Annotated in this window: 45 protein-coding genes, 5 tRNA genes and 1 pseudogene; 43 read left to right on the forward strand and 8 right to left on the reverse strand. The window is 40.7% G+C overall.

The features are described 5' to 3' along the window. Positions 1–208: 208 nt before the first annotated feature. Together Q0R88_RS14310 and Q0R88_RS14315 are read right to left on the reverse strand one after the other, a co-directional pair. Positions 209–2656 (reverse strand): bifunctional YncE family protein/alkaline phosphatase family protein, encoded by a 2448-nt coding sequence (locus tag Q0R88_RS14310; RefSeq protein ID WP_295717195.1) that lies wholly within the window; start codon positions 2654–2656, stop codon positions 209–211. Between the two features lie 118 nt (positions 2657–2774). Continuing rightward, positions 2775–4256 carry a glycine--tRNA ligase gene (locus Q0R88_RS14315; RefSeq protein WP_295717197.1) on the reverse strand — a complete coding sequence of 494 codons (1482 nt, stop codon included), beginning with the start codon at positions 4254–4256 and terminating at the stop codon, positions 2775–2777. A 1600-nt stretch (positions 4257–5856) separates the two neighbouring features. Here Q0R88_RS14315 and Q0R88_RS14320 point away from each other — a divergent pair. The 11 genes from Q0R88_RS14320 (at position 5857) to Q0R88_RS14370 (ending at position 18373) form a co-directional block, all read left to right on the forward strand. Beyond that, a complete protein-coding gene (locus Q0R88_RS14320; RefSeq protein ID WP_295717199.1) occupies positions 5857–6525 on the forward strand; it encodes an FAD-binding oxidoreductase in 669 nt (222 codons plus the stop codon). Positions 6526–6598: 73 nt separating this feature from the next. Beyond that, on the forward strand, positions 6599–9271 hold the full coding sequence (locus Q0R88_RS14325) for a gliding motility-associated C-terminal domain-containing protein (protein ID WP_295717202.1): 2673 nt from the start codon (positions 6599–6601) through the stop codon (positions 9269–9271). Between the two features lie 117 nt (positions 9272–9388). After that, positions 9389–10093: an ATP-binding cassette domain-containing protein gene (locus Q0R88_RS14330; RefSeq protein WP_295717204.1), complete on the forward strand. Its 705-nt coding sequence runs from the start codon at positions 9389–9391 to the stop codon at positions 10091–10093. A 51-nt stretch (positions 10094–10144) separates the two neighbouring features. Continuing rightward, positions 10145–10786, forward strand: coding sequence for a hypothetical protein (locus tag Q0R88_RS14335; RefSeq protein WP_295717206.1), 642 nt, complete (start codon positions 10145–10147; stop codon positions 10784–10786). A gap of 158 nt (positions 10787–10944) precedes the next feature. Then, complete coding sequence (locus Q0R88_RS14340; RefSeq protein ID WP_295717207.1) at positions 10945–11547, forward strand: hypothetical protein; 603 nt, start codon at positions 10945–10947, stop codon at positions 11545–11547. Between the two features lie 357 nt (positions 11548–11904). Further along, positions 11905–12402: a hypothetical protein gene (locus Q0R88_RS14345; protein ID WP_295717208.1), complete on the forward strand. Its 498-nt coding sequence runs from the start codon at positions 11905–11907 to the stop codon at positions 12400–12402. Positions 12403–12566: 164 nt separating this feature from the next. Further along, positions 12567–14972 carry a gliding motility-associated ABC transporter substrate-binding protein GldG gene (gldG, locus tag Q0R88_RS14350; protein ID WP_295717210.1) on the forward strand — a complete coding sequence of 802 codons (2406 nt, stop codon included), beginning with the start codon at positions 12567–12569 and terminating at the stop codon, positions 14970–14972. 33 nt (positions 14973–15005) lie between these two features. Next, positions 15006–16130 (forward strand): DNA polymerase III subunit beta, encoded by a 1125-nt coding sequence (dnaN, locus tag Q0R88_RS14355; protein WP_295717212.1) that lies wholly within the window; start codon positions 15006–15008, stop codon positions 16128–16130. A 112-nt stretch (positions 16131–16242) separates the two neighbouring features. Beyond that, positions 16243–16917, forward strand: coding sequence for a DUF4397 domain-containing protein (locus tag Q0R88_RS14360; protein WP_295717214.1), 675 nt, complete (start codon positions 16243–16245; stop codon positions 16915–16917). A 10-nt stretch (positions 16918–16927) separates the two neighbouring features. Then, on the forward strand, positions 16928–17668 hold the full coding sequence (locus tag Q0R88_RS14365; RefSeq protein ID WP_295717216.1) for a DUF4397 domain-containing protein: 741 nt from the start codon (positions 16928–16930) through the stop codon (positions 17666–17668). A gap of 45 nt (positions 17669–17713) precedes the next feature. Beyond that, positions 17714–18373, forward strand: coding sequence for a VTT domain-containing protein (locus Q0R88_RS14370; RefSeq protein WP_295717218.1), 660 nt, complete (start codon positions 17714–17716; stop codon positions 18371–18373). A 24-nt stretch (positions 18374–18397) separates the two neighbouring features. On the opposite strand, the gene Q0R88_RS14375 is transcribed toward Q0R88_RS14370, so the two are convergent. Next, the gene (locus tag Q0R88_RS14375) at positions 18398–19318 is read right to left on the reverse strand and encodes a zinc dependent phospholipase C family protein (RefSeq protein ID WP_295717220.1); all 921 of its coding nucleotides are present in this window, start codon (positions 19316–19318) and stop codon (positions 18398–18400) included. Positions 19319–19361: 43 nt separating this feature from the next. Continuing rightward, positions 19362–20120: a class I SAM-dependent methyltransferase gene (locus Q0R88_RS14380; RefSeq protein ID WP_295717222.1), complete on the reverse strand. Its 759-nt coding sequence runs from the start codon at positions 20118–20120 to the stop codon at positions 19362–19364. A 208-nt stretch (positions 20121–20328) separates the two neighbouring features. On the opposite strand from Q0R88_RS14380, the gene rpsT reads away from it, so the two are divergent. The 8 genes from rpsT to Q0R88_RS14420 all read left to right on the forward strand — a co-directional run bounded on the left by rpsT (position 20329) and on the right by Q0R88_RS14420 (position 27483). Further along, a complete protein-coding gene (gene rpsT / locus Q0R88_RS14385; RefSeq protein WP_295717223.1) occupies positions 20329–20583 on the forward strand; it encodes a 30S ribosomal protein S20 in 255 nt (84 codons plus the stop codon). Between the two features lie 84 nt (positions 20584–20667). Continuing rightward, positions 20668–21366, forward strand: a complete 699-nt coding sequence (gene radC, locus Q0R88_RS14390; RefSeq protein WP_295717224.1) for a DNA repair protein RadC — start codon at positions 20668–20670, stop codon at positions 21364–21366. A 76-nt stretch (positions 21367–21442) separates the two neighbouring features. Beyond that, positions 21443–21847 (forward strand): hypothetical protein, encoded by a 405-nt coding sequence (locus Q0R88_RS14395; RefSeq protein ID WP_295717226.1) that lies wholly within the window; start codon positions 21443–21445, stop codon positions 21845–21847. Between the two features lie 115 nt (positions 21848–21962). After that, positions 21963–24362, forward strand: coding sequence for a phenylalanine--tRNA ligase subunit beta (gene pheT, locus Q0R88_RS14400; RefSeq protein ID WP_295717228.1), 2400 nt, complete (start codon positions 21963–21965; stop codon positions 24360–24362). A 101-nt stretch (positions 24363–24463) separates the two neighbouring features. Further along, on the forward strand, positions 24464–24754 hold the full coding sequence (locus Q0R88_RS14405; RefSeq protein WP_295717229.1) for a hypothetical protein: 291 nt from the start codon (positions 24464–24466) through the stop codon (positions 24752–24754). A 20-nt stretch (positions 24755–24774) separates the two neighbouring features. Then, positions 24775–25065 carry a cell division protein ZapA gene (locus Q0R88_RS14410; protein WP_295717230.1) on the forward strand — a complete coding sequence of 97 codons (291 nt, stop codon included), beginning with the start codon at positions 24775–24777 and terminating at the stop codon, positions 25063–25065. 230 nt (positions 25066–25295) lie between these two features. After that, complete coding sequence (gene rny / locus Q0R88_RS14415; protein WP_295717233.1) at positions 25296–26861, forward strand: ribonuclease Y; 1566 nt, start codon at positions 25296–25298, stop codon at positions 26859–26861. Between the two features lie 106 nt (positions 26862–26967). Further along, a complete protein-coding gene (locus tag Q0R88_RS14420; protein WP_295717235.1) occupies positions 26968–27483 on the forward strand; it encodes an Mpo1-like protein in 516 nt (171 codons plus the stop codon). A 44-nt stretch (positions 27484–27527) separates the two neighbouring features. On the opposite strand, the gene Q0R88_RS14425 is transcribed toward Q0R88_RS14420, so the two are convergent. Continuing rightward, positions 27528–27860: a helix-turn-helix transcriptional regulator gene (locus Q0R88_RS14425; RefSeq protein WP_295717236.1), complete on the reverse strand. Its 333-nt coding sequence runs from the start codon at positions 27858–27860 to the stop codon at positions 27528–27530. 748 nt (positions 27861–28608) lie between these two features. After that, positions 28609–28932, reverse strand: coding sequence for a metalloregulator ArsR/SmtB family transcription factor (locus Q0R88_RS14430; RefSeq protein WP_295717239.1), 324 nt, complete (start codon positions 28930–28932; stop codon positions 28609–28611). Positions 28933–29126: 194 nt separating this feature from the next. Between Q0R88_RS14430 and Q0R88_RS14435 the strand changes: the two genes are divergently transcribed. From Q0R88_RS14435 to Q0R88_RS14445, 3 genes are all read left to right on the forward strand, one after another. Then, a complete protein-coding gene (locus Q0R88_RS14435; protein ID WP_295717241.1) occupies positions 29127–31889 on the forward strand; it encodes a TonB-dependent receptor in 2763 nt (920 codons plus the stop codon). 52 nt (positions 31890–31941) lie between these two features. Beyond that, entirely contained in the window at positions 31942–33384 is a 1443-nt protein-coding gene (locus Q0R88_RS14440; protein WP_295717242.1) for a hypothetical protein, read from the forward strand. A 186-nt stretch (positions 33385–33570) separates the two neighbouring features. Next, positions 33571–36831, forward strand: a complete 3261-nt coding sequence (locus Q0R88_RS14445) for a carboxypeptidase regulatory-like domain-containing protein (protein ID WP_295717244.1) — start codon at positions 33571–33573, stop codon at positions 36829–36831. A gap of 69 nt (positions 36832–36900) precedes the next feature. Here the strand turns inward: Q0R88_RS14445 and Q0R88_RS14450 are convergent, their stop codons facing one another. Both Q0R88_RS14450 and Q0R88_RS14455 read right to left on the reverse strand, forming a co-directional pair. Then, on the reverse strand, positions 36901–38319 hold the full coding sequence (locus tag Q0R88_RS14450) for an amino acid permease (RefSeq protein WP_295717247.1): 1419 nt from the start codon (positions 38317–38319) through the stop codon (positions 36901–36903). 150 nt (positions 38320–38469) lie between these two features. Further along, positions 38470–40224: a GNAT family N-acyltransferase gene (locus Q0R88_RS14455; RefSeq protein ID WP_295717248.1), complete on the reverse strand. Its 1755-nt coding sequence runs from the start codon at positions 40222–40224 to the stop codon at positions 38470–38472. A gap of 74 nt (positions 40225–40298) precedes the next feature. On the opposite strand from Q0R88_RS14455, the gene Q0R88_RS14460 reads away from it, so the two are divergent. The 21 genes and pseudogenes from Q0R88_RS14460 to Q0R88_RS14560 form a co-directional block, all read left to right on the forward strand. Next, positions 40299–41168, forward strand: a complete 870-nt coding sequence (locus tag Q0R88_RS14460; RefSeq protein WP_295717249.1) for a helix-hairpin-helix domain-containing protein — start codon at positions 40299–40301, stop codon at positions 41166–41168. Continuing rightward, a complete protein-coding gene (locus tag Q0R88_RS14465) occupies positions 41165–41692 on the forward strand; it encodes an adenine phosphoribosyltransferase (RefSeq protein ID WP_295717250.1) in 528 nt (175 codons plus the stop codon). The genes Q0R88_RS14460 and Q0R88_RS14465 overlap by 4 nt, the downstream gene beginning before the upstream one ends. A 472-nt stretch (positions 41693–42164) precedes the next feature. After that, positions 42165–43343, forward strand: coding sequence for an acyl-CoA dehydrogenase (locus tag Q0R88_RS14470; RefSeq protein WP_295717251.1), 1179 nt, complete (start codon positions 42165–42167; stop codon positions 43341–43343). A gap of 143 nt (positions 43344–43486) precedes the next feature. Then, the gene (locus Q0R88_RS14475; RefSeq protein ID WP_295717252.1) at positions 43487–44116 is read left to right on the forward strand and encodes a hypothetical protein; all 630 of its coding nucleotides are present in this window, start codon (positions 43487–43489) and stop codon (positions 44114–44116) included. A 489-nt stretch (positions 44117–44605) separates the two neighbouring features. Continuing rightward, positions 44606–44797, forward strand: coding sequence for a 30S ribosomal protein S21 (rpsU, locus tag Q0R88_RS14480; protein WP_295717253.1), 192 nt, complete (start codon positions 44606–44608; stop codon positions 44795–44797). Positions 44798–44847: 50 nt separating this feature from the next. Continuing rightward, positions 44848–45795 (forward strand): tyrosine-type recombinase/integrase, encoded by a 948-nt coding sequence (locus Q0R88_RS14485; protein WP_366087326.1) that lies wholly within the window; start codon positions 44848–44850, stop codon positions 45793–45795. Between the two features lie 13 nt (positions 45796–45808). After that, entirely contained in the window at positions 45809–46156 is a 348-nt protein-coding gene (raiA, locus tag Q0R88_RS14490; RefSeq protein ID WP_295717254.1) for a ribosome-associated translation inhibitor RaiA, read from the forward strand. 238 nt (positions 46157–46394) lie between these two features. Beyond that, positions 46395–46467, forward strand: a tRNA-Thr gene (locus tag Q0R88_RS14495). Between the two features lie 66 nt (positions 46468–46533). Further along, positions 46534–46614: transfer RNA gene (locus Q0R88_RS14500), tRNA-Tyr, on the forward strand. 147 nt (positions 46615–46761) lie between these two features. Next, positions 46762–46834 (forward strand) — tRNA-Gly (locus tag Q0R88_RS14505). Positions 46835–46919: 85 nt separating this feature from the next. Continuing rightward, positions 46920–46991, forward strand: a tRNA-Thr gene (locus Q0R88_RS14510). 68 nt (positions 46992–47059) lie between these two features. Continuing rightward, entirely contained in the window at positions 47060–48247 is a 1188-nt protein-coding gene (gene tuf / locus Q0R88_RS14515) for an elongation factor Tu (protein ID WP_295717255.1), read from the forward strand. 75 nt (positions 48248–48322) lie between these two features. Then, positions 48323–48393, forward strand: a tRNA-Trp gene (locus Q0R88_RS14520). Between the two features lie 19 nt (positions 48394–48412). Next, positions 48413–48607, forward strand: a complete 195-nt coding sequence (secE, locus tag Q0R88_RS14525; protein ID WP_295717257.1) for a preprotein translocase subunit SecE — start codon at positions 48413–48415, stop codon at positions 48605–48607. A gap of 16 nt (positions 48608–48623) precedes the next feature. Next, a complete protein-coding gene (nusG, locus tag Q0R88_RS14530) occupies positions 48624–49166 on the forward strand; it encodes a transcription termination/antitermination protein NusG (protein WP_290324705.1) in 543 nt (180 codons plus the stop codon). 190 nt (positions 49167–49356) lie between these two features. Next, positions 49357–49797 carry a 50S ribosomal protein L11 gene (gene rplK / locus Q0R88_RS14535; protein WP_184542728.1) on the forward strand — a complete coding sequence of 147 codons (441 nt, stop codon included), beginning with the start codon at positions 49357–49359 and terminating at the stop codon, positions 49795–49797. An 80-nt stretch (positions 49798–49877) separates the two neighbouring features. Further along, on the forward strand, positions 49878–50576 hold the full coding sequence (gene rplA, locus Q0R88_RS14540; protein ID WP_295717261.1) for a 50S ribosomal protein L1: 699 nt from the start codon (positions 49878–49880) through the stop codon (positions 50574–50576). Between the two features lie 2 nt (positions 50577–50578). Then, the gene (rplJ, locus tag Q0R88_RS14545) at positions 50579–51097 is read left to right on the forward strand and encodes a 50S ribosomal protein L10 (RefSeq protein WP_295717262.1); all 519 of its coding nucleotides are present in this window, start codon (positions 50579–50581) and stop codon (positions 51095–51097) included. Between the two features lie 63 nt (positions 51098–51160). Then, positions 51161–51544, forward strand: coding sequence for a 50S ribosomal protein L7/L12 (rplL, locus tag Q0R88_RS14550; RefSeq protein WP_073405423.1), 384 nt, complete (start codon positions 51161–51163; stop codon positions 51542–51544). 225 nt (positions 51545–51769) lie between these two features. Next, positions 51770–55573, forward strand: a complete 3804-nt coding sequence (rpoB, locus tag Q0R88_RS14555; protein ID WP_295717263.1) for a DNA-directed RNA polymerase subunit beta — start codon at positions 51770–51772, stop codon at positions 55571–55573. Between the two features lie 105 nt (positions 55574–55678). Then, positions 55679–56914: pseudogene (locus Q0R88_RS14560) on the forward strand (DNA-directed RNA polymerase subunit beta'); the annotation flags it as partial.

The following is a 56914-nucleotide window of genomic DNA, read 5'->3' on the forward strand; positions in this document are numbered from 1 at the left end:
TATTCACCGATTAAAAAACGGTATTTGCTCAGGTAATTTCGCTTTAAGGTAAGATCGTTGTTTATGTTCCGCATAACTTTTAGCTTTATTAGTTAAAGCTAATTCTGTTACCGAATTATCTGACCTTTACAGCAATGACGACCTGTTTTTTATTTTTAGACGGCCTAAAAGAAAAAGGTAAATTCTATAAATTCCGATTCAGACAAAATCAATCGTCATCCTGTTCTTTTTTCTGCTCTAAAATTACAAAAGCGCTGCGTTTTGGTGCAGGCATTACGGCCGTTTCACCTTTAACAAATTTCCATATCACTTCATTAAGGTCAATGTCAGGCGCGGCGTCTTCTTTGGCAAAATTGAACAGTTCAGATCGTTTACTGCTTTCATTCACCGCCATGTTGCGTTGCTCAAGGTCAACCTGGGCCTGTTTAGCTATGTAAGGTGTAAGATCGGGTTTGCTGGTAAAGCAATCATACAATGGCATGGCGGCAGCGTCATACTGGCTCATCGGCGGGAGGCCTAATATCAGTTCGATGGTACGCAATACGCCCGATGTGGAATACATGCCATGGATAACCGCGTTACGCTTTACATAAGGCCCGGCAACAAATACCGGCGAACGGTGCGCATCAATATGGTCGGGACCATTCTGGGCATCATCTTCTAAAATAAACACTACCGATTCTTTCCAGATAGGGCTTTTTGAAAGGTGCTCGATGAACTGGCCTATAGCCAAATCGTTATCGCCGACGGCGGCTGTAGGCGATATAGCGCCCTTCCTTTGTCCGCTGGTATGGTCATTGGAGATGCGTACACTGTTAAAACGTGGTACAGCATTTATGGTTAACAGGGAATCGAAATCATGTGCCCAGATAGCTACCCGTTTCACATCCTTCACGTTGAGGTCAAAGCCGGGAGCTTGTTTGCAATAGTGCCCTTCTAATGATTTTAAGTTCGCTTTTCCGGGATTGCCGTCACTCACAAACTCACCATAGGTGCGATAGCTTATACCGGCACGTTTACAATAATCCCATATAAAGCCATCGCGCGGGTAGGCTGCCTTGCGGGTTCCTTCAAAATCATAATTACCACCACGACTGCCATAGCTGGTTGGCCAGGTTTTCTCCACAAAATCGGTAGCGTAGGCTGCCATGCTCCAGTTATGGCCATCGGCGCTCACTTCGGCATCTACATAAAAGTTATCTAATAAAACAAACTCATTGGCTATGGCATGGTGGTTTGGCGTAGTTTTTTTACCGAAGATACATAATGAAGTATCGCCGTTACCCTGCGGCATATCGCCTAAAACCTGGTCGTAAGTGCGGTTTTCTTTGATGATATAGAACACATATTTAATAGGCGATTTTTCGCCCATACGCCTTGGGATAGGGTTACCCTGTTCGCCGTGGGCTGTTTTAGCAATTTTATTACTGAAGGGCGTGTTGGCATAAACCTGTTTGGTATAGGCCTTAAGCTGCTCTGCGCCGGGAGTGTTTATGAATGATAACGCACCTTTAAACAGCCCGCCAATATATTGCTCACGGCTGTTTGTTGCTCCCTGCTTGTAATCGCTATTGTCGGTTTTAAGGATGGGTTGAGGGCCTTTAGGGTTGGGCATTGATGTAAAACCCTTGCCATTGGCAACCAGTATTTTTTTGCCCAGCACTTTTACATTGGTAGGGTACCAGCCTACCGGGATAAAGCCCATGCTACGGCTGCTGCCGGGTTTAGTAACATCAAATACTGCCAGGCAATTATTATCGGCATTGGCAATGTACAGCGTTTTTTGATCGGTTGATAAAGCCAGTCCGTTGGTTGTGGAACCGGTTAGGCGGGTAGGGTATAAGGCTGCTGCTATAGTTTCTATTATTTTATGACTGGCGGTATTTACTACCGAAACCGAATTGTCATTAGCATTGGCCACATACAGGTAATTGCCCTTTTTGTTCAAAAGCAGCTCGTTAGGGTGGCTTTCGGTTTTTATAGTGCTAAGGGTTTGGGTGGCAATGTTGTAAAAGCCCAGTTCATCGCCGCCCCATAAAGAAATGTAAAGCGTTTTTTCGTCGGGAGATAACAGGCAGCTATAGGCTTCAGCCGGGAGTTTTACCTGTTTTACAATTTTCTTTGCTGCCGGGTCTACAATGTATAAAGTGCTGTCCTCTTTTGTAACGGTATACAGGCGGGTATCACTTTTATTAATAGCCATCCCGGTTGGGCATACCTTATTGTTAGGCCATGACTGGGCCGCCAGCTTAATGGTATCCGGAGTGCCAAGCTTATTATTGTTTATATTGAAAACGTAGATCCAGTTATCATTACCGCCTGATGCATACAGTTTCTTTTCATCGTGACTAAAAGTAAGACCGTACCATGATTTGCGTACCACCTTTTCGTCCAATAGCTTTTCGTTCTTTGGATCAATAAGTTGAACCGACTGGGTGCTTTGGCCGTTATTGGTAACTGCAAGCAGCTTGCCCGATGTGGATAGCTGGATGTTTAAAGGCAGATCGCCAAGGGGTAATGAGGTGCCTGCCGGGCTAAGTTTCCAGCCGTTGGGTAATAATACCTGCCCGGTTTGGGCTATTTTACCCGGCGTTTGGGCGTAGGTATTTAATGAGGTTGCTAATATTGCTAAGCAAATGAGTAGCTTTTGTTTCATGATAGTAATGATTGTAGTCAAAATTACATAATCATTTACTGTTGATGGAGTTGTTAACAAAAACTTAATATAAAAAAGGCCCGCTGGTAGGGCGGGCCGTTATATTGTAATAGCTTTTTTACTTCAATAGGTTTCTCCAGCTCACCTGGTCGCCAATGATCTTATCCAGATCGGCAGATGCTACACGCTCTTGGGCCATGGTATCGCGGTAACGGATGGTTACGGTATCGTCTTCCAAAGTCTGGTGATCAACTGTGATGCAGAAAGGTGTACCAATGGCATCCTGGCGACGGTAGCGTTTACCAATGGCGTCTTTCTCTTCGTATTGTATGTTGAAATCAATCTTCAGCCTATCCATAATTTCGCGGGCTTTCTCTGGCAAACCATCTTTTTTGGTTAGTGGGAAAATAGCAGCTTTAACCGGGGCCAGGCAAGGGTGCAGGCGCAGTACGGTACGGCTATCCTGTTTCTCTTCGGTGCTCAGGTCTTCCTCCTCAAATGCGCTGATCATGGTTAACAGGAACATCCTGTCTAAACCTATAGAGGTTTCAATTACATAAGGGATATAGTTACCATAAGGTTTGCCCGTTTCAGGATCAACCTCGGGGTCAAAATATTGCAGTTTTTTACCCGAGAATTTCTGGTGCTGACTCAGATCGAAATCTGTACGGCTGTGTATTCCTTCTACTTCTTTAAAGCCAAACGGAAAATTAAACTCAATATCAAAGGCCGCATCGGCATAGTGGGCTAGTTTTACGTGTTCGTGGTAGCGGTATTTGGCAGCATCGGTACCCAGGGCAAGGTGCCATTTTAAACGGGCTTCTTTCCATTGGTTAAACCACTCTTTTTGCGTGCCAGGGCGTACAAAGTATTGCATCTCCATTTGTTCAAACTCGCGCATGCGGATGATGAACTGGCGGGCAATAACCTCGTTACGGAAAGCCTTACCTATTTGCGCAATACCGAAAGGGATTTTCATCCTGCCCGATTTTTGCACATTGAGGTAGTTTACAAAGATACCCTGAGCAGTCTCCGGGCGAAGGTAAACCACGTCCGCATCATCAGCTACAGCGCCCATTTGGGTGCTAAACATCAGGTTAAACTGGCGTACATCTGTCCAGTTGCGGGTACCGCTTACCGGGCAGGCAATGTCATGCTCAATAATCAGTTCCTTTAAACGGGGCAGATCCTCATTTTTAAGAGCCTCATCCATATCGTGCTGTAAAGCTTCGGCTTTATCAGTCTTGCCATCTTTATCGTAACGGTCAATCTTATCCTCCAAAAGCTGATCGGCACGGTAACGTTTTTTTGAATCCTTGTTATCGATCATCGGGTCGCTAAAGCCATCAACGTGGCCGCTGGCTTTCCAAATTTTGGGGTGCATAAATATGGCACTATCAATACCAACAATGTTATCATGCATCTGCACCATGGCTTTCCACCAGTAGGTTTTAATGTTGTTCTTTAATTCGGCACCATTCTGGCCGTAATCATAAACAGCGCTTAAACCATCATAGATCTCGCTGGAAGGGAAAACAAAGCCATATTCTTTGGCGTGCGATATAACATTTTTAAAAAGTTCGTCGGTTGATTTGCTCATAATAGCTGCAAAGATACAATTTAGGCGGAAAGGTAAAAGGTAAAAGGCGAAACGGTGTTTTGGGGCAAAATACATCTTCCTGTAGAAACGCATAATTGCGTCTCCGGCATGCAAATCATCCTTGCAAATTATGAATGTCCTGCGGGAGACGCAATTATGCGTCTCTACAAAAAGAACTCAGCTGCGGTTATCGACCCAAAGTGTCCGTCCGTCCGTTTCCAGTTGACCATGTTTTGCGGACGCTTTGCGGACACCGCTATACCGGGCTACCGTCTCTGTATGCTGGCGAAGACTCACCCCGACCAGGCTTCGCCGGTCGACCCTCACTTCGGCTGCGCCGGAAAGAGGGTTAAAAAAGCTAATTTAAAATTTTTAGCCCCCTCTTTCCAACGCAGTTGAAGAGAGGGACGTCGGGCGTAGCCTCGACAGGGTGAGTCGTAGCCTTGGTTAGTTTACGTTGTTTGCCTTCAACTGAGCGGCGATTATCGGCCCAAAGTGTCCGTCCGTCCGCTACCCGGTGACCATGTTTTGCGGACGCTTTGCGGACACCCCTATCTATATAAGATTCGACAATTCCCTTCGTTTGAATTGATTTTATTCTTTATTTTAAAGAATTTTCTGTATATTTGAAAGGGTGTTGTATATTTTATACAAATCCAGGTGTCCGCAAGGTGTCCGATTACATGGGGTTCCCGGGACGGACGGACAGGCAGACAAACAGATGGAAAGGAACTCAACCCTGTCCGCAAGGTGTCCGAAACTGTCTCACTCCCCTTTGCGGACGGACACCCAAACAAACCAACATATTCTACAGGCAGGGTGCATCCGTACACAGTCAAGGTCACACATATATATACTAATATATATATAGGCTATTGGATAAGTATTTTTAAAAAACGCGGTTTTTAAAAATTACATCAGCAAAAAAAATAGAGAGAATATAAAAGAGCTAGGCATTACTTGTAATAGCTTCTATCCAATCCAAACTCCAAAAAAATGTTTGTCATCCTGAACGATAGTGAAGGATCTTCTTCAATAGAAAAGTGGGCGGTAAGCAGGGTGAAGAAGATCCTCTGTTCCTCAGCAACTTTCTAAAAGTAAATAGATCGTCATTGCTAGGTAAGAAGCAATCTATAGGCTGTACAGAGGGACTCATAAGGTCGATCTGCCTATGTGGAGATTGCTTCGTACCTCGCAATGACGCCAAAATAGGTGCTTCATTAGAAGCATAAAAACATTAGTGAATCAAATTTAGACTGCCTCTTAGGATTGACAAAACGCTAAGGTCATTACTACTTCATAGGCTGCGGATTCATAACTGGCAATTGTTGGAATTAAAGGGTGTCCGTCCGTCCGCAGGTGTCCAACACTTCCGAACGGACGGACACCTGCGTGTTTTGATTTGCCTTTCCAAAATGATCAAATTCCCAATTCCGAAATCCCAATTCCGAAATCCCACAAAGGGTGTCCGTCCGTCCGCAGGTATCCAACACTTCCGGGCGGACGGACACCTGCATGATCAATCTCCAATCCATTAAAAGAGTTAAAACTAATTGATAAAAACACACTTTTATTAGTAGCTTTAAATAACATTAAGCCTATGGAAACCATTGTAAAGATTATCTCAACCCGGTACGTAACCCATAATGTTAAACAATTCCGGCTGGAAAAGCCCGCTGGTTTTACCTTTACACCTGGGCAGGCAACAGAACTATCTATAAATCAGGATGGTTGGAAAGATAAAAAGAACCCCTTCACCTTTACCTGCCTTACCGATGACCCATACCTCGAGTTCACCATAAAAATATACCCCGATAGCGACGAAGGCGTTACCAACCAGTTGAGCAAATTAGCCGTTGGTGATGAATTGATCCTGCGTGATGCCTGGGGTGCTATAGAATACAAGGGCCCTGGTTACTTTATTGCCGGTGGTGCGGGAATAACCCCCTTTATAGCCATTTTAAGGCATTTAAATAAAGAGGGGAAGCTTGCAGGCAACAAGTTATTTTTCAGTAACAAAACAGATGAGGATATTATTTTGGCCGATGAACTCAAAAGCATGCTTGGCCCCGATGCGCTGTTTTTAATAAGCGCCCAAAAAGATAGCATTCACGATACCCGCCGCATCAACGAAGTGTTTTTAAAAGCAGAAGTAAGCGATTTTACCAAACACTTCTACATCTGCGGCCCCGACCCAATGGTGGAAGCCATTAACGTTATTTTAACCGGCCTGGGTGCAAGTGCAGATTCGGTTGTGTTTGAGCGGTAGGGGCGGCAATAACATCGCCACAAATAATATCGGTTTGTTGTGAAAATAACCTACTTTTGGCGCACTTTATCACATGGTTAGGTTATTTATGCGGTCGTTTGTTTCTGCTTGGTTTTCAGCTGTATTACTGGTTGTTTTATTGATATTTAATACACAATACATATATGCCCAGGCGCCGTCAATAAAGTATACAACTCCGCATGTTTATGTAATTAACAAGCCCATAACGCCTTTGGCACCTGCAAATACAGGCGGCGCAGTTCCTGCAGTAGCTTATGGGCTGGTAAGTACCCTGGCCGAAAGGGGGGGATCTGGTTCCAATAACGGCTCCATATCAATAACTCCTCTTAACGTCACCAAGGATGTGGCTGTCGATGCACTTGGCAATATTTATTTAGTAGGAGATAGTAGAATTTGGAAAATTACCCCGGCAGGTAAATTAGTACCTGTTGCTGGCGTTGACGGCGCTGGTTTTGTGGATGGAGTAGGCACGGATGTTGGATTTAATAATCCATGGAGAATAGCTGTTGACGTTTCGAACAATGTTTATGTTTGTGATAATTATAATAATGCGATAAGAAAAATTACCCCGGAGGGATCCGTAACTACGGTCGCCGGGCACCGTATTCCTGGCTTTTTGGACGGCAGAGGTGTGGCTGCTGCTTTTTATACCCCGTGTGGAATTACTGTTGATGCCAATGGAATTGTTTATGTGGTAGATCAGTATAATTTTAGTATTCGTAAAATTGATCAGTCGGGGCTTGTCACAACGTTGGCCGGTACGGGATTTTTCGGGCCAAAAGATGGCCAAGGGAAGGCTGCATCATTTAGTGAGATGTATGATATTGCCGTAGATGCAGCCGGCAACTTATATGTTGCTGATGGTGGCAATTGTAAAATAAGAAAGATTACCCCAGCCGGTTTGGTTACTACTTTTGCTGGCAAAGGTTCGCCGGGATTTGCTGATGGGGTGGGCAAAGCTGCTGTATTTGAGTTTCCAACCGGTATAGTTATTGATAAAATTGGTAATCTATACGTTGCTGATGGTTACTTCAATCAGCGTATCAGAAAAATAACGCCGTCGGGAGTGGTTACTACTTTAGCCGGGAATGGTAACCCGGGGTTCAATAACGGTATTGGTACCGAAGCAACTTTTTCAGATCCTATAGGTATAGGTATTGACAATGCCGGATATGTATATGTTGCTGATTATGGAAATCATGCATTTAGAAAGATAAGCATATGGGGATATGCAATTGATAAAGCCTTGCCGGCCGGTCTTAGTTTCGACGGCAGAACTGGAGTCGTTTCCGGCAGTCCCACCCAACTTTCGCCAGCAACAGACTACATTGTAACAGCCTATAATGGTGATGGTAGCAGTAGTACTGTTGTAAATATTGAGGTAGCACTGAGCATTGTGCAAAAGCCATCGGTAATAACCTTCCCCCCTCCGGTAAAAATTAAAATTGATGCTGATAATATTTTACATCCCGAGGCTACCAGTACCAATAATGAAACCCCAATAACTTATACCAGCAGTAATCCGGCGGTTGCTTATTTAGGGGCAGACGGACAGATCCATGTAATTGCACCGGGAATTACAATTATTACAGCAAACCAGCAAGGTAACGAGAATTATAGTGATGCCGCCCCGGTATCGGTGCCCTATACTATAACTCAGGATCAGGTTATCGTGTTTCCGGCTATAGCCATTAAAAAGATATGTGATGCTGATTTTTTTGCAGGTGCTGTAAGCTCAAATTCAACTATTCCACTTACCTATATTAGTAGTAATCCTGCCGTTGCTACCGTTTCACAAGTAGGGGATATTCATATTGCGGGCCCTGGTAGTGCTACTATCACTGTTTCGCAAGGTGGGAGTAATTTATATAATGAAGCTTTACCGGTTTCGCAAACGTTAACGGTAAACCCTCTGATAACGCCATCAGTAAAAATCAGTCCCGATTTTTATGCTAGTTGCGATGGGCTATTGCTAGCCTATACCGCAACGCCCACAAACGGCGGCAATAACCCAACTTATCAATGGAGGCTGAACGGTAATAACAGCGGCGATAACAGTGCGGTTTACACCAGTACCACCTTAAAAACCGGCGATGTGATTACCTGTATAGTTACCAATAATGATCAATGTACGCCGGTTTCATCGCCGGTATCAAACCCGGGTTCGCTCAGTGCCGATCCTAATGTTACTACGGAGTTGGTTATCTCATCATCAGCAACAACGGTTGATATAGGTACACCTATCACCTTCAAGGCAACGGCGTCTGCCAATGTTCCGATTGTACCGGCATATACCTGGATGGTGAATGGGCAAATAGCAGGCACCAACAGTGCCACTTTTACTTCTAACACCTTATCAGATGGCGATGTGGTTACCTGTGGTATTCTTATTGAAGGCAAATGTATTGTTAACCCATCGGTTACATCCAATAGCATAACCGTTTCTGTATTAATACCCGTAAAAATAATTGTACCTAATGCCTTTACTCCAAACGGCGATGGAAGTAACGATACCTGGAATATTGCAGCATTACTATCTTATCCTAATTGCACGGTAAGTATCTACAACCGTTATGGCGCGGCTGTTTATCAATCTAAAGGGTACCAATACCCCTGGGATGGACGAATGAACGGTAAGCAACTACCAGCCGGCACCTATTATTACATTATAGACACCCAAAAGGATAACCAAAAACTGTCGGGACCGGTAACTATATTGAGGTAGTTGTTAATTGCCACTGTCCCACGGTAACGGACACCTGCGGACGGACGGACACCCCCAATCTAAAATAAATCCGAAATCGAAATTCCGAAATCCGAAATACTCTTCTAATTTTACGGCATGAGTATCCGGGTAGAAGCATTGACAAAAGTTTACGGCGATCAAAAAGCGGTTGATGGTATTAGTTTTACTGCCGGGCCCGGCGTGCTGGGTTTCCTGGGGCCAAATGGCGCGGGTAAATCAACCACCATGAAGATACTTACCTGCTTTATACCACAAACATCGGGTACGGCATCTGTATGCGGGTTTGATGTAGTGAGCCAGTCGCTTGATGTACGCAGGCACATTGGCTACCTGCCAGAAAGTAACCCGCTTTACCTGGATATGTATGTAAAAGAGTCGATGGCGTTTATAGCAGGCATCCATAAAATGCATGAGCCCGAAAAACGCATAGCCGAAGTTATTGAGCAAACCGGCCTGGGGCCCGAGCAGCATAAAAAAATAGGGCAGCTATCTAAAGGCTACCGCCAGCGTGTGGGGCTTGCGCAGGCAATTCTGCACAATCCCGATGTGCTGATACTGGACGAACCCACATCCGGCCTCGATCCTAATCAGCTTATCGGCATCCGCCAGTTAATTACAGATCTTGGCAAAACCAAAACCATTATCCTATCTACCCATATCATGCAGGAAGTTGAAGTTGTATGCGATAAAGTGATCATTATTAACAAAGGAAAAATAGTAGCCGATGATACCCTCAAAGGCTTGCTGGGTAAAAATAATAAAAGTACGCTTGAAGGTATTTTTATTAGTCTTACCAATTGATAAATGAATTTAATCAGCTAAGTTTGCGCCACTTAACCTTATTATAATCATATGAAAAAAAACTTACTTGCATTAGTTGTTTTATTATGCGCTGTAGTTAGCGCCAACGCCCAATCCTTTGGAGGCGATGCAGACCGTACACCCAGATTAAGCGCTGGTTTTGGAGCCGGTGGCACAATAGGATCACACTCCGGCGATTATCCCGCAGCGGGCAGTGTAGATGTAAAGCTTGAATTTCCTATAGCATCAAGCCCGGTAAGTATCACCGCTTCAGCAGCTTATACTTTTTTTGTATCGAAAGACGGTTACTATTTTGGCTACAATAGCAATGAAGGTAATTATAGCAGCGGTTCGCTGGCATCATTTGCTCCCGTTATGCTGGGTGCCCGTGTATATGCCGGTAAACTGTTTTTTGAAGGTGCAGCCGGCGCTTCCTTTAACCTTAACTCCAACCACAGCGATTATACCAGCAAAACTGTTGCATTGGTTCTTTCGCCAAGCATAGGTTATGGTTTTAGGTTTGGCTCGTCTCAAAAGTTTGGCCTGGATCTTAGTCTTGCCTATGAAACCCGTTTGGAAAGCAACAAAAGTATTATTTTATATAACGATGGCATGGGTAACTCCTACACTGCGGGTGGTTATGGTAATTACAACCAGATTGCTTGCCATGTGGCTTTTAGCCTTGGTTTGTAACCAAATTAAAAAAGTATTGATGAACCCTGGTATTACATACCGGGGTTTTTTATTAAATATTTACAAGGTACATATTATTTTACATGGTTTGTTGCATTTGTAAACTTGCTAACGTAAAGATTTTAAATGCCTTAACCATGAATAACCTTATCACTTATATGAAGAAATTATTGCTTGCAATGGCAATTTTAATTGGCTTTGCAGTTGATGCCCATGCGCAAACAAACTACAACACACAGCCACGCGTTAGCGCTGGTTTTATATATGGAGGAGCATTAGGCGCTGCCGCCAACAATTATACCTACGCCAGCGGATTTTTAGTAAAGTATGAATTGCCTGTTAAATCTATACCCCTGAGCCTTACGCTTACATCAGGGTACAGCTTTTTTATTTCCCAAACCAGGTTCTACTCTTACATTAATCCTGGCAATGGTGGTGGTACGCATGTTAGTTATTCGGCCGCTGCCTTTGTTCCGTTAGAAATAGGCGCAAGGGTTTATATAGCCAACAAACTATACTTTGAGGGTAACATTGGGGCATCACTAAATGTAAACTCGCCCCATGAGTATTATACCGATAAAACGCTTGCATTATTGGTTTCGCCCAACCTGGGTTATTCTTTTCGCTTTGGCTCATCGGGTAAAGCAGGCTTAGATTTAAGTTTAGGCTACGAAAATCGTTTCGAGAGCGCGAGCTTAAATTATTACCAGGGCAATTATGGCAGGCTTGCATTAAGCGCTGCATTTAGTTTGGGGTTGTAATTTCATTAAACCTAAATACCAGGGCTCCGGGCATTTGCCGGGGCTTTTTTATTGCGATGATTTTTGAGGGCGATAAAAACGGGTTAGGTTGATACCAGCACCTTCCTGATGATATTTTAGTAAAACTACAGGCATCAAAGGCCACTTTGAGAAAGAGAAAATCGGCCCACTAAATAATTTATGAAAATAATTAATATCCTGTAATACAGATCATTGTAATCAGATGTAATTATCACTACATTTATCTACTATTACAATCTGCTATTTCATTTTATAGCTAATAATCCCGGTTTTGATGATAAGTTTAAAGCCTGGAAAATGTTGCCAGGCCTTTAAATAACCTAAAAATAAAATATCATGAAAACATTATTAATTGTATTAGCAAGCATTAATGGTTTGATGTCATTATGCAGCTGCAGTAAACAAATCCATTCCCATAAACAGGTTATGGTAAGCTACCACACCAAAGATGATGTTATGAAACAATTTGGCGTTCCCGACGAAAAACGAGAAGCAAACCACCTTACCGAATGGCTTTACAATTGTGATACTTCATCCAACCTTTATCATTCAAAAACAAAAGTGGGAATCGATGGAACATATAATACCGTTTACGGCAGTTTAAATCATAATACGGTAACTACTGATAAATTTACACCCTTTAACAAGTACGTAAAATTCACCTTTGATGAGCAGGGTAAGGTTGTAAATTGGGATTCAGATCATGTAAATTTTGAGGAGCGAAAAAAGAAACCCGGCGCTACAATAGCATTGGTAGTGGGTTGTGTAGCAGCGGCAACTCTTTTTGTTGTTAGTTTGGTTGCTGTAAATGATTTTAGTAATTGGGGATATTGAGTTTTATTTAAAAAAAATTAAGTAAATATCCTTGCATGAGGTCCCGGTATTATTTGGCGGGACTTTTTTGTTATGGCGATTTTTAAGTTTTATAATTCAAAAGTACACCTTTGCTTTAGTGTATTATTGTTGTAATTTCGGCGTTTCAGCATAAATATACGGCAGTGCTTAGCATCTTAAAAAAAGAAATAATATCATACCTCAGTTCGCTGGTAGCCTATGTTACCATTGGCGTATTTTTATTGGTGTTGGGCTTATTCCTGTGGGTGTTTCCAGATTCCAGCATCCTGGATTATGGCTATGCCGGGCTCGAAAGCCTTTTCAGTACCGCTCCATACCTGTTCATGTTCCTGATCCCGGCTATCACTATGAGGTCCTTAGCTGAGGAACGTAAGGAGGGTACTTTCGAATTACTTTTTACACGCCCCTTAAAAGATTGGGAAATAGTGCTGGGCAAATATTTTGCCTGCCTGCTTATTGTACTTTTTGCACTGCTGCCTACATTGGTTTATTATTTTTCGGTAAGTACGCTGGGTACGCCGCAGGGCAATATTGATAGTGGAGCAGTTATAGGATCATACATCGGCTTGTTTTTATTAGGCGCGGCATTTGCTGCTATTGGTCTGTTTGCCTCCTCTATCACCAAAAATCAAATCATAGCTTTTACTGTAGCTGTTTTCCTGTGTTTCTTCTTCTATAGCGGTTTTGATTCTTTAAGTCAACTATTATCCCTGCAGGAGCTGGGTTTGCAGAGTTTAGGTATAACACAACATTACCAGTCTGTAAGCCGCGGTGTACTTGATACCCGCGACCTGGTTTACTTTATCCTGTTAGCGGGGATATTTACCTGGCTTACCTTATTTGTACTGATAAAACAGCGGCAAAAAGAATTGCGCGGTACAATCATGATCGGCCTGTTAGCGGTATTTATCGCCCTGGGCGTACTATCGCAATATGCTTTTACCCGGATTGATTTTACTACCGAGAAGCGTTTTACCATATCATCCGTAAGCAGGCAGATCATGGATGGCCTGCCGAAGCCGGTACAGGTTACTGTTTACCTGCAGGGCAATGGTTTGCCTGGCGGGATGAAACGCCTGCAAAATGCCACAAAGGATATGCTTAGTGATTTAAGCGCCTATAGTCATCATCGCCTGCAATTTGAATTTGTCGACCTAATTGCATCTATCAAAAACTTATCTCCCGATCAGCAAAAACAAACCTATGAGGATTTGGGAGCAAAAGGTGTGGTGGGACAAAAGCTAAGTTTTAAAACCGACGACGGCGTATCTGAAAAATTGATATTCCCCGAAGCAGTTGTAAAAACGGGCGACAAGGAAGTAGTCGTAAATTTAATACAAACCCGGATAGGTTCATCAGAAGAAGAACAATTAAATAATTCTATTCAGAATTTAGAATACGCCTTTTCATCGGCTGTAAAAAAAGCGGTAAGCGGTGGCAAGCAACAAATTGGTTTTACCGAAGGGCATCATGAATTAACCGATCTGCAATTGAATGATGCTATGAAAGCTTTATCAGATGGGTTTGAGGTTGGCCGGCTAAACCTGGCAACTATTCCATTTAAAGCATTACAAAACATCAAACTACTGGTGATCCCTAAACCCGACAGGAGATTTACCGAACTGGAGAAATTTAAGCTCGACCAATATATTATGCGTGGTGGCCGTGTACTATGGACTATTGACCAGGTAAGTGCCGAGCTGGATAGCCTGCGCGGGCATGGCGGCGAGCAACTGGCCTTTGCAAAACAATTGAATCTTGATGACCAGCTTTTCAGGTACGGGGTACGTATCAATTATGACCTTATAGCAGATATGAACTGTTCGCCAATACCAGTAAGTACCGGTAATGTGGGCGGGCAGGCACAGATCCAGATGCTGCCCTGGTTGTTTAACCCCTTGTTTATGCCGGTTTCAAAGCATCCCATAGTAAAAAACCTGGATGCTATTCACAGTGAATTTGTAAGCACAATTGATCTGCTCGAAGCCAAAGACATTAAGAAAACAATCCTGTTAACATCATCTCCTTATAATAAAAAGATGAGTGCGCCCCATGTGCTATCCTTACAGGCGCTGGAGCAGGAACCAAATCCTAAGGATTTTCAAAGTACACCAAAAACTGTTGGCGTGCTTTTGGAAGGCAAATTTATATCCAACTGGCGCAATCGCCCATTACCTGATAGTTTAAATGAGCAGGTGAGTATACTGCCAGAAAGCAAGCCCACAAAGATGGTAGTGATAAGCGATGGCGATATTTTAAAGAACCAGGTAGGAGGGGATGGCTCGCCTTTTCCGTTGGGATATGACCGTTATACACAACAAACCTACGGCAATAGAAATTTGCTGCTCAATATTGCCGATTATATGACCGATGATTCTGGCCTTATTGCGCTGCGTACCAAAGAGATAAAGATTCGCCTGCTGAACAGGGCACGTATCCGTAACGAAAAATTGTACTGGCAACTGGTAAATACAGCAGGCCCACTTGCTTTAGTGTTAATATGTGCTATTTTTCAACATTATATCCGCAAGCGAAAGTATGCCCATTAAATTTTATATTTTTGATAGATTAATTAGACCCATATGAGATTTATTGTTTCTACCACAACCTTACTCAAACAACTGCAAGCGGTAAGCGGCGCGTTAAGTAACAGCACCGTATTGCCCATATTGGAAAACTTTTTGTTTGAGATAAAGGAAGGAAACTTAACCATTTCTGCTACCGATCTGCAAACCAGCATGACCACCTCCTTAACTGTTGAAGCAAAGGAGAATGGCCGCATAGCTATACCATCGCGTATTTTGTTAGAGACCCTAAAATCATTACCAGAGCAGCCTGTAGCTTTCTCTGTTGATGATACTACCTTCGCCATTGAAATAAATGCCGGCGACGGTAAATACAAGCTGAGCGGCGAGAATGGTGAAGATTTTCCGAAAATTCCTGTTGTTGAAAATGCATCATCAGTAAATTTACCTGCATCTGTTTTAGCCGAGGCTATTAATAAAACCATTTTCGCGGTAAGTAACGATGAGTTGCGCCCCGCCATGACAGGTGTTTTTTGCCAGTTAAGCCAGCAACATCTAACATTTGTAGCAACTGATGCGCATAAGCTGGTACGTTACCGTCGTAAGGATGCTAAGGCTGCAAGTGCAACATCATTCATATTACCTAAAAAGGCATTAACACTGCTTAAATCATCATTACCAAGTGATGATGTAAATGTATCTGTTGAGTATAATTCAACCAGTGCCTTCTTTAAGTTTGGTAACATCAACCTGGTTTGCCGTTTAATTGACGAGCGTTACCCTGATTATGAGGCTGTTATTCCACAAAATAATCCTAATAAATTAATAATAGACAGGCTTACTTTCCTGGGATCATTAAACCGTGTGGCTATTTATGCCAACAAAACAACCCACCAGGTAAGGCTTAAAATCAATGGCAGCGAGCTGAATATCTCATCAGAAGATATTGATTTTGCTAACGAGGCGCACGAGCGTTTAAGCTGCCAGTATGAGGGCGAAGACATGGAAATTGGCTTCAATGCACGTTTTTTAATAGAAATGTTGAAGAATTTAAGTTGCGAAGAAGTATCTTTGGAGATGTCAACACCTAATCGTGCGGGCTTATTGCTGCCACAGGGTGGTGATGAAAATGAAGATGTGCTGATGCTGGTTATGCCGGTTATGCTCAATAGTTATGCTTAAGTGTTAACTTAAATTATAAATCCAAAATCGAGTCCGGCTTTAAAAACCGGACTTTTTTGTTCGCCGGTGATAACAAAAATTACGGTAAACAGTTATATAGCTTATAATTAATATGGATACCAGGATAAAAGCTTTGTTTATGATTGTGGCTGTGGCATGTTGGGCATCCTGTAAAAAAAATAGCGATGCACCCACCGCAACAACCGCCACCCGGGTTAATCTGATAAACGCATCAACCAATAATATTAATTTTTATTTGAACGGCACCCGCATTAATAATACCACCACCTATTACCCCGGCGGAACATTGGGTTATGTTGCTGTTTTGGCCGGAGCGCAAAATTACTCGGTTAAGATTGGTGGTAGTTCGGTGCCGTCGTTTAGTAAATCGCTTAATTTTAGTAAAGATTCGGTTTACTCATTGTACGTATCGGGCACAACCGAAAATGATATATTTAAAACTGCCGATGTATTGGTTGCTGATACCAGTGGTTTGGCAAAAGTGCGGTTTGTAAATGCCTCACCCGATGCTGTCGCGCTTAATTTGAAATTTGAGGGTACATTAAACGAGGTGAAATTTACAGGCGTAAGTTATAAAACAACTACTCCTTACGTATTGGTTAAGGCAGGCATAGTTGATTTGGCTATTTATCAGTCATCGGTGCCGTTAACCCCGGTAGTACGGGATACGGTTACGCTTACAGCGGGGGGCATATATACCTATTATGGCTATGGCAGTATAAAAAATGCGGCAAGCTTTGGTACCGGCTTTATAACAAACAAATAAAAGTACATTAATGGTTAATCAAAATAAAAGCGGTTTATTGGTTTCATTATTTACGTTTGCCGTAGTAATTATGTTGCTTCCTTTTATAGCATCGTGCGGTAAATCAACTAATATATCGAACTCAAACACGCAGATACAGATCATCAATTTAAGCTCAGATGTGCAGCCATTAAATTTATATCAAAACTCTTTAAAACAGGGTAATGGAGTCACTTATACTTATCCCACTAATTCTGGTTACTTTTTTTTGTCAACCATTACCCCTCCATTACAATTCAGAACAGCTACCGCGGCGGCATTAAATATTCCTTTTCAAATTGATACCGTGTTAAGAGCCAATGCCAAATACACGCTTTTTTTGACAGGTTTCCTGAAAGATAGTACCATTAAAAATTCTTTACTATCATTAGATACTGCAACCCTGCCACCAATTGGCAGGGCTAAAGTGAGGTTTGTGCACACATCACCCACATCGCCAACGCTTGATTTGCGAGCTAATGACACACTGGCATTTAGCAATCGGTCGTTTAATACCATTTCGCCATATATCAGTATACCTACAGGTAATTATAATTTTACCATAAACGTGCATAGCACCCCATCAAAAGTAGAATATACGCTAAAAAATGTGACGCTTTTGGATGGTCGTGCTTATACTATTTACACCCAGGGTATTGTGGGGCGTACAGATTCTGTTGCCTTTGGCGCAGCGGTTTTAACTAATAATTTATTGATAAAAGCTACCCAATAGTGGCAATTCTTTTTATATTTCTATTTTTGGGCAAAATTTAAAAAAGTGGAAGTAATAAAAAGTATCATCGATTTTATACTGCATATTGATAAGCACCTGGTACAAATAACCAGTGCATACCAGGGTTGGACGTACCTTATATTGTTTGCCATCATTTTTGCGGAAACCGGTTTTGTTGTTACTCCTTTTTTACCCGGCGACTCCTTGTTGTTTGCAGCAGGCGCCCTTATAGCCGGTGGAAAATCGGGCCTGGATATTTATTTATTGACTATTATATTGATTGTAGCCGCGTTTGCCGGCAATACGGTGAATTATATGCTTGGCAATTTTTTAGGCCCCAAAGTATTTAAGGAACACAACAAGATATTAAAGCTGGATTACTACTTAAAAACCAAGGCCTTTTTTGATAAACATGGAGCAAAGGCTGTTATTTTTAGCAGGTTTATGCCTATCATCCGTACCATTGCGCCATTTGTGGCGGGGGTAGGCCGGATGCCATTTTTAAAGTACAGCTTGTATAATATTATTGGTGGGGCTTCATGGATAGTTGTTTTCCTGTTTGCGGGATTATGGCTGGGCAAGGTTCCGTTTTTTGAAAAGAATTTCTCACTGGTTGGCGTAGCCATCATCCTGATATCTATTATTCCGCCAATTTATGCAGCTGTAAAGAGCCGCACTGTTAAACGTAAAAGGCAAACAGTATAATATTAAACTTTATTAAAAAACATCCTATTGTTTTGCCACTGTTGGTAAATGGGGAGGTGTTTTAATGCTGATAGTAATCGTAGGAAGATCCGGCTGGCCGGCATCAACCCATGCCGAATACCAGAAACTACCAACCGAGAGGATTGACGCACGCATTCGCCGTTCAACCATGCCTTTTAATATTTTTTGGTAGGCCAGGGTATAGGCTGGTGAATAATCTTTGATCTCTTTTTTGCCATGCAACACCATGCTGTATTTCTTATCAGCCGGGAAACTTCTGGTCAAAATTCTTTCAAAACGCAATACGGTATCCACACTTTTAAAGGATGTGCGGCAGATACTGAAGGCCTCGGTCAGTGGATTTTCAATGTAACGGGCCCTGCCAACTTTTAAATTATACTTGTCGCTGCAAAGCTCGGGTATGCGGCTTTCCCATAAACCGTGTATGCCGGTTTGGCCGCTTAACTGGCCATTATAGTTTTGGGTAAGATGTAAGGGCACATGAGCATCAGCAATGTAATGACCCAGGTTGGCTGATGTGTTGAGAATAGCGGTGGTATCATGGGCCTTAAACGCCCGCACCAGTTTATAATACTGGTATTGTATGGTCCATGGAACAGTACCATACTTATCCAATGTATCTGCCGAATATTTGGCTGCCGCATCGGTCCATTTCTGGGGCATCGCAGCCCATGGGTGTTTGCCATAGTGGTCGGCATCAAAAAAATGTCTTGGGGCTTCTGTAGAATCAACGTAACGGCGTTTATCTGCGCTTACGGCATGTTCAACTATATAGTTGATGTTGGCCTTGTAAAAAGGCGCTATGTCCCTGGGGAGGGTGTAAACGGCCATGCGGTTGATGCGATAATGGGCAAAGAAACCCCATGACGAGCAGAGTATAATTAAACCGATGCCTGATAAACCTAAAACGATACTCCGCTTCATGAAGTAAATATGGGTTTAAGTTTTGAGTTTTAGGGCAGAGGAGCTATAATTTTCCTACATAAAGCTTGGTGTCATAATTAATGGTGATCACATCATTTTGTTGATATTTATTAAAAAGGTTTTTTAAGTCGGTCATCATTGATTCATACCCTGTTTCATCTTTTGTGGGCATATACGACGAAGAAAGTAACCGACCGGCCGATCCATCAAAATCAAATATCTGCTTGTTTTGAAATACTTCCAGCTTAACTGGTTCGGGAGCAAAAAAAGCACCGATATGTTCCTTATCAATATTACGATGGTCAACTTTAACATAATCTTTACCATGTTTTATAATGAGTTGATCATACTCTTTTTCAAAATCCGATTCTGTTTTTCGTTCATTCCATATTAGCGCGACAAAACCACCGGGCTTTAATATTCTTTTAAACTCGGCCCTTGTTTTTATAGCATCAAACCAATGGAATGCCTGCCCGGCTATAACCGCATCCAGGCTGCCCGATTCAAGGCATGTATTCTCAGCAGTACCATTTATAGCTTTAAATCCGGGAAAAAGGTTCAACAGTTCTATTGATTTTTTCCTCATCTCCAGGTTGGGCTCAACGGCTATTACTTTATAGCCGGCAGTGAGGAATAATGCTGTTGATATTCCTGTACCTGCTCCAATATCTGCAATTAATTTATCTCTGGACAGATCATAATTATCCTCCAAAAATTCAACAATAGTTTTGGGGTAGTGGGGTCTGTACTTCACATAATCATCCACCCGGTTACTGAACCTGGTTGTGCTGTTGCTTGTCATGTTGCGTTAGTTGACTATTGAAAAAAGCAGCATTAGGTTAAATTTGTTTTTAATAATTTAACCTCGATGAATTTAATAACCCTCAAAACAAGCTGAGCAACTGAATTTAACTTGAAAACTAAAATTAAAAACAACTTGCATATTTAAATTTATCGCCCTATATTTGCAGTCCTTAAAATAAGTAGAAAAAGAATAACAAAGCTATACGATGGCAAATCATAAATCATCTTTAAAAAGAATCAGATCAAACGCTGCGAAGCGTCTGCGCAACAGGTACCAGGCTAAAACAACCAGGAACGCTATTAAAAAATTAAGAGGCACTACCAGCAAAGCTGATGCAAGCGCTCTATTAACTAAAGTGATCTCTATGCTGGACCGTTTAGCTAAAAAGAACGTTATTCACAAAAACAAAGCTTCAAACAATAAATCGAAGCTTACTAAATTTGTAAATACTTTAAGCTAACATTAGCTTCTAAAATATTAAAAGGGATTTTACCATTGGTATCATCCCTTTTTTTGTTTGCAAGGTTTTTCATACTTTAATGCCGTGGAAAACTACGATAACAAGATCGGTATAAAATCATGGGCCGAAGAAGATCGCCCGCGCGAAAAACTAAGCGGACAGGGTAGACGGGCCTTAACGGATGCCGAACTGATTGCCATCCTCATTGGCTCGGGCAGCCGGAATGAAACCGCGGTTGAGCTCAGCAAGCGCATTCTGCACCATTACGAGAATGATTTGAATAAGCTGGGCAAAGCCTCCATTAGCGAATTATCTAAATTTAAAGGGATAGGGGAAGCCAAAGCCATATCCATCATTGCCGCATTGGAGATCGGCCGCAGGCGTAACGACAGCGAAACAAAAGCGGTAGATACCATTGGCAGTAGTCGCGATGCTTATAATATCATGCGCCGGCACCTGGTGGATCTGAACCACGAGGAGTTCTGGATCATATTGCTGGGCCGCTCGCAAAAAGTGTTAGGCAGGGAGCTGATCAGCAAAGGTGGCCTGGCCGCAACGATATGTGATCCTAAAATTATTTTTCATGCCGCCTTACAGCACCAGGCCAGTGGGATTATATTGGTACATAACCATCCATCGGGTAATTTGAAGCCCAGCCAGGAAGATCTCACACTCACCAAAAAATTAATTGCAGGCGGCAGGCTACTTGATATCAGTATTTTTGATCACCTCATTATCACCGACAATGGCTTTACCAGTTTGGCCGATGCTGATTTGATGTGAGGGTAGATGTGCAAATTTCAGATTTCAAATGCGCAGATGGTTGTGATTCGATATTAACTAAAAATGTACTCCAACAATGAAATTCAATCTGATAAATAAATTCTTCAAAAGCAACCAGGATGGATCTTTTGAACTTCCAGATGGTTTTGCGGCTGATGAAAAGCAGAAAGAGCTCATTAAGGAAATTTCCTTAATGAAACCTGAAAAGAGAATGGGAAAAGTTATTTTCTATGGTGACTCTGCCGATCCGCGATATTATCCGCTTATAAAATGGACCTTACTTTACGATAGTGATATCAGCGTTAAGTTTTCGGCTTTGAAAAGAATTCACTTATTTAAAGCTGATCCAGATGTTGTTAAAACCCTGGAATCATTAGGCCAACAAGGTAATAATAAGAATCTTGAACCTTATTATTCAATGGCAATGAGCAGAGTAGGAATAATTTCAAAAGAGGAATTTGAAAAACGGATAAATCGATAAAGTTAATCTTCATTTGCGTAATGTGCTAAAACTTCATCTACACATCTGAAATCTGCATATCTGCGCATCACTATTCGCCCTAAATTGTATCTTTGCCGATTATCATTTCTGAATAATGAAGATATCGTATAACTGGCTTAAAGAATTTATTGATACCGATAAAACTCCCCAGGAAATTTCAATCATCCTTACCGGTACCGGTTTGGAGGTAGAAAGCCTGGAAAAAGTGCAACCCATTCCCGGCGGATTAGAAGGCCTGGTGATAGGTTTTGTAAAAGAGTGTGTTCAACACCCCAATGCTGATAGGCTACGGATCACCAAAGTTGATGTAGGTGGCCCTGAAGACCTCCAAATTGTTTGCGGAGCTGCTAATGTGGCTGCCGGGCAAAAAGTGGTTGTAGCTACTGTGGGTACTACTGTATACCCAACTGCAGGTGAACCATTCAAGATCAATAAATCAAAGATCCGTGGTGAGGTATCTGAAGGAATGATCTGCGCCGAGGATGAGATAGGCCTGGGAACCGATCATGCCGGTATCATGGTACTTGATGCTGATGCTATAGTTGGCACATTAGCAAAAAACTACTTCAAGCTGCATGACGACTTCATGTACGAAATAGGCTTAACCCCTAACCGTGCGGATGCCACATCGCATTTAGGTACAGCCCGTGATATTGCCGCGTTTTTAAAGATCGGCATAAAAAAACCTGATGTGAGCGAGTTTAAGGTTGATAATACCAGCCGGACTATTGAGGTTGTGGTGGAGAACGAGCAGGCAAGTCCGCGTTATTCTGGTTTAACAATTAGCGGTGTTGAGGTTAAGGAATCGCCGAAATGGTTAAAAGAAAGGCTGGCTGTTATCGGCATCCGTTCTATCAATAATATTGTGGATGTTACTAACTATGTACTGCATGAACTTGGGCAGCCATTGCATGCTTTTGATGCCGATGAGATAAAAGGGGATAAAGTACTGGTTAAAAACTACGCCGAAGGAACTGTTTTTAAAACGCTGGACGACGTGGACCGCAAATTATCAGAGAACGACCTGATGATTGGTAATACCGAAGAGCCAATGTGTATTGCCGGTGTATTTGGCGGTGCGCAATCCGGGGTTAAATCAACTACTAAAAATATTTTCCTGGAGAGTGCTTATTTCAATTCGGTATCGGTACGTAAAACATCTAAACGCCACGGTTTAAAAACTGATGCATCATTTAGGTTTGAGCGTGGTACAGATCCGGATATGACTGTTTTTGCTTTGAAGCGTGCGGCTTTGTTGATACAGCAGGTTGCAGGTGGTAAGGTATCGTCACAAATTTCTGATCATTATCCTGCTCCGGTTGCACCTTTTGCTTTCGATGTTACTTATAAAAATATTGACAGGCTAATTGGCCAGGAAATTACACATGGCGAGATCAAGGCGATCATCGAGGCGCTTGATATCAAGATAGTGAATGAAACTGCGGATTCGCTGTCGTTACAAGTGCCCCCATATCGTGTTGATGTAACCAGGGAGGTTGATATTGTTGAAGAGCTCCTGCGGATTTATGGCTACAACAATATTCATATACCTACACAGATCAGGGCTTCGTTGAACACTTCGCAAAAAGCCGAAAAGGATACCGTTCAAAACCAGATTTCGGATTTATTGACAGCTAATGGCTTTAACGAGATCTTATCCAATTCGTTAACAAAATCTGCCTATTCAGATAACCTGAATGTTGCGGTAAAGATATTGAACCCCTTAAGCAGCGACCTGGATGTAATGCGGCAAACCTTACTATATTCTGGTTTGGAAGCAATTGCTTATAATCAAAATCGCCGCAGTGCCGATTTGAAGTTTTACGAATTTGGTAAAGTGTACAGTGTAAAGGATGATAAATACAGCGAGGTTCAACGTTTCTCTATTTTTATTACCGGTGCAGATGTAGCCGAGCAATGGAACCAAAAGCAAAAGCCCGTTTCATTTTACAATTTGAAAGCTATTGTTGACGGTATTTTGAAACGGTTAAGCATTACCGACTTTGTTGTTGAAGATGCAACCTGTAGTAAACTGGCTTTCGGGCTGCAGTACATGTTAAATGGAAAGCAGCTGGTGAAATTTGGAACAGCAGGTGCAAACGCGCTGAAAAAGGTAGACGTAGACAAAGAAGTATTTTATGCTGATTTTAACTTCGACATGGTATTGGCAGCGGTACGTAAAAATGTAATAGTTTACCAGGAGGTTTCTAAATTCCCGGCAGTTCGTCGTGACCTGTCTATGTTGGTTGATAAGGCTGTTTCATTTGGTCAGCTTAAACAAATAGCGCAGAGAACAGAACGTAAGCTATTGCAGGAAGTTAGTGTATTTGATGTTTACCAGGGCGATAAATTGCCGGCAGGTAAAAAATCATATGCGCTGAGCTTTATTATACAGGACAGCGAAAAAACGCTTACCGATAAAGCCATTGATTCCATAATGCAGAAATTAATTTATAATTTAGGAAAAGAAGCAGGAGCGGAGATTAGGAAGTAATTATTGAATTATTGAGTTAGTGAATTAGTGATTTTTCGCTTTTTTATTAAGTCGGTAAATAAATTGAATAATTCCGAAATTTAGTAAATCAATAATTAAAAATGCCTTCAGTAGCAGAACAGTTAAATAAGATAGTTGAGAAAACCGAAAGGCTAATTGAGCTCTGCGCTGCTCTGCAGGAGGAAAATGATTTGTTGAAACTGGAGAGTGAGGCCCTTACTGTTGCACTTGATGCAAGCAAAAATAAGACGAAAGACCTGGAAGAAAAGCTTCGTGTATTGAAACTTGCAAAATCATTTTCAGAAACAAATGAAAAAAGTGTTGACATTAAGCAAAAAATTAACGACTTTGTGCAAGAAATAGATAAGTGTATTGTATTATTGAAAAAATAGTACAAAAAGTGAAAAGCTCAATGGGAGAAATCTCAATAAAAATAAATATTGCTGACAGAGTTTACCCCTTAAAGGTGAACATGGAAGAAGAAGAGATAATACGCAGAGCGGCCAAACTAATTAACGACCGGATAAAAGAATATCAGGAAAATTATGCAGTGAGGGATAAGCAGGATCTGCTTTCGATGTGTGTGTTGCATTACGCAACATCATCATTAAAAGCAGAGAAGAAGGTTAACGTTGAGGATACTGACGTTGCTGAAAGGGTTTACAAGTTGGACCATATGCTGGACGAATTTTTTTCGAAGTAATAAACGTTCTTTAAATATATACAGAGCACATTTAAGATTTAACCGCAGTTAAATTTTGGGTTTCACTATTAAAAACTTAACGCTTCAATATGAGCGGATCAAAGAGGCATGCGTTACTATATGTACTAACGTAACCCATGATTCCAATATCCGAAATGAAGTTTTTAAATACATGATACTTGAAAATTAGTTGCGGTTTTTTTATATACATACATACCAATAAACCTAAAATGGACATTTTACTATACATTATTATCGGCTTGCTTGTTGGCTTAGGCCTTGGCATAGTCATCGGGCGCTTCCTGTTACGGAAGCTTTTTAAAGACCAGGAAACATCGGCACAGAATAAGGTGAAAAAAATATTAAAAGATGCTGAAAACAATGCCGAGATCCTGAAGAAAAATAAATTACTGGAAGCCAAAGAGAAGTTTTTACAAATGAAAGCTGAACATGAGCAGGAAGTAACAAATAAAAATAACAATGTAAACCAACGCGAGAATGGCGTTAAACAAAAGGAGCAATCATTAAACCAGCGCCTGGAGAACATGAACCGCAAGGAGAATGAGCTGGATAATACGCGCAAAAACCTGGAGAAACAAACCGAAATTGTTGTTAAAAAACAAGAGGAAGTTGAAGTTTTGAAAAACTCACACGTACAGCAATTGGAAACCATCGCGGGTTTATCTGCTGATGATGCCAAGAACCAATTGGTTGATACTTTACGAGAAGAAGCGCGCTCAAAAGCCATGATCCAGATTAAGGATATTGTTGACGAGGCTAAACTTACAGCTACCAAAGAGGCTAAAAAGATAGTTATCCAAACTATTCAGCGTACTGCTACCGAGAGTGCTATTGAGAACACGGTTTCTATTTTTAATATAGAAAATGATGAGATCAAAGGCCGTATCATCGGTCGTGAAGGTCGTAACATACGGGCTTTGGAGGCTGCAACCGGGATCGAAATCATTGTTGATGATACCCCTGAGGCGATCATTCTTTCGGGATTTGACCCGGTAAGGCGGGAAATTGCAAGGCTTGCCATGCACCGTTTGGTAACCGATGGCCGTATTCACCCTGCCCGTATTGAGGAGGTGGTTGCTAAAACTAAAAAGCAAATTGAAGAAGAAATTGTAGAGATAGGCGAGCGTACCGTAATTGACCTGGGTATTCATGGTTTACACCCCGAGTTGATCCGTATGGTTGGCCGTATGCGTTACCGTTCATCTTACGGGCAAAACCTGTTACAGCACTCTCGTGAGGTAGCTAACTTCTGCGCTACTATGGCTGCCGAATTAGGCCTTAATGTGAAGATGGCAAAACGTGCCGGATTATTGCATGATATTGGTAAAGTGCCTGATGATAACCCCGAACTGCCACACGCTATTTTGGGTATGCAATTAGCCGAAAAATATAAAGAGCATCCTGAAGTTTGTAACGCTATTGGCGCTCACCATGATGAGATCGAAATGACCTCCATGTTATCTCCGATAATTCAGGCTTGTGATGCTATCTCAGGTGCCCGTCCGGGTGCCCGCCGCGAGGTTGTTGAAAGCTACATTAAACGCTTGAAAGAACTGGAAGAGCTGGCTATGTCATATCCTGGTGTGGAGAAAACTTTTGCGATACAGGCTGGCCGCGAACTGCGGGTTGTAGTTGAAAGCGAAAAGATAAGCGATGCCCAATCAGAAGTATTGGCTGCCGATATATCAAACCGTATTCAAACAGAAATGACCTATCCGGGTCAGATAAAGGTTACCGTGATCAGGGAAACCAGGTCTGTAGCCTTCGCAAAATAATTAGCGAAAAAAAATTAATGCAAACCCTTTCGGCTATTAGCCGGAAGGGTTTTATATTTACAGTAAAATGGCTTCAAGTAAAATATCAAACAACAAAAAAAGTGACATGCCCGGGAAAACAACGGATGCTGATGGAACCCGTGCGGTTGATGTTTATTTTGCCAAATATGCCGAGAGTCACCAAAACTCAACAAATGAGTTGATTCATTTTATTTGTATCCCGCTTATTGTATTTAGCCTGCTTGGATTAGTATGGTCTATTCCGTTTCCCAATCTTAGCTTTTTAGGTGCCTACAATGGGGTGTTTAACTGGGCATCGTTTTTAATAGCTTTTAGCATTTATTACTATCTTAAGCTATCACCCATGTTATCGTACCTGATGCTATTTATATTGTTTGGCTTTAGTTACGCTATCATTGGGATAGAGCATTGGCACAAAACAGGTGGCCCTGCACTGTGGCAGGTTAGTTTGATCATTTTCCTTGTATCGTGGGTGGGGCAATTTATAGGGCACAAAATTGAGGGGAAGAAACCGTCTTTCCTTGATGATATTAAATTTCTGCTCATCGGCCCCATATACCTGCTTCACCTGGTGCTTAAAAAGCTTTCTATTAAGTATTAGATTAAAGCGAAAATCCTCATCCTCATGAGGATTTTAAAAGATAATTAATCTTGTAAATCAGGCGCTAAACTATTTACTCCGCGAAATAGTGATGCAAACCTGCTTGCCATTTGGTTAAACAAACCTTCATCAACGCAATATCTGATATTGCCCTTATGCCCGGCAACTTTTATTATTCCCAGGGTTTTTAATTCAGCAATATGCTTGTTAATTGTTTCATGGTTAAATGGGATCGTGTGGAAATTTTCTTTGGTTATTGAATTGCCATTGGTTATTATAAGGCGGATGATTGCCACCCGTACAGGTAGTGCTAAAGCTTTGGCAAAGTTGGCAAGTTCGTTATCAGTGTTTGAAAATTTAGAATCAATAAAAGGCATAATTATTCAACGATGTTAATGAAAATTGGTGCTGTGACGAATGAACTTATAACGCAAATTCGTCGCGATTAAAATAAATGGTTAATGGGGGAGGCTTTAGGAGCAATGTTTACTAAAAAATCATGCTCAATCTCCGGCGAAGGTTTCCACAATCAATCAATGAAAGTTTTCTAAATCTTCAAATTTTCCAGGTACGGATGAGGGAAAAGATATTGTCTGAATAAATAGTCTTAAAATTCCGGAAGAAGTTTTTTGTAATCGACTGCTTTTGGGCAAAAAATAAGCGCGTTTGGGCAAATCTGAGAAAGGGTGTGGCAAAAAGGATAAGGTTTTTACCGGAAATTACTCTTGGCCGCGATAAAAGAACAAAAGGGACTGATTTATTACCATCGTAATGGGAAATGGTACAGTGGTAAATTTTGGCGCCACTTTTACTTAAAATAGAATAAGCTTGTTTGTTGCTTGTATTGTGGTCTTTTGCACACCTTGTAACATAAACGCATGAAAAAAAGAGGTATAACACAGCTATAAATAAAGATAAAATCTTTTTGCTTACAGTGGCTGTGTTCATATTATACGGCAGGATGGATTTAAAATGCCAAATGTATGCGCCTGATATTAGCCCCGGGTTAATAAATGATTAACATAACATCACTGAGAGGTAGTATTTGTTAGATATGAGGAAATTATCGCTCAAATATACTGTGGAGGTGTAATTTGTAATTTTGCTAATGTTCTTTTTTCCGGCTCAGCTTACCGGATTATTGATTGCATTAAGCATATCTTCAAACGCTTCGGTATATTCATTCCAACGTTGCTGGTTTACATCATATAATGATTTTTTGCCATCAATAGTAAATGTAATGAGATGTGCATCTAATAATTCCTTTAGGTGATGAGATACTGTTGGCTGCGCAAGAGGCAATATTTCAACTATCTCGCCACAGGTAAGATGAGGATTCTGTGCCAAAATACGTAATATAGCTATCCTTGCAGGATGAGAAAGCGCTTTCGCTATCATTGATATATCCTGATCTATTAAGGAAAATTCAGCTTTTTTGTGATTAGCCATATTAAAATTGTGCTGCAAAGATATAATTGAAACCAAACCGTGGATGCATTTAACTTAAATCTTCATCTAATCTTCATTTATCTGCAATCTAAATTCAATATAAATTTAATATCTAAGATATTCGATTTGATAATTTTGAGTTAACATGAAATTAATACGCCCCGGGTAGTTTTGCAGCTGATTAAAATTAGCACGTGAAAAAATTACTCATCCTTTCGTTAATATTTACTTTTTATACCGGTTTACTATTTGCGCAGGGAACTGGCAAAATTGCAGGTAAGGTAATAGACCAAAAAACAAGCGAAACTCTTATAGGTGCATCTATAGGTATTCAAGGCTCAACTAAAGGGGCATCTACCAATGTTGACGGCCGGTACATTTTGTCGGGATTACCAACAGGTAAGTACACCATTATTATTAGATATATAGGGTATCAAAGCAAATCGATATCAGACATTGAGGTTAAAGATGGTGCAGTTACCAATCTTGATGTAGTAATGCAGGCGGCCGCGACAAATGCCTTAAAGGAAGTTGTAGTAACAGCCACTTTTCGCAAAGCATCGGCGGCAGCGCTTTATGCGGTTCAAAAAAACAGCGCTTCTATCTCTGATGGTATCTCATCAGAAATAATAAAAAGATCACCAGATAGAAGTACAGGTGATGTTTTGAAACGGGTGAGCGGTACAACAATACAGGACAATAAATTTGTAATTGTAAGAGGGCTTAGCGATAGGTACAACACAGCATCTTTAGATGGAACACCACTGCCAAGTACCGAACCTAACCGTAAAGCATTTTCATTTGATATTGTACCTGCTTCCCTGGTAGAAAACATTGTTATCAGTAAAACTGCTACACCGGATATTCCGGCAGATTTTGCGGGCGGTAACATACAAATCATAACTAAGGATATTCCCGATCAGAACTTTGTGAACCTGGGCTTGGGGTACAGTTATAATTCGCAAAGCACATTTAAGAATTTTAAAAGTGGCTACCGTAACACAAGCGATTATTTTGCTTTTGATGGTGGTGCAAGGTCTTTAGTGAAAACTTTCCCAACAACCGATCAAATCGTAAATCCTCCCGGTTTAACGGCTAAGCAAAATCTGCAATCAATAAGTTCATTAAATAACGACTTTGCAATTTATAATAAGAACGCCTTTTTGGGTCAAAATTATCAGTTTACTTTAGGCAACGTAAAGGAGATTGGTGAAAATAAAAACCGGTTTGGTACCACTATAGCCTTAACCTACCGCAATGCCGAAACTACTACGCCTGGGCTGGTAAGGCAATACAATAACTTTAACTTCACGGAAGACCAGTATAAATTTTCGACCAATGTTGGTGTTCTGGCCAATTTTGCCTACAGCTTTGGTAAAAATAAGATTACGTTTAAAAACTTATACAACCGGGTTTTTGATGATGTATTTACTTACCGTACGGGCTCAAATACAGCAACCACCAGTTTCGACAACCGTTATTACACCTATGATTTAACGCAGAAATCGTTATTAAAATCAACACTTGATGGTGATCATAAAATAGGAGAGGGTAATGCTAAATTAAATTGGAGCCTTGGTTACAGTAAAGTTTTGAACGATCAGCCAGATCAGCGTAAGATAAACTACGTGAAAAATGGGCCCAACGACCCTTACATTGCCAGCATAACCAGTTTAGGTAAAGAGAATGCGCGTTTCTTCTCCAAATTGGATGAAAATATTTACTCGGGCAAGGTTGACTTTAAACTACCTGTAAAGATGTTTAATCAAACCAGCAATTTTAAAATTGGTGTATCATCTCAGTACCGCGATCGCGCATTTGACGCGCGCTTTTTAGGGGTAGATATCATTGATGGATCAAGCGATATTCGTCTTCGTCCTATTGAAACGCTGTTTGGCCAAAACGCTATTAATTCGGGCGCATTCAAGTTAGATGAGATTGCCAACTATAATGACAGGTATACTGCACATAGTTACACTAACGCTGCTTATGCTATGCTTGATAACAAGCTAAGCGAAAAAATACGAGTGGTTTATGGCGTTAGGGTGGAGAAATTCGACCTTAGTTTGAGCACAAAAGATCCTAACAAAACGCAGCCCCAGGCGGAGTTAAACAATACTGACTTTTTACCATCAGTAAATTTTACCTATAGCTTAACAACCAAGGCCAATTTCAGGGCTTCCTACTACCGCACGCTTGCCCGACCAGAATTTAGGGAATTAGCACCATTTGCCTATTACGATTATGAATTACTGGCAACACAGCAGGGTAATCCTAACTTAAAACGTACACAGATTGATAATTTCGATTTGCGTTATGAGTTATATCCTTCTGCCGGGCAAATATTTTCGGTATCGGCTTTCTATAAAAAATTCACCAACGCTATTGAGCCGAGTATTGATGATGTAAACTCATCAACAACGATATCCTATTTTAATTCAAAATCGGCTTACGTTTATGGTGCCGAACTAGAGGCCAGGAAATCGCTTGATTTTATAAATGAAACAGGCTTTTTTAAAAATAGCTCGCTTTATGCAAACCTTGCAGTAACAAAATCAAAAATTCAAAACTCTGATAATCCCAACCTGCTGGAACCCAATAGACCTTTGGTTGGCCAATCGCCGTACGTAATCAACGCAGGTTTTCAGCACACTGCCTTTAATAACGCATTGTCGCTAAATATTCTGTATAACCGTCTGGGTAAAAGAATATTTTATGCCGGTGGCCAAAACTTTCCAAGTATTTATGAAGCGCCAAGAGACGTGATTGATTTTCAATTAGGTTATAAGGTGCTGAAAAATAAAGGCGAGATTAAGCTAAACGGTACCGACCTGTTCAATCAAAAAGACACCTTCTATTTTGATAAGGATAAAAATCCAAAGGGGGGAACAGGTAATACTTTTAAAAGATTTACACCGGGTGCAACCTACTCACTATCTTTTAACTACACTTTTTAACAAAAATCAAATTAACAATAAACTAACAGTTTTAATCGAACACAAAATTATTATGAAAAAACAAGGATTATTTTTAGCACTGGTTGTAGCTTTATTCGCTACTGCTTGTAGCAAAAAAAGCACTACTATTGACCCGGTTGTGCCACCAAAAGATACTATTGTAAGTACAACAGTTAATGTATCTGGCGATATTAAAGTGAACACTACATGGAAAGCTGATAAGATTTATGTATTGAAAGGCTTTGTATATGTAACGGATGGCGCAACATTAACCATCGAAGCCGGAACAATTGTAAAAGGCGAAAAAGTTACCAAAGGTACCTTGGTAGTTACACGTGGTTCAAAAATTATGGCCGAAGGAACTGCATCTAAACCTATTGTATTTACTTCTTCGTTTCCAGCAGGTACACGTTCTGCCGGCGACTGGGGTGGTATCATTTTATTAGGAAAAGCTCCTGTTAACCAAGGCGATAATGTTGGTATTGAAGGTGGTTTGGACGATAAAGGAAATCCGGCTAAATACATTCAATATGGTGGTACTGTAGCTAATGATAACTCTGGTACATTAAAATACGTACGTATAGAGTATGCAGGTATCCCTTTTTCACCAGACAATGAGATCAATGGTCTTACTATGGGTGGTGTAGGTTCAGGTACTACGCTTGACTTCATCGAAGTTTATCGTTCAGGCGATGATTCATACGAGTGGTTTGGTGGTACTGTAAATGCAAAGCACCTTTTAGCCATTGGTGGTTTGGATGATGATTTCGATACCGACTTTGGTTTCTCAGGTAAAATTCAGTTTGGCTTATCACAACGTTACCCTACAATTGCCGATATTTCTGGTTCAAATGCCTTTGAATCTGATAATGATGCTAACGGATCAGACAAAACACCTCAAACCGCTGCTATCTTTTCAAACATGACCTTGTTAGGTCCTATCTCGGCTTTAGGTGCTAAAAACATCAATGCTAACTATCAGCATGCTGCTCAGCTTCGCCGTAACTCTGCCGAAAGTATATTCAACTCCGTATTTGCAGGTTTTGTTGAAGGTGTTTATATTGATGATTCAAAAGTAACAACTCCTAAATCAACATCTACAAACTATACTGCGGGCCGTCTTGTTTTTCAGAACAACCTTATATTCGGAAGCAACCTGAAACTAAACGAAGTTAAAGGTGAAAACAAAACTTTGTTTGAAACCAAACTTCGTGCAGAAAATACTTTTGATGCTTTATTGTATGCAGGCGCTGTAATTACAGATCCTTTCAAATATTCATCTGATTTTGCTAACGCTGGTGCACCTAACTTTACTGTAAAAGCAGGTTCAGCAGCAGCAACAGGCGCATTGTTTACTAATGCCAAGATCAGCACTGATACATTCTTTGATAAAGTTGATTACCGTGGCGCCTTTGGTGCAACAGACTGGAGTGCTGGCTGGGCTAATTTTAACCCACAAGTACTACCTTATACTACACCTGGTGCAGTAAATTAATTCAAAATAATGTAATAAAAGAGAGGGGAGCGTTTGCAACGCCCCCTTTCTTTTTAAATTAAAATAAAGAAATTGCTTACATTTATAGCTAATCGCCTATTACATTAAACAGATGTTAATATAATAATACAGTGTTAATCTTAAGTTAACATTAGGGGCTGACTTTTGTGTTCAAAATAAACACAAATGAAAAAGCTCTACTTTATCCTTTTATCACTGCTGATCATTGGGGTTGCTAATGTCGCTAATGCGCAGATTACTACCTCTTTAGTTAGTGGGAAAGTTACCGACCAAAAAGGTGTAACCTTGCCAGGTGTAACTATTACCGTACTTAATACAAGTACCGGTACACGTTACGGTTCGCAAACCAACTCCGATGGTCGTTACACAATTGCCAACGTTAACCCGGGTGGTCCTTATACCATCACTGCTACTTTTGTCGGATTTAAAAAAGATGAAAGATCAGATATCACTTTAAGTTTAGGTACAGCTACCTATAACTTCGCGCTTGCAGATGAAACTACAACTTTATCTGAAGTGAAGATTAAAGGTACTGCCGGTGGTACAAAAACAGGTGCAAGTACCCGCATCAACCAAAATCAAATCAAAAACCTGCCTACAATTAACCGCAGCTTACAGGATTTGACAAGGTTAACACCTCAAAGTAACAACAACTCTTTCCAGGGAACCAACTACCGTTACAATAACGTAACACTTGATGGTGCCATCAATAATGATGCGATTGGTTTTAGCCCATCATTAGGTGGACAAAACAACGCTTCTGGTCAGGTTGGTAGCAGTACACGTACAAGCCCGGTATCATTAGATGCTATACAGGATGTACAGGTATTGGTTGCACCTTACGATATTAAAATTGGTAACGTATTGGGTGGTAGTATAAATGCTGTAACCCGTAGCGGTACAAATGATTTTTCGGGTTCAATTTATGGTTACGGTCGTGGTGCTTTCTTAGTAGGCCCCAATAACGCATCTGCCGCTGCAGGTGGCGATGGTTCAAAAATACCTTCTACATTTCATGATTACCAAACTGGTATCCGTTTAGGTTTCCCAATCATTAAGAATAAATTATTCTTCTTCACCAACGAGGAGATTGCCCGTCGTCAGGATCCTGTTATCCGTGGTGCAGATGCAAGTGGCTCAAGCCAGATCCTTAGCTTGCAGGATGCTAAAAACCTTACAACTGCTTTCCAACAATTTACAGGCGGTTTAAGTCCGGGTACTTATTCAAATAGCTCTATCTACTCGCACTCAAATAAATTCTTTAACAGGTTAGATTGGAATATCAATGATAACAACCAGTTAACCATCCGTAACAATACCATCAGCTCAACAGCTACAAACTTAGAGCGTGATCAACAAAACTTCCGTTTTGGTGGCATTGATTATGTATCTCATAACAACTCAACATCAACTGTTGCTGAGTTAAAATCAAGGTTTTCAAATAGCGCGAGTAACAGTTTAGTTATTGGTTACTCAAACGTACATGATTACCGTGATCCTACTTCAGATCCTTCTTTGCCGCAGATTGAAATAACCGGCCGTACGCCGGGTACTACCATATTTATGGGTACCGACCGTGAGGCTGCTATATTTGATATGCACCAAAAAACTACTGAGTTTACCGACAACTTTACTTTAACAAAAGGTAGACACACATTTACGTTTGGTACACACAACGAGTTTTATAACATCACTTACAACTTTGTAAACGCATGGAATGGTCGTGTTGCTTACAGCAGTATCGAGAATTTTATAGCAAACTCACCTTCACGTGTACGTGCTAACTTTAACTATACTGATAACACTCGTGATTATATCATAGCTCATCCATCAGCTCAATTTAAAGTTAACCTGATGAGTTTATATGGTCAGGACGAGATACAGCTTACCGATAATTTCAAATTAACTGCAGCTTTACGTTTGGATTATGCAGGCGTACCTAACAAACAGCCATTGAGCAGCAAAACAACAAATGCTCCTGTTGATTTAAACTACGGTAATACATTTACCTACACTAAGCCACGCGACATCAAACAAAATTATTTGAACAATGTTGAATTTAACCCACGTTTATCATTCAATTATGATGTAAATGGCGATCAAAGCTTAATTGTACGCGGTGGTAGCGGTTTATTCACCGGCCGTGTACCTTTTGCATGGTTTGGTTATGCGTTTTACAACAACGGTGCTACTTATGGCGCTTATGATAATAAATCTGCTCAAAAAGTTGGTACTAACCCGGTTCAAACATCTCCAACAGGAGGTTTAAACTATGTTAATCAGCAAGGTTTCAATACTGCAGCTACAGGCCCAACCCAGGTAGATTTAATTGACAATAAATTTAAAATGCCACAGGTTTGGAGAAGCAGTTTAGCGTTTGATTATACAACTGATGACCAATGGAAATTTACTTTGGAAGGTATTTATACTAAAACCGTTCATGATTTGAAATTCCAGCAGGTAAATACTAAGGATAGCGTAACTTATTATTCTTACGATACCCAACACCAACAGCCAATATTTGTAAATCAAAAAGTTAACTCATCTTATACTAATGCTTATGAGTTATCAAACACCAGCCTTGGCTACCGTTATAGCTTAACAGCGCAGGTAGGTAAAACATTCCCTTTTGGTTTAAGTGGTAACGTTGCTTATACTTATGGCCATTCAAAAGATGTTACCAATGGTATCCGTAACTCAATGGAATCAAACTGGCAGTTAAACCAGGCTTTAAATCCTAATAATCCAGGTTTAGCCAACTCAAATTTTGATATCCGTCACCGCATTGTTTCAAACGTAAACATCCGTCATGACTGGGATGCTGCCAAAAACTACACTGCAAACTTTAGCTTCTTCTTTAGCGCGCAATCTGGTAACCCATATACTTATGGTTTTTATCCAAGTTCAATTGACGGAACAGGCCAACAAGTTAGTTTAGCTTACATTCCTAAACAAGGCGAAACAGCTAACTTCTTTACTGATATAGTAGGTGGACAAACTGCTGCACAACAAGCAGCTGCATTTGATGCCTTTATTGATAAAAGCAGCTACTTATCATCACGTCGTGGTAACTTTACTCAACGTAATGGAGGCTTTACGCCATGGAATAATCAACTTGATTTCCGTTTTGCTCAAGACTTTAAATTCGGTAGCGGTAAACACAAACAAGTGATCACTTTCACTTATGATATTGTTAACCTTACTAACTTGCTGAACAAAAAATGGGGTCAGTATTACTTCTCAGCTAATACTTTCAACTCAACTTCAAGCATTGGTTTAGCTCCAGCTAAAAACGGCACACCAAGTTTTGGTAATGCAGCAACAACATATCCAAAATATACCTTTGCAGATCCAGGATTACCATATTCTGTTGATTTATTTGCTTCACGCTGGCAAATGCAGTTTGGTATACGTTACGCTTTCTAACATTACTAAACACACCATAATAGCGAGTCCCTGCAGGTTTATCCGGCAGGGACTTTTTAGTTTGTATGGTCAATCAGTAATGGCCTGTTTATACTTATTCTTAAAATATAAGTAAAACGGAATTCCGCTTAAAATTAAAAACAGGCCGATAATGGATGCCTGGGTTTGGGTAATAATGGTATTTATCACCAGGATAACGCAAAATAAAATAATGATGATTGGAATTACAGGGTAGCCAATAACTTTGGCTGTTACAATGCCTTTCATCTTCATCCGTATCAGTCCCAGCGTAGTTAAGCCGAAAAACGCGTACGATGCAAATATAACCAGGTTAGTAATTTGATCGAAAGTGCCGCTGCAAACAAGTATCACGCTCCACACAGCCGAATAAAGCAGCGCGATATGAGGGGTGCTGAATGATGGATGAACTACAGCTGCCTTTTTAAAGAAAACGCTCTCCTGCGCCATCCTAAAATAAATCCTTGGATACGATATAATGCAGCCGTTAAGTGCGCCAAAGGTACATACCATAATAAGTACAGCTATAATTACAGCACCGGCTTTACCCATTAAAATACGGGCAACTTCGGCAGCCGCTATCTTATCGGCACCCAGTACGGCCAATTGTGATACCGGCAATACTTTCATATAGGTATAGTTAAGCAGTACATACAGCGTCATGGCGATGCCTACGCCGCCGATAATAGCTAAGGGAATATTGCGCTTTGGATTTTTGATTTCGCCGGTAACAAAAGTAATATTGGCCCAGCCATCATAAGCCCATAGCGCGCTAAGCATGGCGCCAAATAAGCCACTAAATAAGGCTGCGCCCTGCGGATGAGTTACAGTAGATGTTGTCGCCTGGCTTGCGACAGAGTGATCGCTGTATATTAACCCCGAAACGATAAGCAGTAAGATGCCCAGTATTTTGGCTGCCGTTACAATGTTGTTTAAGATCCCTGCCTTATTTACGCCCCTATAGTTTACCCAGGTTAGCAACATAATGGTAAGTACGGCCAGTATTTTAATTCCCGAATCGGCAAATGGATATATGGATTGCGAGATGCCGACATCTTTAAATGTATTAAGTGGGTTGGGTAACGGAATAAGCGTATTAACAGACTGTGCAAATACAAATGATAAAGCCGCAATAGCGCCACTACCAACTATGCTGAAGATTGTCCACCCGAACAAAAAAGCAACAAAGTCTCCATAAATAAGTCGAAGATATTCATAAACACCGCCCGTTTGGGTTGTCATGGAGGCAAGGCCGGCATAGGTGAACGCACCAAATATGGTAATAATGCCCGCTATTATCCAGGCCATTAAAATATAAGGCTCGCTGCCCAGCGTTTGCGACATGGGCACAATTTTTTTAAACACGCCCGAACCGATCATGATGCCCGCTACCAGCAAAATGCCGGTGGGCAGGCCAAGTACCTGTTTTAAATGGCTGCCGTTTTTAGTATCGGGTTTGTTTTCCTGCATGATCTTTTTTGGGATTTTGAAATGATCAAACAATATAAGTTAATTCGGGAGATAATATTGTGACAGGGTAGGTAGGTATAAAACAAAAACACTCCACCGGGCTGGCCAATGGAGTGTTTTTGTTATGGAGGGTATATTTTAAATGCTATCCTATAAATTTTTACCCAGTTTATCTAAAATATCCTGTGGTACCTGCTCCAGATCAAGCACCAGGAAGCCATCCAGGCAATCGGCAAATTTAGGATCGATATTAAAGCTGATAATTTTCGCGTTAAGGGCAATGTATTGGCGCAGCAATACAGGTACTTTCATATTGCGTGTTTCTACTTCTGATATCAGGTTATCCAGGCCTTTAAAGCTATCCTCGCCAGCCATTAATAAATCGGTATCAATACTTGAAAAATCAACCTTGAACTTTTTACGCGGCTTTACATATTGTGCCAGTTCGTGATCAAAGTGATTCCGGTTTATATAATCAACTATCAGCGATTTGGAGAATTTTGAAAACGAGTTGCTGATACTTACCGGCCCAATCAAGTACCTGTATCTTGGATTATCTATCAAAAATTTAAGAATACCTTTCCATAACAGGAACAGCGGCAGGGGCTTGGTTTGGTATTCCTTGCGGATCCATGAGCGGCCAAGCTCTAAACTTTTACGCAATACGGGGGTAAACTGGGTTTTAAGCTTAAAAAGCTCGGTAATGTAAAAGCCCTTTTTACCTACGCTATAAAATATCTCATCGCCCAAGCCAATACGGTAAGCGCCAACAATCATTTTAGCCTCAAAATCCCAGATGAAAAGGTGGTTATAATAAATATCGTATTCATCAAGATCGATACTTTTGTTGGTGCCTTCCCCAATCTCCCTGAAAGTTACTTCGCGCAGACGCCCAATCTCGCGTATTACATTTGGGATAACCGATGTAGGTACTATAAATACCTCGTAGTTTTTTTCGGTCCATACTTTATAATTCTCCCTCAGGGGTGCAATTTCCTTTTCAAGTGTTACCGCATCAATTTCGGGAACAATATCAGTTGGCAGCCTTTTTATCTTAAACAGGTTGCGCGGGTTGAATATCTTTTTTTCTTCCTCTAAACCTGTACCTAAAGCATAAGTGCGGGCGCGTAAAAAATTAAGAAGCTTAGCGCTGTTATTATAATCAGGAATCTCCAGCACGTTAATGGGTTTACCAATACGCAATTTAATGGTATGCCCATGCTTGTTAAATAACTCAGAAGGCAGCTTAGCCGTACGCAGGGCAGGGTGGATAAGACTTAATAAATTAAATAGTAAGCCATTATTGCCATGGAAATAAATAGGTACAACCGGTACTTTAGCCTTGGCTATTATTTTACCAACCACCGGGTGCCAAAGCCGATCAGTTACCTGCTGTTGCTCCACTTTAAAGGTTGATACTTCGCCGGCCGGAAAAATACCTATTGGCGTACCGTTATTCAAAAGCTCGAGCGTGTTTTTTAAACCGCTGATGCTTGAAGAGTGCTCTACGTTTTCAAATGGATTTACAGCAATAAAAAAGTCGGTAAGGTTGGGGATCTTTTTTAGTAGAAAATTGGCCATCAGTTTGGCATCAGGCCTTACTGTTAGTAACAGTTTTAAAAGTACCAGGCCCTCAATACCACCATAAGGATGGTTGGCAATGGCAATAAAGCTGCCTGTTTTGGGTATGTGCCTTAGGTCGCGTTCATCAAATTCAATGTCAATACCGCAACCGGCCAAAATTGCATCAATAAATTCGATGCCTTGTTTGGGCTGTGCCTGGGCAAACAAATCGTTTACCTGGTTAATTTTCATGATTTCCATCAACAAAGCGGCCAGGCCAGGCATTTTCAGCTTATCAAGTTTAGTGGCTTTGGCAAACTCTTCGGTGGTTATTACTTTCATTTTTAAATAACAATGTATTTTATTAATAAATAATATTCTGAAATTTCATTTACTTTAACGCCTGATAGTTCATAATGATGAAAACGCATATTAAAACTTACCTATCCATAACTAAAAAAGAATGGAACGGAATGGTAGTGTTAATTATTTTAACGGCATTGGTTTTGGCAGCTCCATATATTTATCAGGCAAACCGCAAAGATAATACAATAAATTTTAATGATTTTAATAAAGCGGCTGCGATACTTGCCAAAGCTAAAGGTATAGAATTGGATGACGATCTGGCTACAAAAACATATAGACACGTAAAAATCAACCTGTTTGCCTTTAATCCTAATAATTTACCGGTGGCCGATTGGGAAAAACTGGGACTAACTGAGCATCAGGCAAACGTCATAAAAAACTATGAGGCTAAAGGCGGCAGGTTTTACTCAAAAGCAGACGTAAAAAAAATCTACTCTATTACTGATACCGACTACAAACGCCTGGAACCTTATATCAACTTACCGGCTAATGATCATTACACAAAGAAAGCGGCACCCGGCGAGGTTATAGAAGTTAATGGCGCCGATTCGGCAAGGCTCATGATGATCAGGGGGATAGGGCCAGCATTCGCCAGGCGTATTATAAGGTACCGGGAGCGTTTAGGTGGCTTTTACAAAAAGGAACAGTTGAAAGAGGTGTTTGGTATCGATGATGTTAAATTTGCCGAAATTAAGGATGCTATAGCTGTAGATGGACGAAACATTAGAAAACTTGATGTAAATACAGCCACCTTTAATCAATTGCAACGTTTCCCTTATTTGAGCTTTAAGCAGATGAATGCCATTTTGGAATACCATACCCAGCACGGCGATTATGAATCAATTGACGATATGAAAAATATTGCCATACTGGATGACGGAATTTTGCGTAAAATTGGGCCTTATTTAGTTTTTAAATGATTACCGAGCAAATAAAGAAAGCCATACGCGATATTCCTGATTTCCCTAAGCCTGGGATAGTCTTTAAGGATATTACTCCGATATTAAAAGATCCCATTTTGTGCGATAATATTATCAATGCCTTTGTAGAACAATTGAAGGGTACCCGGATTGATGTTATAGCAGGTATAGAAAGCAGGGGATTTTTGTTTGGACTTACGCTGGCCACCAAACTGGGTATCCCGTTTGTGCCGATTCGTAAAGCGGGCAAGCTGCCATTTACTATAAAACAGAAAGCATATAAACTGGAGTATGGTGATGCAATAATTGAATGCCACACAGACGCTTTTGAACCCGGGCAGCATGTCCTGATTCATGATGATTTGCTGGCTACCGGCGGCACAGTAACTGCCGCCAGTGAACTCATTGCAGAAATGGGCGGCATAGTAGCCGGTTTCTCTTTTGTGGTTGAGCTTGGCTTTTTAAAGGGCAGAGAACGGATAGCGTCTATCAGCGATACACTGGTGGTATTGGCTGAGTATTAGCTTTGCAGTATCAAGTAGTTAGTATCAAGTAGCAAGGTTTTTGTTCAGGTGATTCTGTCTGAACCAGAATTTTCAGAATTAAAGAATTAGCAGAATTTAATTCAGAAAATCCCAATAGTTCTACAAATTCCGGTTTGACTTGATTTTTTGCGTTAGGGATCGGCGCGGATACCGGCCCATGTGGATAAGGCCTGTGAAGTATGAGCATAGAGCCCGGCCGCAGGCAACGCCCGTAGTAGTATCAAATAGTTAATATCAGTATCAAGACTATGCCCTAAGTGGCAATTAACCTGCAATCAGCAATTTTTTAAAAAATATTTTTCACTCCTTTTCTTACCCAAAAATAACCCTATTCAAACTAAACCTGTTTTTCATACCAGATACCATTTTGTACTTCTATTCAGGTGCATTTTTGGTGAAACCAAGCTGATAATTAAATCGTTAATTTGTATAACCAGTTATATAAATTAGTATGGAAACTTTACTTACAGACGGTCCGACAATAGGCGGATTCGACTTTTCTATGAACGAAAATCAGCACATGGTAGGTCAAATGGCAAGGGATTTTGCCGAGCGGAATATTAAACCTCATGTAATGGAATGGGATGAAGCCCAGGTTTTTCCTATTGAACTTTTTAAGAAATTGGGCGAGCTGGGTATGATGGGGGTATTTGTGCCCGAACAATACGGTGGCTCGGGCTTCGGTTATTTTGAATACGTTACCGTTATTGTGGAGATAGCCAAAGTTTGCGGCTCAATTGGTTTATCGGTAGCAGCTCATAACTCGCTATGTACCGGTCATATCCTGGCTTTTGGCAACGAGGAGCAAAAAATGAAATGGCTGCCCAAACTGGCTACAGCTGAATGGCTTGGTGCCTGGGGATTAACAGAAGCCAACACCGGATCTGACGCTTTGGGGATGAACACCACTGCGGTATTGGATGGCGATCATTATATAGTTAATGGTTCAAAAAACTGGATTACGCATGGTAAATCGGGCAATGTTGCCGTAGTAATGGTGCGCACCGGGGCAAAAGGCGATTCGCACGGCATCTCGGCACTGGTTATTGAAAAGGGAACTCCCGGCTTTACCCATGGTAAAAAAGAAAACAAACTGGGCATGCGCGCCTCCGAAACTACTGAATTGATCTTTGATAACTGCCGCGTTCCCAAAGAAAACCTGCTGGGTGTGGAAGGTGAAGGCTTTAAACAGGCGATGAAGGTGCTGGATGGCGGTCGAATTTCTATAGCTGCATTATCATTGGGGATAGCTAAGGGAGCCTTTGAGGCTGCAGTGGCATACTCTAAGGAGCGTAAGCAGTTTGGCCAATCTATCAGTAACTTCCAGGGCATAGCTTTTAAGCTGGCCGACATGGCAACCGAGATAGAGGCATCAGAACTATTGATCATGCAGGCTGCCGACCTCAAAAATCGTCACCAGCCGGTAACCAAACAATCGGCTATGGCCAAATACTTCGCATCAGAAACCGCGGTGCGGGTAGCTACAGAGGCAGTGCAGATCTTCGGCGGCTATGGCTATACCAAGGATTTCCCCGTGGAAAAATACTACCGCGATGCCAAGCTTTGCACCATAGGAGAGGGGACAAGCGAGATACAGAAGATTGTGATAAGCAGGGAAGTGTTGAGATAGTATCAAGTAGTTAGTATCAAGTATCAAGATTGAATAGTTTTTAGGAATGCCGGGTATTGGAGTGATTGCTTTGATATTCGGCATTTAACATTAAATAACATATTATTTGTTGAAACTAACGCTGAGGTATCTAAATTTAGATATTGAAAAAGCACCTGATTATAATCCTTATCACGCTTTCATTTGCTGAACCTGGCTTTTGCCAGCAGGCAGCCTCGTTTCTTAAAACCTCCAGGAAGTTAAGACCGATGGATTCGATTGACTATCGCGCAAAAAATCAATATTTTCCGGTAATACTCGCGAATAGAGAGGATTACATTTTGTCCGTTGATGAAAGCAAAATAGAGTTTATGTACGGAGTGCCTTACACAAGGGCGAAATACAATTACCTGAAGGTGCCCGTAACATTAACCAATGCCTCGGAAACAACTTTGAGATACTTTAGCATGTCGGGTTCCTGGTGGGATATTTACAGAACAGATAATCCAAATTTAAAAGTCTTCGCTCAGCATAGTTGTTATAAAAATTCGAACGTAATTTTATCGTTGTCTCCTCATCAGGATATTAAAAGAGAGATAATAATCGAAATCCCTAAAAAAGAAAGTGTGGCCATCGCATTTAAAATAGGTATTATATTGGAAATGGAATTAGATAATGATTATTCCATCAACGCTAAACCAACTCCACCCTTGTTTTCAACACCAGGCAGGCAAAGGCTCATATGGTCCAATTATGTGATGATTTCACAATCGCATGCTATTAAAAAAATATAGTCTGTTAATATCTTGCTTATCGCAGGCCTTTTATTGGACGAAAATGGTGTTGGATTTTTGAAGCCATCTACCTAAATAATATTTCCTGATTTATATTTGAGAAATGAAAAGGTATTATTTGCTGTTTACTTTATTACTATCATTGTTTTATAAACCGGGGCAAGTACAGCGGCCTGCAAAGCATCAAATGACGTCCAAACGAGGTGTAGGTCAGTATGTACTAAACATTGATTAGGACGAGATATGTAGAAACCCCTTAACTCTGTAAGTCGGGGATTGCTTCGTACCTCGCAATGACGTTTTTTTTTAAACCTTGTGTTTCCCTTTCGCTAAGGTATAAAGCTATTACATGCCCCCTGATCCCGCCATCAAAGTTCAAACAAAACCACCCACCTAATCAACCCAATAAACAAATTCAACTTCTCTCTTTGATTTTCAAATATTTGTCTCTATCTTTGGCCCTCCTTGAAAGGAGGTATTTAGGAAATTATGATCATTATTAACGTAAAAGACGGCGAATCATTAGACAAAGCATTGAAACGCTTCAAAAAGAAATTTGAGAAAACTGGAGTTTTAAGAGAACTACGTAGTCGTCAGGCTTTTGAAAAAAAATCTGTAACCCGTCGTCATGTTGTTAAACATGCCATCTACAAGCAAAATATGAACTTAGAAACTGTTTAATTCCCTAAAAAGAATTTTTTTCAGATTTCTTAACACTATATTAAAACTATTTGTACATTCAATCTCTGGATGTTCAAATAGTTTTTATGTTTTTAGAGCGTTTTATCCAATATATTAAGTTCGAAAAGCGGTACTCCCCCCATACGGTATCAGCCTATCAATCAGACCTGGATCAGTTCATGCTCTTCCTTAACAACCCTGGTAATGCCATTGTTGTGCCTGGATCCATTATTACCCATCCCGACCAGATTAGCTATCACGACATCCGTAATTGGATGGTTGAGCTGATTGACCAAAAGCTCACGCCCCGTTCTGTAAATCGAAAAATGGCTACCCTGCGTAAATATTTTAAATTTTTACTCCAGGAGGGGATAATTACGCAAAATCCGGCGTCAAAAATCCGTTCGCAAAAAATACCAAAGCATTTACCGGTTGTTGTTGAAAGTGCAAGCCTTACGCATATGCTGGATAACGATATTGTTACCGACGGCGATTTTGAAGGTTTACGCAACAAACTGGTAGTTGAAATGCTGTTTGGCACCGGCATGCGGCTGGCCGAGCTTTTGGGCCTGAAAGACAGTGATATTAACGATTATGAAGGCACCTTAAAAGTGCTGGGCAAACGCAATAAAGAACGCATCATTCCTATCAACACCGAGCTGCGGATTTTACTTGGACGGTACTCGGAGTTAAAGAAAAATCAAAATTTTCATAACAATTCGGTAATGTTAATCGTTACAAGTAAGGGTGCTGATGCATACCCCAAACTAATTTACCTGATAGTGCAAAAATACCTCTCCAATATATCAACCCAGAATAAAAAGAGCCCTCACGTACTACGGCACACATTTGCAACAAGTTTATTAAACAATGGGGCAGACTTAAACTCCATTAAAGAACTTTTGGGCCACGCTAACCTTAGCGCGACCCAGATTTATACACACAATTCAGTTGAACGATTAAAGTCTATTTACAAACTAGCCCATCCAAAGGCGTAATTAAGGAGGAAACATGAAAATTACAGTGCAATCAATTCATTTTACCGCAGACAGAAAATTATTAGATTTTATTCAGAAAAAGGTAGACAAACTCGATACTTTTTATGATCATATTATTAGTGGCGAGGTTTACTTAAAGCTTGAGAATGTGGAAGATGAGGCAAATAAAATTGCCGAGATTAAACTATTGCTGCCGGGCAACCAGATTTTTGCAAAGGAAAAATGCAAAACTTTCGAAGAGGCAACGGATTTAGCGGTTGAAAGCCTTCGCAAGCAGATTGAAAAGCATAAACAGAAGAAAGCAATTGCCGACGCAGCCGCTAAAAAGGTAATTTTGACCGAGGCAGAAGAGGGATTTTAATATAAAAAAGGCCTTTTTGAGGCTAAAATCGACGGGTTTAAAGCCCGTCGATTTTTTTTAATAAAAAATTTTGCAGCGAAGTAAATTTTTGTAGATTTGCAATCCCTTTCAGAGAGGTGCTAACGACTGCAAATATTTCTGAAAATAGTTCTTTAAAATATAAAAAAGGTTGTTAGTTTTGCCGCTCGATAAACGAAGCCATAAAGGTTTCAAAAATTGAAAGGCAAAATAAATATAAGCCTCCTTAGCTCAGCTGGTAGAGCGACTGACTTGTAATCAGTAGGTCATTGGTTCGATCCCGATAGGAGGCTCAGTTTTTTTCGGAAGAGTAATGTTTAGCTTCAACTTTGAACATTGCGAATCCGGAATCAACTAACGGGGGGATACCAGAGCGGTCAAATGGGGCGGACTGTAAATCCGCTGCTTCGGCTACGAAGGTTCGAATCCTTCTCCCCCCACTTTTTAAGTCGGCAGTTTACAATTTTCAGATAGCAATTAAAGCTTTCAGATGATTGTGAACTGCTAACTTGATTAAAAAGGTTACCGATTTGAATTTTTAGCCTGGCATGCTGCCAACTGAAAGTTGTAAACTGGAAACTAAACAAGCGGAAGTAGCTCAGTTGGTAGAGCGATAGCCTTCCAAGCTATAGGTCGCGAGTTCGAACCTCGTCTTCCGCTCAGTTAAAGCAGGCAGTTAGCCGGGCGCAGTAAGCAGTCAAAAGCTGCTGCAGCCAGAATACTGACAACTGCAAACTAAACAATAGCCGACGTAGCTCAGTGGTAGAGCACTTCCTTGGTAAGGAAGAGGTCATGGGTTCAAATCCCATTGTTGGCTCAATAGCATAAAGAGAATAAAGAATAACAATTTTAAGTATAAATTAACCTACAAAATAATTATAAATCATGGCAAAAGAAAAGTTTGACCGCAGTAAACCGCACTTAAACATCGGTACAATCGGTCACGTTGACCACGGTAAAACAACCCTTACCGCAGCTATTACGAAAGTATTATCTGATGCAGGTTTCTCAGAAGCTCGTTCATTCGATTCAATCGATTCAGCTCCTGAAGAAAAAGAGCGTGGTATTACTATTAATACAGCTCACGTTGAGTACTCAACTGCTAACCGTCACTACGCTCACGTTGACTGTCCAGGTCACGCGGATTATGTGAAAAACATGGTTACTGGTGCTGCTCAGATGGATGGTGCTATCATCGTTGTAGCCGCTACTGACGGTCCAATGCCTCAAACTCGTGAACACATCCTTTTAGCCCGCCAGGTTGGTGTGCCTTCATTGGTTGTATTCATGAATAAAGTTGACATGGTTGACGATCCTGAATTGTTAGAGTTAGTTGAAATGGAAATCCGTGAATTATTATCATTCTACGAATATCCTGGAGACGATATCGCTGTAATTCAAGGTTCGGCTTTAGGTGGTCTTAACGGCGATCCTAAATGGGTTGGAAAAATTATGGAGTTGATGGATGCTGTAGATTCACAGATCCCTATCCCTCCACGTTTAACTGAGCTTCCTTTCTTAATGCCGGTTGAAGACGTATTCTCAATCACTGGTCGTGGTACTGTTGCTACCGGTCGTATTGAGCGTGGTGTTATCAACTCAGGTGAGCAAGTTGACATCCTTGGTATGGGTGCTGAAAACTTGAAATCAACTGTAACTGGTGTTGAGATGTTCCGTAAGATCCTTGACAGAGGTGAAGCTGGTGACAACGTAGGTTTATTGTTACGTGGTATTGAAAAAACTGATATCCGTCGTGGTATGGTTATTTGCAAACCAGGTTCAGTAACTCCGCACACAGATTTCAAAGCTGAAGTTTACGTATTATCAAAAGCAGAAGGTGGCCGTCACACTCCATTCTTCAATAAATACCGCCCGCAATTCTATTTCCGTACCACTGACGTAACTGGTGAAATTTCATTAGGCGACGGTGTAGAAATGGTTATGCCAGGTGATAATGTTACAATCACTGTAAAGTTGATCAACGCTATCGCAATGGAAAAAGGCTTACGTTTCGCTATCCGTGAAGGTGGCAGAACAGTAGGTGCTGGTCAGGTAACTGAAATTTTGAAATAAGAGTTTCAAAAAGGTTAATTGGAAACATAAGTTTTACCCACAAGGTAAGCTTATGTTTTCTTATTAAAAATATACACGGGAATAGTTCAACGGTAGAATAGAGGTCTCCAAAACCTTTGATCAGGGTTCGAATCCTTGTTCCCGTGCATAAGCAAAGTAGTAAAGATGGCTAACGTAACTGAATATATTAAAGAATCATACATCGAGTTAACTGAGAAGGTGACCTGGCCAACCTGGCGAGAGTTGCAAAGCAGTGCCGTATTGGTACTAGTTGCTGCAATGATTATCGCTATGCTTATCTTTGGTATGGACCAGATTTTACAACGTTTAACTACGGCTTTTTATAGTTCACTAACATAATATTTAGGAGATAGAGATGAGTGATCAATTGAAATGGTATGTGGTGAGGGCCATAAGTGGTAAAGAAAAAAAGGTTAAACAATATATAGATGCCGAAATTAGTCGTTTGGGCATTACGCATTTAGTACCACAGGTATTAATACCTACAGAGAAATACTATCAAATGCGCGATGGGAAAAAGATAGCCAAAGAGCGTAACTATTTTCCTGGATATGTATTGATGGAAGCCGTACTTGATGGCGAGACTGAACACATCATCAAAAATATTAATAGTGTAATAGGATTTTTGGGCGATAAGGCCGGTAATGCTATTCCATTACGCCAAGCCGAAGTTAACCGTATTTTAGGTAAGGTTGATGAAATGAGCGCCCAGGGTGAAACCATGAATGTTCCATATTACATTGGCGAAAGCGTAAAAGTAATGGACGGACCTTTCAACGGATTTAGCGGGGTGATTGAAGAGGTTAACGAAGAGAAGAAGAAATTAAAAGTTATGGTAAAGATATTCGGGCGCCGTACGCCGCTTGAGTTGAATTACATGCAAGTTGAAAAAGAATAGTATCAAGTAGTTAGTATCAAGTAGCAAGATGACTTGCAAAGCTGATAGAATGAATAGATACCAATAAAGAAATAGGTTAAAAGTAGTAAAGGTCTTGATACTTGATACTAACTACTTAATACCAATAAAAACCTTAAATGTTACTTAGCTTCCACTTACTAACATTGAGTTATAATTAAAGTAAATTAAAATGGCAAAAGAGATCGGTGCAATGGTAAAGCTGCAAGTTAAAGGCGGCGCCGCAAACCCATCACCTCCGATTGGCCCTGCATTGGGTGCAAAAGGTGTGAACATCATGGAGTTTTGCAAGCAATTTAATGCACGTACCCAGGATAAAGCTGGAAAGGTGTTGCCTGTTTTGATTACTGTTTATGTTGACAAATCTTTCGAATTTATTATTAAAACCCCTCCTGTTGCAATCCAGTTATTGGAAGCAACCGGTTTAAAAAGTGGTTCGGCTGAACCCAACCGTAAAAAAGTTGCCAATGTAAATTGGGAGCAGGTTGAAACTATAGCCAAAGATAAAATGGTAGATCTGAATGCATTTACTGTAGAATCAGCCATGAAAATGGTGGCAGGTACTGCCCGTAGTATGGGAATTACCGTATCAGGTACGGCTCCCTGGAATTAAATTGATTTCGGATTTCGGATTTTTTTAAATCTCAGATCTCAGATCAAAAATTAAAAATTTATACAAAATCAGTTTAAGAAGTGGCTAGATTAACAAAAAATCAAAAAGCGGCACTCTCCAAAATTGAGGCAAACAAATCGTATACATTAGAAGCAGCAGCAAATTTAGTTAAAGAATTAACCCTTACTAAATTTGACTCTTCAGTTGATATAGACGTTCGTTTAGGTGTTGACCCTCGTAAAGCCAATCAAATGGTACGTGGTATTGCAACATTACCTCATGGAACCGGCAAAACTGTACGTGTATTGGTGCTTTGTACTCCTGATAAGGAACAAGAAGCTAAAGATGCAGGTGCGGATTTCGTAGGTTTGGATGATTATATTGCCAAGATTGAAGGCGGATGGACTGACGTTGATATTATCATCACTATGCCAAGTGTTATGGCTAAGGTAGGTCGTTTGGGTAGAATATTAGGCCCGCGTAACCTTATGCCAAACCCTAAATCAGGAACAGTAACTCCAGAAGTTGGAAAAGCTGTAACTGAGGTTAAAGGTGGTAAAATTGACTTCAAAGTTGATAAAACAGGTATCATCCATACCTCAATAGGAAAAGCATCATTCCCTGCAGATAAAATTTATGAGAATGCATTAGAAGTATTGCAGGTTATCTCAAAATTAAAACCATCAGCAGCAAAAGGAACATATTTCAAGAGCATTCATATCTCTTCAACCATGTCTCCGGGAATAACAGTTGAAACTAAATCAGTAGCGGGGATCTAATCATGAATAAAGAAGAAAAACACGACCTTGTTCTTGCCCTTACTGAGCAAATGAAGGAGTACGGTAATTTCTATATTACTGATACCTCTAACTTATCAGTTGCAAAGATCAACAACATCCGTCGTAAATGTTTCGAAAGCGATATTACGATGAAAGTGGCAAAAAATAGCTTGATTAAAAAAGCTATGGAAGCTGCGGGTGGCGATTACAGCCCAATATTTGAAATTTTAAAAGGTTCATCATCAATCCTTTTTTCTAAATCAGCAACTGCTCCGGCAAAGTTGATTAAACAATTGAGAAAAGGAAATGAAAAACCAATTTTAAAGGCAGCTTATATTGATTCAGCAATATTTATCGGTGATAACCAGATAGATACTTTGATCAAACTAAAATCAAAGGAACAACTGATAGGCGAAATTATTGGTTTACTGCAATCACCGGCAAAGAACGTTATTTCAGCATTACAATCAGGCGGAAATATACTTGCAGGCGTAGTAAAAACATTACAGGAAAGAGGTTAACGAACACCTTATTAAAGTTCGATAATAATAAACAAAAAGCATTAAAAGTAAAATTTAAATAAAATGGCGGATTTAAAAGCGTTTGCTGAACAGTTGGTAAACTTAACAGTAAAGGAAGTAAACGAATTAGCTCAGATCTTAAAAGATGAGTATGGTATTGAGCCTGCTGCTGCAGCTGTTGCTGTTGCTGCTGCTCCTGCTGGTGGCGATGATGCCCCTGCTGCTGAAGCAGTACAAACTGCATTTGACGTTATCCTGAAAGAAGCAGGCGGCGCTAAATTAGCAGTTGTTAAATTAGTAAAAGACTTAACTGGCTTAGGTTTGAAAGAAGCTAAAGATCTTGTTGACGGTGCACCAAAAGAAGTTAAAACTGGCGTAACTAAAGAAGAAGCTGAATCTTTGAAAAAACAATTAGAAGAAGCTGGAGCAGTAGTTGAGGTTAAATAAGTTAACCCAATAAAATATAGCATGAGACTCCGACCTATTTTGGTCGGGGTCTATTGCTGTTTATAAAGGTTTGGATTGAGAAGATAATAGATATGAGATTTGAGATATGAGGCTTTACCGTTTATTAGTAACGCTAAAGTCTTTAAAACATCATTCCCGTCTCAAATCTCACATCTCAAATCTTACATCTACAAAAGTTTATTAATAAACTAAAAATTAAACACCTTGGCAAACAAAATTAATCAAAGAGTAAACTTTGCAACCAGTAGAAAGGTACTTGATTACCCCGATTTCCTGGATGTTCAGTTACAATCTTTCCAGGAATTTTTTCAATTGGAAACCACCTCAGACAACCGCTATAAAGAAGGTTTGTTTAAAGTGTTTGCTGAAAATTTTCCTATCTCAGATTCAAGAAACATCTTCGTTTTAGAGTTTCTGGATTACTTTATTGATCCGCCACGTTATGATATACAAGAGTGTATCGAGCGCGGATTAACTTATAGTGTACCATTAAAAGCCAAGCTTCGCCTGTCATGTAATGATGAGGAGCACGAGGATTTTGAAACAATTGTACAGGACGTGTACCTGGGAACTATCCCTTACATGACTCCTAAAGGTACATTTGTTATTAATGGCGCCGAGCGTGTAATTGTATCTCAATTACACCGTTCACCAGGTGTATTCTTTGGCCAAAGCCGCCACACCAACGGTACAAAATTATACTCTGCCCGTGTAATACCTTTCAAAGGTTCATGGATTGAGTTTGCTACTGACGTTAACAACGTGATGTATGCTTATATTGACCGTAAAAAGAAATTCCCGGTTACCACGTTACTTCGTGCAATTGGTTATGATTCTGATAAAGATATATTAGAGTTATTTGAACTTGCCGACGAAGTAAAAGTAAGCAAATCTGGCTTGAAGAAATTCATTGGCCGTAAGCTTGCTGCAAGGGTGCTTAAAAAATGGGTTGAGGATTTTGTGGATGAAGATACAGGTGAAGTGGTATCTATCGACCGTAATGAAATCATTCTTGAGCGTGAAACCGTACTGGAAGATGACCATATTGATATGATCATTGATGCTGGGGTTAAAACCATTATCCTTAATAAGGAAGATGCTTCAACCAGCGGTGATTATACTATCATATATAATACATTACAAAAAGATACTTCAAACTCTGAGAAGGAAGCGGTTGAGCATATCTACCGTCAATTACGTAACGCTGAACCACCTGATGAGGAAACTGCTCGTGGTATCATCGATCGTTTATTCTTCTCGGATAAGAGGTATGACCTGGGCGATGTGGGCCGTTACCGCATCAACCGTAAGCTTAAATTAAATACCTCAGATGAAACTAAGGTTTTAACCAAGCAGGATATCATCGCCATTGTTAAGTACCTGATCAAGTTGATCAACTCTAAAGCTGAGGTGGATGATATTGATCACTTGTCAAACCGTCGCGTTCGTACAGTAGGTGAGCAGTTATATGCTCAGTTTGGTGTAGGTTTAGCCCGTATGGCACGTACTATTCGTGAGCGTATGAACATCCGTGACAACGAGGTGTTTACTCCAACAGACCTAATTAACGCACGTACATTATCATCTGTGATCAACTCGTTCTTCGGAACAAACCAGTTATCACAGTTCATGGACCAAACCAATCCACTGGCAGAGATCACGCACAAGCGTCGTCTGTCAGCCCTTGGGCCCGGTGGTCTGTCACGTGAGCGTGCAGGTTTCGAGGTTCGTGACGTTCACTATACCCACTACGGTAGGTTGTGTACTATTGAAACTCCCGAAGGACCAAACATTGGTTTGATCTCTTCACTTTGCGTACATGCCAAGATCAACAACTTAGGCTTTATTGAAACACCATACAAACGTGTGGTTGAAGGTAAAGTACAGGTTAATGAGCCGGTTATCTATTTATCTGCAGAGGATGAAGACGGTAAAACTATTGGCCAGGCTAACGCGCATTATGATGATAACGGAGTATTCGCGCTTCCGAAAGTAAAAGCACGTTTTGAGGGTGACTTCCCGATCATTGATCCGGAGAAACTCGACTTAATGGATATTGCTCCAAACCAGATCACCTCGATCGCGGCTTCATTAATTCCGTTCCTGGAACATGATGATGCTAACCGTGCATTGATGGGATCAAACATGCAACGCCAGGCTGTACCTTTGTTACGCCCTGAAGCGCCGATTGTTGGTACGGGACTGGAAGGTCGTGTTGCTAAAGATTCACGTACATTGATCAATGCCGAAGGCGATGGTGTGGTTGAATATGTAGACGCGAACGAGATCCGTATTAAATATGACCGTAATGATCTTGACCGCCTGATATCATTTGATGGCGATTCAAGAAGCTACCGTTTAACCAAGTTCAAAAAAACCAACCAGAGTACTACCATGAACCTTAAGCCAATTGTTAAAAAAGGCCAAAGGGTATCAAAAGGAGAAGTGCTTTGCGAAGGTTATGCTACACAAGCAGGTGAACTTGCCTTAGGCCGTAACCTTAAAGTGGCATTCATGCCTTGGCAAGGTTACAACTTTGAGGATGCGATAGTAATATCTGAGCGCGTTGTATCACAGGATATATTCACTTCACTTCACGTTGAAGAGTTTGAATTGGAAGTTCGTGATACCAAACGTGGTGAAGAAGAATTAACACCAGATATCCCTAACGTATCAGAAGAAGCCACCAAAGATTTGGACGAAGACGGTATTATCCGTGTAGGTGCCGAAGTTAAGGAAGGCGATATCCTGATTGGTAAGATCACTCCGAAAGGCGAATCAGACCCATCACCGGAAGAAAAATTGTTACGCGCCATTTTTGGTGATAAAGCAGGGGATGTTAAGGATGCATCTTTAAAAACTCCACCATCAATTGCTGGTGTTGTTATTGATACCAAATTATTTAGCCGTGCTAAAAAAACGTCGAAAGCCGAAGAAAAAGCACAGTTAGAGAAATTGGATAACAAACATGATAAAGCTGTAAAAGATCTTAAAAACACTTTGATTGAAAAGTTATTTGAGATCGTGAACGGTAAAACATCACAAGGTGTTTACAACGTTTACAAAGAGCTGCATGTACCTAAGGGTGTTAAATTTACCCAGAAAATTTTAGTTGAGCTTAGCTATGAAAATATCAACCCAACTAAATGGACAACTGATGATGATAAAAACGACCAGATAAAAACCTTACTTCATAACTACAACATCAAGGTTAATGAAGAGCTGGGTGCTTACCGTCGTGATAAATTCGCTATCAGTGTGGGTGATGAACTGCCATCAGGTATTGTTCAAATGGCTAAAGTTTACATCGCCAAAAAGCGTAAGCTTAAGGTGGGTGATAAAATGGCTGGTCGTCACGGTAATAAAGGTATTGTTGCGCGTATTGTACGTGACGAAGATATGCCTTTCCTTGAAGATGGAACGCCGGTTGATATTGTGTTGAACCCACTGGGTGTACCTTCACGTATGAACTTAGGGCAGATATATGAAACCGTATTAGGTTGGGCAGGTAAAGAGTTGGGCATTAAATTCGCTACTCCGATTTTTGATGGTGCAAGCCATACTGAAGTGGAAGAGTGGGTTAAAAAAGCAAACTTACCAGAATCTGGCCGTACCTATTTATACAATGGCTTAACAGGCGATCGTTTTGATCAGCAGACCACAGTAGGTATTATATACATGCTGAAATTAGGTCACATGGTTGATGATAAGATGCACGCACGTTCAATTGGGCCATACTCATTAATTACACAACAGCCATTGGGTGGTAAAGCCCAGTTTGGTGGTCAGCGTTTTGGTGAGATGGAGGTTTGGGCACTCGAAGCATTCGGTGCAGCAAACATACTGCAGGAAATATTAACCGTTAAATCGGATGATGTTATCGGCCGTGCCAAAACTTACGAGGCTATTGTTAAAGGTGAAAACCTGCCAACTCCATCAGTTCCTGAATCATTCAACGTATTGGTTCATGAATTAAGAGGTTTAGGTTTAGATATCACATTAGAATAAGGTTAAAGCTTAAAGGCTAAAGGTGAAAGGTTTAAGACGTAACGTCGTACCCTTTTGCCTTTCACCTTTTACCTTTCACCTCAACTTTAAAAAAACAAGGAGACTATGTCTTACAAAAAGGATAATAAAATCAAAAGTAATTTCACCACGATTACTATCAGCCTGGCCTCTCCGGAGTCCATCCTTGAGCGTTCAAGCGGTGAGGTTTTAAAACCAGAAACCATCAACTACAGGACTTATAAGCCTGAGCGTGATGGTTTATTCTGCGAGCGTATTTTTGGTCCGGTTAAAGATTATGAGTGCCATTGCGGTAAATACAAACGTATCCGTTACAAGGGTATCGTTTGTGATCGTTGCGGTGTTGAAGTAACCGAAAAGAAAGTACGTCGTGAGCGTATGGGCCACATTAACCTTGTAGTTCCTGTTGCTCATATCTGGTACTTCCGTTCGTTACCAAACAAAATTGGTTACTTATTGGGCTTACCAACAAAAAGACTTGACTTAATAATTTACTACGAACGTTATGTAGTAATACAGCCTGGTATTAAAGAAGCTGACGGAATCAATAAAATGGATTTCCTGACCGAAGAAGAATACCTTGATGTATTGGATACCTTACCAAAGGAAAACCAGTACCTGGACGACAAAGATCCGCAGAAATTTGTGGCTAAAATGGGCGCCGAGGCTTTAGAGGAGTTGTTAAAACGCCTTGACCTTGATGAGCTTTCATTTAGCTTGCGTCACCAGGCTGCAAACGAAACTTCACAGCAACGTAAAAACGAAGCTTTGAAACGCTTACAGGTCGTTGAAGCTTTCCGCGATGCAAAAACAAGGATTGAAAATAACCCTGAGTGGATGATCGTTAAGATCGTTCCGGTTATCCCGCCTGAATTGCGCCCGTTAGTTCCATTGGAAGGCGGCCGTTTTGCAACGTCCGATTTGAACGACTTATACCGTCGTGTAATTATCCGCAACAACCGTTTAAAACGTTTGATTGAGATAAAAGCGCCGGAAGTTATATTACGTAACGAAAAACGTATGTTACAGGAAGCTGTGGATTCGTTATTCGATAACTCACGTAAAGTAAACGCAGTAAAAACTGAAGGTAACCGTGCCTTGAAATCACTTTCAGACATCCTGAAAGGTAAACAAGGCCGCTTCCGTCAGAACTTATTGGGTAAACGTGTGGATTATTCAGCACGTTCGGTAATTGTTGTAGGGCCAAACCTTAAATTACACGAGTGCGGTTTACCAAAAGATATGGCTGCCGAGCTGTTTAAACCATTTATCATCCGCAAAATGATTGAGCGTGGTGTGGTTAAAACAGTAAAATCTGCCAAA

It is taken from the genome of Mucilaginibacter sp. (assembly GCF_025362475.1).
In the GTDB taxonomy this organism is placed as follows: domain Bacteria; phylum Bacteroidota; class Bacteroidia; order Sphingobacteriales; family Sphingobacteriaceae; genus Mucilaginibacter.

What these genes read in the sequence shown, in the direction of transcription:
- Q0R88_RS14310 (WP_295717195.1), bottom strand. Translation starts at nt 2,656, where the DNA reads ATGAAACAAAAGCTACTCATTTGCTTAGCAATATTAGCAACCTCATTA.
- Q0R88_RS14315 (WP_295717197.1), bottom strand. Translation starts at nt 4,256, where the DNA reads ATGAGCAAATCAACCGACGAACTTTTTAAAAATGTTATATCGCACGCC.
- Q0R88_RS14320 (WP_295717199.1), top strand. Translation starts at nt 5,857, where the DNA reads ATGGAAACCATTGTAAAGATTATCTCAACCCGGTACGTAACCCATAAT.
- Q0R88_RS14325 (WP_295717202.1), top strand. Translation starts at nt 6,599, where the DNA reads ATGGTTAGGTTATTTATGCGGTCGTTTGTTTCTGCTTGGTTTTCAGCT.
- Q0R88_RS14330 (WP_295717204.1), top strand. Translation starts at nt 9,389, where the DNA reads ATGAGTATCCGGGTAGAAGCATTGACAAAAGTTTACGGCGATCAAAAA.
- Q0R88_RS14335 (WP_295717206.1), top strand. Translation starts at nt 10,145, where the DNA reads ATGAAAAAAAACTTACTTGCATTAGTTGTTTTATTATGCGCTGTAGTT.
- Q0R88_RS14340 (WP_295717207.1), top strand. Translation starts at nt 10,945, where the DNA reads ATGAAGAAATTATTGCTTGCAATGGCAATTTTAATTGGCTTTGCAGTT.
- Q0R88_RS14345 (WP_295717208.1), top strand. Translation starts at nt 11,905, where the DNA reads ATGAAAACATTATTAATTGTATTAGCAAGCATTAATGGTTTGATGTCA.
- dnaN (WP_295717212.1), top strand. Translation starts at nt 15,006, where the DNA reads ATGAGATTTATTGTTTCTACCACAACCTTACTCAAACAACTGCAAGCG.
- Q0R88_RS14360 (WP_295717214.1), top strand. Translation starts at nt 16,243, where the DNA reads ATGGATACCAGGATAAAAGCTTTGTTTATGATTGTGGCTGTGGCATGT.
- Q0R88_RS14365 (WP_295717216.1), top strand. Translation starts at nt 16,928, where the DNA reads ATGGTTAATCAAAATAAAAGCGGTTTATTGGTTTCATTATTTACGTTT.
- Q0R88_RS14375 (WP_295717220.1), bottom strand. Translation starts at nt 19,318, where the DNA reads ATGAAGCGGAGTATCGTTTTAGGTTTATCAGGCATCGGTTTAATTATA.
- Q0R88_RS14380 (WP_295717222.1), bottom strand. Translation starts at nt 20,120, where the DNA reads ATGACAAGCAACAGCACAACCAGGTTCAGTAACCGGGTGGATGATTAT.
- rpsT (WP_295717223.1), top strand. Translation starts at nt 20,329, where the DNA reads ATGGCAAATCATAAATCATCTTTAAAAAGAATCAGATCAAACGCTGCG.
- Q0R88_RS14395 (WP_295717226.1), top strand. Translation starts at nt 21,443, where the DNA reads ATGAAATTCAATCTGATAAATAAATTCTTCAAAAGCAACCAGGATGGA.
- pheT (WP_295717228.1), top strand. Translation starts at nt 21,963, where the DNA reads ATGAAGATATCGTATAACTGGCTTAAAGAATTTATTGATACCGATAAA.
- Q0R88_RS14405 (WP_295717229.1), top strand. Translation starts at nt 24,464, where the DNA reads ATGCCTTCAGTAGCAGAACAGTTAAATAAGATAGTTGAGAAAACCGAA.
- Q0R88_RS14410 (WP_295717230.1), top strand. Translation starts at nt 24,775, where the DNA reads ATGGGAGAAATCTCAATAAAAATAAATATTGCTGACAGAGTTTACCCC.
- rny (WP_295717233.1), top strand. Translation starts at nt 25,296, where the DNA reads ATGGACATTTTACTATACATTATTATCGGCTTGCTTGTTGGCTTAGGC.
- Q0R88_RS14420 (WP_295717235.1), top strand. Translation starts at nt 26,968, where the DNA reads ATGCCCGGGAAAACAACGGATGCTGATGGAACCCGTGCGGTTGATGTT.
- Q0R88_RS14425 (WP_295717236.1), bottom strand. Translation starts at nt 27,860, where the DNA reads ATGCCTTTTATTGATTCTAAATTTTCAAACACTGATAACGAACTTGCC.
- Q0R88_RS14430 (WP_295717239.1), bottom strand. Translation starts at nt 28,932, where the DNA reads ATGGCTAATCACAAAAAAGCTGAATTTTCCTTAATAGATCAGGATATA.
- Q0R88_RS14440 (WP_295717242.1), top strand. Translation starts at nt 31,942, where the DNA reads ATGAAAAAACAAGGATTATTTTTAGCACTGGTTGTAGCTTTATTCGCT.
- Q0R88_RS14445 (WP_295717244.1), top strand. Translation starts at nt 33,571, where the DNA reads ATGAAAAAGCTCTACTTTATCCTTTTATCACTGCTGATCATTGGGGTT.
- Q0R88_RS14450 (WP_295717247.1), bottom strand. Translation starts at nt 38,319, where the DNA reads ATGCAGGAAAACAAACCCGATACTAAAAACGGCAGCCATTTAAAACAG.
- Q0R88_RS14455 (WP_295717248.1), bottom strand. Translation starts at nt 40,224, where the DNA reads ATGAAAGTAATAACCACCGAAGAGTTTGCCAAAGCCACTAAACTTGAT.
- Q0R88_RS14460 (WP_295717249.1), top strand. Translation starts at nt 40,299, where the DNA reads ATGATGAAAACGCATATTAAAACTTACCTATCCATAACTAAAAAAGAA.
- Q0R88_RS14465 (WP_295717250.1), top strand. Translation starts at nt 41,165, where the DNA reads ATGATTACCGAGCAAATAAAGAAAGCCATACGCGATATTCCTGATTTC.
- Q0R88_RS14470 (WP_295717251.1), top strand. Translation starts at nt 42,165, where the DNA reads ATGGAAACTTTACTTACAGACGGTCCGACAATAGGCGGATTCGACTTT.
- rpsU (WP_295717253.1), top strand. Translation starts at nt 44,606, where the DNA reads ATGATCATTATTAACGTAAAAGACGGCGAATCATTAGACAAAGCATTG.
- raiA (WP_295717254.1), top strand. Translation starts at nt 45,809, where the DNA reads ATGAAAATTACAGTGCAATCAATTCATTTTACCGCAGACAGAAAATTA.
- tuf (WP_295717255.1), top strand. Translation starts at nt 47,060, where the DNA reads ATGGCAAAAGAAAAGTTTGACCGCAGTAAACCGCACTTAAACATCGGT.
- secE (WP_295717257.1), top strand. Translation starts at nt 48,413, where the DNA reads ATGGCTAACGTAACTGAATATATTAAAGAATCATACATCGAGTTAACT.
- nusG (WP_290324705.1), top strand. Translation starts at nt 48,624, where the DNA reads ATGAGTGATCAATTGAAATGGTATGTGGTGAGGGCCATAAGTGGTAAA.
- rplK (WP_184542728.1), top strand. Translation starts at nt 49,357, where the DNA reads ATGGCAAAAGAGATCGGTGCAATGGTAAAGCTGCAAGTTAAAGGCGGC.
- rplJ (WP_295717262.1), top strand. Translation starts at nt 50,579, where the DNA reads ATGAATAAAGAAGAAAAACACGACCTTGTTCTTGCCCTTACTGAGCAA.
- rplL (WP_073405423.1), top strand. Translation starts at nt 51,161, where the DNA reads ATGGCGGATTTAAAAGCGTTTGCTGAACAGTTGGTAAACTTAACAGTA.